Source organism: Rhizobium rhizogenes NBRC 13257 (assembly GCF_000696095.1).
Lineage (GTDB): Bacteria > Pseudomonadota > Alphaproteobacteria > Rhizobiales > Rhizobiaceae > Rhizobium > Rhizobium rhizogenes.
In genome coordinates this window covers 461,374-501,823 of record NZ_BAYX01000005.1, presented here as the reverse complement: position 1 = coordinate 501,823, position 40,450 = coordinate 461,374, and the positions used below count along the sequence as shown (strand labels likewise).

General features: G+C 60.4%; 33 protein-coding genes and 1 pseudogene (1 of these 34 cut by a window edge). 13 read left to right on the top strand and 21 right to left on the bottom strand.

Going from position 1 to position 40,450, the window contains the following annotated elements; genetic code table 11:
• The 3 genes from RRH01S_RS14235 to RRH01S_RS14225 form a co-directional block, all read left to right on the top strand.
• On the top strand, positions 1 to 236 hold a 236-nt coding region (locus RRH01S_RS14235), incomplete at its 5' end, for an ABC transporter permease subunit (RefSeq protein WP_042472145.1).
• Positions 233 to 1,108 carry an ABC transporter permease gene (locus tag RRH01S_RS14230; protein WP_015917701.1) on the top strand — a complete coding sequence of 292 codons (876 nt, stop codon included), beginning with the start codon at positions 233 to 235 and terminating at the stop codon, positions 1,106 to 1,108. The genes RRH01S_RS14235 and RRH01S_RS14230, both read left to right, overlap by 4 nt.
• Positions 1,105 to 2,805: a dipeptide ABC transporter ATP-binding protein gene (locus RRH01S_RS14225; protein ID WP_015917700.1), complete on the top strand. Its 1,701-nt coding sequence runs from the start codon at positions 1,105 to 1,107 to the stop codon at positions 2,803 to 2,805. Before RRH01S_RS14230 ends, RRH01S_RS14225 begins: the two co-directional genes overlap by 4 nt.
• 34 nt (positions 2,806 to 2,839) lie before the next feature.
• Here RRH01S_RS14225 and RRH01S_RS14220 read toward each other — a convergent pair whose 3' ends face one another.
• Positions 2,840 to 3,238 (bottom strand): winged helix-turn-helix transcriptional regulator, encoded by a 399-nt coding sequence (locus RRH01S_RS14220; protein WP_007692918.1) that lies wholly within the window; start codon positions 3,236 to 3,238, stop codon positions 2,840 to 2,842.
• A 97-nt stretch (positions 3,239 to 3,335) separates the two neighbouring features.
• On the opposite strand from RRH01S_RS14220, the gene RRH01S_RS14215 reads away from it, so the two are divergent.
• Positions 3,336 to 4,313, top strand: coding sequence for a quinone oxidoreductase family protein (locus RRH01S_RS14215; RefSeq protein ID WP_034516173.1), 978 nt, complete (start codon positions 3,336 to 3,338; stop codon positions 4,311 to 4,313).
• Between the two features lie 12 nt (positions 4,314 to 4,325).
• On the opposite strand, the gene RRH01S_RS14210 is transcribed toward RRH01S_RS14215, so the two are convergent.
• From RRH01S_RS14210 to RRH01S_RS14195, 4 genes are read right to left on the bottom strand one after another with little or no spacing between them, the layout of a single operon-like run.
• On the bottom strand, positions 4,326 to 6,113 hold the full coding sequence (locus RRH01S_RS14210; protein ID WP_015917698.1) for an ABC transporter ATP-binding protein: 1,788 nt from the start codon (positions 6,111 to 6,113) through the stop codon (positions 4,326 to 4,328).
• Between the two features lie 8 nt (positions 6,114 to 6,121).
• Positions 6,122 to 7,147, bottom strand: coding sequence for a glycosyltransferase family 2 protein (locus RRH01S_RS14205; protein ID WP_042472140.1), 1,026 nt, complete (start codon positions 7,145 to 7,147; stop codon positions 6,122 to 6,124).
• Position 7,148: 1 nt separating this feature from the next.
• Complete coding sequence (locus RRH01S_RS14200; protein WP_015917696.1) at positions 7,149 to 8,252, bottom strand: glycosyltransferase family 2 protein; 1,104 nt, start codon at positions 8,250 to 8,252, stop codon at positions 7,149 to 7,151.
• Entirely contained in the window at positions 8,252 to 9,388 is a 1,137-nt protein-coding gene (locus RRH01S_RS14195; protein ID WP_042472135.1) for an acyltransferase family protein, read from the bottom strand. Before RRH01S_RS14195 ends, RRH01S_RS14200 begins: the two co-directional genes overlap by 1 nt.
• A gap of 572 nt (positions 9,389 to 9,960) precedes the next feature.
• Here RRH01S_RS14195 and RRH01S_RS14190 point away from each other — a divergent pair.
• Positions 9,961 to 11,268 (top strand): MFS transporter, encoded by a 1,308-nt coding sequence (locus RRH01S_RS14190; protein ID WP_007692927.1) that lies wholly within the window; start codon positions 9,961 to 9,963, stop codon positions 11,266 to 11,268.
• A 75-nt stretch (positions 11,269 to 11,343) separates the two neighbouring features.
• On the opposite strand, the gene RRH01S_RS14185 is transcribed toward RRH01S_RS14190, so the two are convergent.
• From RRH01S_RS14185 to RRH01S_RS14135, 11 genes are all read right to left on the bottom strand, one after another.
• Complete coding sequence (locus tag RRH01S_RS14185; RefSeq protein ID WP_007692929.1) at positions 11,344 to 12,642, bottom strand: LLM class flavin-dependent oxidoreductase; 1,299 nt, start codon at positions 12,640 to 12,642, stop codon at positions 11,344 to 11,346.
• A gap of 30 nt (positions 12,643 to 12,672) precedes the next feature.
• A complete protein-coding gene (locus RRH01S_RS14180) occupies positions 12,673 to 14,013 on the bottom strand; it encodes an MmgE/PrpD family protein (protein WP_015917692.1) in 1,341 nt (446 codons plus the stop codon).
• A gap of 11 nt (positions 14,014 to 14,024) precedes the next feature.
• The gene (locus tag RRH01S_RS14175) at positions 14,025 to 14,813 is read right to left on the bottom strand and encodes an amino acid ABC transporter ATP-binding protein (RefSeq protein WP_007692933.1); all 789 of its coding nucleotides are present in this window, start codon (positions 14,811 to 14,813) and stop codon (positions 14,025 to 14,027) included.
• A 10-nt stretch (positions 14,814 to 14,823) separates the two neighbouring features.
• Positions 14,824 to 15,597, bottom strand: coding sequence for an amino acid ABC transporter permease (locus RRH01S_RS14170; protein WP_007692935.1), 774 nt, complete (start codon positions 15,595 to 15,597; stop codon positions 14,824 to 14,826).
• Positions 15,594 to 16,343 (bottom strand): amino acid ABC transporter permease, encoded by a 750-nt coding sequence (locus RRH01S_RS14165; RefSeq protein ID WP_015917690.1) that lies wholly within the window; start codon positions 16,341 to 16,343, stop codon positions 15,594 to 15,596. The genes RRH01S_RS14170 and RRH01S_RS14165 overlap by 4 nt, the downstream gene beginning before the upstream one ends.
• A 30-nt stretch (positions 16,344 to 16,373) precedes the next feature.
• Positions 16,374 to 17,216, bottom strand: a complete 843-nt coding sequence (locus tag RRH01S_RS14160; protein WP_007692945.1) for a transporter substrate-binding domain-containing protein — start codon at positions 17,214 to 17,216, stop codon at positions 16,374 to 16,376.
• Positions 17,217 to 17,559: 343 nt separating this feature from the next.
• The gene (locus RRH01S_RS14155; protein WP_015917688.1) at positions 17,560 to 18,453 is read right to left on the bottom strand and encodes a MurR/RpiR family transcriptional regulator; all 894 of its coding nucleotides are present in this window, start codon (positions 18,451 to 18,453) and stop codon (positions 17,560 to 17,562) included.
• 92 nt (positions 18,454 to 18,545) lie between these two features.
• Positions 18,546 to 19,505: an ABC transporter substrate-binding protein gene (locus RRH01S_RS14150; protein WP_015917687.1), complete on the bottom strand. Its 960-nt coding sequence runs from the start codon at positions 19,503 to 19,505 to the stop codon at positions 18,546 to 18,548.
• Positions 19,506 to 19,513: 8 nt separating this feature from the next.
• Positions 19,514 to 20,566 carry a FecCD family ABC transporter permease gene (locus RRH01S_RS14145; RefSeq protein ID WP_015917686.1) on the bottom strand — a complete coding sequence of 351 codons (1,053 nt, stop codon included), beginning with the start codon at positions 20,564 to 20,566 and terminating at the stop codon, positions 19,514 to 19,516.
• Entirely contained in the window at positions 20,563 to 21,597 is a 1,035-nt protein-coding gene (locus tag RRH01S_RS14140) for a FecCD family ABC transporter permease (RefSeq protein ID WP_015917685.1), read from the bottom strand. Before RRH01S_RS14140 ends, RRH01S_RS14145 begins: the two co-directional genes overlap by 4 nt.
• On the bottom strand, positions 21,594 to 22,439 hold the full coding sequence (locus RRH01S_RS14135) for an ABC transporter ATP-binding protein (protein ID WP_015917684.1): 846 nt from the start codon (positions 22,437 to 22,439) through the stop codon (positions 21,594 to 21,596). Before RRH01S_RS14135 ends, RRH01S_RS14140 begins: the two co-directional genes overlap by 4 nt.
• 380 nt (positions 22,440 to 22,819) lie before the next feature.
• Between RRH01S_RS14135 and RRH01S_RS14125 the strand changes: the two genes are divergently transcribed.
• Complete coding sequence (locus RRH01S_RS14125; RefSeq protein ID WP_015917683.1) at positions 22,820 to 25,024, top strand: TonB-dependent siderophore receptor; 2,205 nt, start codon at positions 22,820 to 22,822, stop codon at positions 25,022 to 25,024.
• Positions 25,025 to 25,083: 59 nt separating this feature from the next.
• Here RRH01S_RS14125 and RRH01S_RS14120 read toward each other — a convergent pair whose 3' ends face one another.
• The gene (locus tag RRH01S_RS14120) at positions 25,084 to 27,084 is read right to left on the bottom strand and encodes a putative bifunctional diguanylate cyclase/phosphodiesterase (protein ID WP_037220006.1); all 2,001 of its coding nucleotides are present in this window, start codon (positions 27,082 to 27,084) and stop codon (positions 25,084 to 25,086) included.
• Between the two features lie 322 nt (positions 27,085 to 27,406).
• Here RRH01S_RS14120 and RRH01S_RS14115 point away from each other — a divergent pair, with 322 nt between their 5' ends.
• Positions 27,407 to 28,450, top strand: a complete 1,044-nt coding sequence (locus RRH01S_RS14115; protein WP_007692959.1) for a class I SAM-dependent methyltransferase — start codon at positions 27,407 to 27,409, stop codon at positions 28,448 to 28,450.
• A gap of 72 nt (positions 28,451 to 28,522) precedes the next feature.
• Here RRH01S_RS14115 and RRH01S_RS14110 read toward each other — a convergent pair whose 3' ends face one another.
• Entirely contained in the window at positions 28,523 to 29,935 is a 1,413-nt protein-coding gene (locus RRH01S_RS14110; RefSeq protein WP_034516197.1) for an ATP-binding protein, read from the bottom strand.
• On the bottom strand, positions 29,932 to 30,654 hold the full coding sequence (locus RRH01S_RS14105) for a response regulator (RefSeq protein ID WP_015917680.1): 723 nt from the start codon (positions 30,652 to 30,654) through the stop codon (positions 29,932 to 29,934). Before RRH01S_RS14105 ends, RRH01S_RS14110 begins: the two co-directional genes overlap by 4 nt.
• A gap of 313 nt (positions 30,655 to 30,967) precedes the next feature.
• Here RRH01S_RS14105 and RRH01S_RS14100 point away from each other — a divergent pair, with 313 nt between their 5' ends.
• The 3 genes and pseudogenes from RRH01S_RS14100 to RRH01S_RS14090 all read left to right on the top strand — a co-directional run bounded on the left by RRH01S_RS14100 (position 30,968) and on the right by RRH01S_RS14090 (position 36,967).
• The gene (locus tag RRH01S_RS14100) at positions 30,968 to 32,260 is read left to right on the top strand and encodes an efflux RND transporter periplasmic adaptor subunit (protein ID WP_007692962.1); all 1,293 of its coding nucleotides are present in this window, start codon (positions 30,968 to 30,970) and stop codon (positions 32,258 to 32,260) included.
• A 9-nt stretch (positions 32,261 to 32,269) separates the two neighbouring features.
• Positions 32,270 to 35,402, top strand: a pseudogene (locus RRH01S_RS14095) (efflux RND transporter permease subunit).
• Between the two features lie 56 nt (positions 35,403 to 35,458).
• Positions 35,459 to 36,967, top strand: coding sequence for an efflux transporter outer membrane subunit (locus RRH01S_RS14090; protein ID WP_015917677.1), 1,509 nt, complete (start codon positions 35,459 to 35,461; stop codon positions 36,965 to 36,967).
• Between the two features lie 17 nt (positions 36,968 to 36,984).
• On the opposite strand, the gene RRH01S_RS14085 is transcribed toward RRH01S_RS14090, so the two are convergent.
• Positions 36,985 to 37,878: a LysR family transcriptional regulator gene (locus RRH01S_RS14085; RefSeq protein ID WP_007692965.1), complete on the bottom strand. Its 894-nt coding sequence runs from the start codon at positions 37,876 to 37,878 to the stop codon at positions 36,985 to 36,987.
• Between the two features lie 183 nt (positions 37,879 to 38,061).
• Between RRH01S_RS14085 and RRH01S_RS14080 the strand changes: the two genes are divergently transcribed.
• From RRH01S_RS14080 to RRH01S_RS14070, 3 genes are all read left to right on the top strand, one after another.
• A complete protein-coding gene (locus tag RRH01S_RS14080) occupies positions 38,062 to 38,526 on the top strand; it encodes a DMT family transporter (protein WP_007692966.1) in 465 nt (154 codons plus the stop codon).
• A 3-nt stretch (positions 38,527 to 38,529) separates the two neighbouring features.
• Positions 38,530 to 39,027: a DMT family transporter gene (locus tag RRH01S_RS14075; protein ID WP_015917675.1), complete on the top strand. Its 498-nt coding sequence runs from the start codon at positions 38,530 to 38,532 to the stop codon at positions 39,025 to 39,027.
• 146 nt (positions 39,028 to 39,173) lie between these two features.
• Positions 39,174 to 40,088, top strand: coding sequence for an alpha/beta hydrolase (locus RRH01S_RS14070; protein WP_015917674.1), 915 nt, complete (start codon positions 39,174 to 39,176; stop codon positions 40,086 to 40,088).
• Here RRH01S_RS14070 and RRH01S_RS14065 read toward each other — a convergent pair whose 3' ends face one another.
• On the bottom strand, positions 40,089 to 40,450 hold the end of the coding sequence (locus RRH01S_RS14065; protein ID WP_034516792.1) for a CocE/NonD family hydrolase. 1,642 nt of this gene lie beyond the right edge of the window; only the last 362 of its 2,004 coding nucleotides appear in the window; its start codon lies off the right edge, out of view; its stop codon occupies positions 40,089 to 40,091.

Genomic DNA, 40,450 nt, shown 5'->3' with positions numbered 1-40,450 from the left:
CCTCCACCCTGACCGGTACCCTTTTTGCCAGCACGCTCGGCGGCTCCATTCTCACCGAAACGGTCTTCGGCCGATCCGGCATCGGCCAGATCACGCTGCAGGCTATCAAGACCCGCGACATGCCGCTGGTGCTCGGACTGGTGATGCTGTCGGCCTGCGTTTTCGTCATCATCAACCTGCTGGTCGATGCCCTCTATCTGCTGATCGATCCTCGTCTACGGAGAGTGCCACAATGAGCAGTGCGGAACTATTCGATGCGGCGCTACGCCGGCGTCAAGATGGTGGCGCCGGCGCTAATCCTTGGCTGGCACCCGGCCTGCTCATCCCGCTCGCCATTGTGGTGGTTCTCACGGTCGCCATCTGGGAGCCGCAATGGTTCACAGCTTTCGACCCCGAAGCGGTGGACACGGATGCGATATTGATGCCGCCGGATTTGCGGCATTGGTTTGGGACCGACGAACTCGGGCGCGACCTCTTCTCCCGCGTTGTGCACGGAACATCGCTGTCGCTTGCAATCGGCATCGGTGCCACATTGATCGCCACCCTGGGCGGTATACTGCTCGGCACGGCAGCAGCACTTGCGCCGAAGGCGGTCAGCCGCATTCTGGTGCGCCTGATCGATATTCTGCTTGCCTTTCCCGAAATACTGCTGGCGCTGCTGGTGATCGCAGTGCTTGGACGCGGGCCTTTGAACACGCTGCTTGCCGTCGGTTTTTCCAGTGTCGCCTCCTATGCGCGGCTGGTCCGTTCGCAGGTGATGCAGGTGAAGCTTTCGGGCTATGTCGAGCACGCCGTCACGCTCGGGGAGCATGCCTGGACAATCATCACCCGCCATATCGTGCCGAATACCATCCGTCCGCTGTTGATCCTGGCAACGATTGGGGTCGGGAGTTCCGTCCTCTCCGCATCGGCGCTGAGCTTTCTCGGCCTCGGCGTCGTGCCGCCGGCACCGGAATGGGGCGCGCTGCTGGCAAACGGCCGCAATTTCCTCGACATCGCTCCCTGGACCAGCCTGTTGCCGGCGACGGTAGTGGCCATCTCCGTGATCTCGATCACCCTTCTCGGCCGCCGGCTGCAGAACCTCTTGTCCAAGGGGGACGCCCGTTGAACCTGGATAACACCATCCTGCGGAGCCATTTCGCGGCTGTTCCTTCAAGCCCCGTGCTATTGGAGGTAAAGGGGCTGAGCGTAACCTTTCCGACACCGCGCGGTCGGGTTCAGGCGGTAAGGGACGTTTCCTTTCAGATCGCAGCCGGAGAAATCCTCGCGCTCGTCGGGGAATCCGGGTCGGGAAAATCGGTGACGGCGCGTGCGCTCGTCGGGCTTGCCGGCTCCCGGGCCGACGTTCGGGCGGAAGCGATGACGCTTGTCGGCCATGATGGACAAGCGCTGGATCTTCTAGGTCTTTCCGAACGATCCTGGCGTCAGCTTCGTGGGCGAGAGATCGGCTTCGTTCTGCAGGATGCCTTGGTCTCGCTTGATCCCCTGCGCACGGTCGGTCGCGAGGTTGCCGAGCCGATCCTGGCGCACCGTTTGCTGCCTCGATCGCAAGTGGCTGAGCGTGTCGAGGAGTTACTCGGTCGCGCTGGCATCCCCGATCCGAAGGTTCGCGCCGCCCAGTATCCGCACGAGCTGTCCGGCGGGTTGCGGCAAAGAGCGCTGATCGCTTCGGCGCTGGCTGCCCAGCCGCGCCTGCTGATCGCCGACGAGCCGACCACGGCACTGGATGTGACGGTGCAGCGGCAGGTCCTCGCGGTTTTCAAGGAGCTGGCGCAGGCGGGTCATGCCGTTCTCATCATCACGCATGATCTCGCGGTTGCAGCCCAGCTCGCCGATCGCGTGGTCGTGATGCAGAATGGCCAATTGGTGGAGGCAGGTCCCGCGCGCGAGGTGCTGTCCGCGCCGCTGCATGATTATACGCGCCGCCTGCTGGCCGCCGTGCCAACGGCCGCGACCCGTGGCCGCTGGCTCAGCGCAAGCGAAGGCGCGCCTATCCGCCGGGAGGTCGCGGAGGCTGAAACGCCGCTCCTGGAGATCCGCAATGTCTCGGTGGGTTTCAAGCGACCCGACGGCAGCCGGTTTGAAGCGGTCAGGCAGGTTTCGCTCGACGTTGGCCGGGGTGAAACGCTCGGCATCGTCGGCGAGTCCGGTTCCGGCAAGACGACGCTCGGCAAGGTGGCGCTGGGGCTACGACACGCGGTTAATGGCGATGTGCTCTTCGAAGGCAAGCCGTGGAGCGCACTTCCGGAAGCCAAGCGGCGGCCCCTGCGCAGCTTGATCCAGACTATCAGTCAGGATCCTCTCGGCTCTTTCGATCCGCGCTTCACCGTGGAGCGGATCATCGACCAGCCATTACGGCTGCGCGGGAAGCTCGACCGAGTGGCGCGGCGGCGGAGAATAGCGGAACTGATCGAACTCGTAGGCCTGTCGCCGGAGCTTTTAGCGCGCCGGCCGAACACCTTGTCCGGCGGCCAGCGGCAGCGCGTGTCCATTGCCCAAGCGCTTGCAGCCGAACCGAAACTGCTGATCTGCGACGAGCCTGTTTCCGCGCTGGATGTCACGACCCAGGCCCAGGTGCTGGACTTGCTGGTTGATCTTCAGGGACGGCTGGGATTGTCGATGGTCTTCATTTCGCATGATCTCGGCGTGGTGCAGCATATGAGCCATCGCATCGCCGTCATGAAAGACGGCGTGGTTGTCGAAACCGGATCGGTGGAGCAGATTTTCGATCAGCCGCAACATCTCTATACGCGCGACCTGATTGCCTCAGTGCCCTCACTTTCGGCACCCGGGGAACGAATATAACCGGCATGCCGACCGCAGCATTCGCGACTGCCCGTCAGGCTGCGGTCCTCGCGTAAGTCCGTCCGGCTCTTGGATGGACGATGCAATCGGCCAGCTCATCCGCTTCGTTTTGTTCCTCCGCATGGCGCTGGCCCCATCGGCAAAGCGCCAGCAATACGGGTTCCAGACCCAGCCCGAGATCCGTCGCCGTATATTCCACGCGGGCAGGGACCTCCGCAAAGATTTGCCGCCGGACGAGCCCATGCTCCTCCATTTCCCGCAGTTGCTGGATCAGAACCTTCTGCGTGATGTCGGGCATCATTCGCTTCAGCTCGGACAGGCGTTTCGGGCCGTCGAAGACATAATAGAGAATGACCGGCTTCCAGCGGCCGGCGATGACTTTCAGCGCGCGTTCGACGGGTAGTTTCGGCAGTCTTTTCATCGGATCCGCCATGGTCACCTCCTGGTGGGTAGGGAACGAAAGGGTGTGTATTTTGGCGCGGAGTCCATAGGTAAAACCTGCCTCACAGCATTTCAACGTGAGGTCTGCCATGAGAGCCGTTCAGTTCAGTCGCTTCGGTCCGCCGGATGTCCTTGATGTCATCGAAATACCCGTTCCGGAACTGGCGCCGGGCGAGGTTTTGGTGCGCGTCCATGCGGCAGGGGTCAACTACTTCGAAGTGTTGATGCGGGCCGATCGCTACGCCGTCACGCCCGAGCTGCCGATGATCCCGGGCGTTGAAGTGGCGGGTGTCGTCGAGCGGGTCGGCGAGGGAGCCGATCCGGATTTGCTTGGTGTTCGCGTCGGCGTTCCGCTGTTCGCGCTGGGGCGCGGCGGCGGCTATGCGGAGTTCATTGCCGTCGATGCCACGTCTTTGGTCCACCTGCCGGATCACATCGGCTTTGACGATGCCGTGGCATTGATGGTGCAGGGATTGACGGCACTGCATATGACGCGGCGCAACCCGCCGACGGGCAAGAGCGTTCTCGTGACCGCAGCTGCCGGCGGCGTCGGTTCGTTGCTCATGCAATTGGCCAAGCGGGAAGGCGCGCGGCAGGTGATCGCTGCGGCAAGTACGAAGGAAAAACGAGATATTGCCTTGTCGCTCGGCGCCGATCTGGCGATTGACTACGGCGAAGCGAATTGGGCTGATGTCGTCAGAGCGCTGACCGACGATGTCGGCGTGGATATCCTCTACGACGCTGTCGGCGGCTCCGTGACGAAAGCGGCATTGGCGGCGCTGGCGCCGGCTGGGGAATTGGTCTTCGCCGCGCTCGGCCGTTTCGATCTCGACAAGGCCGATATGGATCAGTTGTTCTCACAGAACCAGTCTCTGAAAGGTTTCGCCCTGCTGCCCCTGCTTTCCCCGGACAATATCAGGTCCGATCTTACGGAACTCTTTGAGCTTGCCGCCAACCAACGAATCCGTGTTCTGCAAGGCGGGCAGTTTTCGCTGCGCGAGGCTTGGCGCGCGCATGAGGCGATCGAGCGCCGTGCCGTTAGCGGGAAGATCGTCTTGGTTCCCTGAGGACCATAGATTCTAATGCTTCTCGAGCATCCCATGCTCGTAAAGCTGATCCATGCTCAAGGAGGCGACGGCGGCAAACGGGGTTTGGTTGCGGACGCGGCCACCGCCGAGGATGACGATTTCGTCGCAGAATGAAATGGTGCTGCGATGATGGCTGATGACGATGGTCGTGCGGCGGCCGGCTCTCGACTTCAAGGTCTCGACGATGGCCGCTTCCGACAATCCGTCCACGGCGTTGGTGGCCTCGTCAAGGATCAGGATATCGGGATCACGGACAAGCGCCCTCGCCAGCGCTATTCGCTGCCGTTGGCCCGCCGATAGGCTTGCTCCTCTGTAGCCGACGACCGTTTGATATCCGTCGGGCAGCTTCTCGATAAATTCGTGCGCCTCGGCAAACCTGGCTGCGCTCTCCGCCTCGGCAAGCGAGGCATTTTGTCCATAGGTGATATTTTCCAGGATCGTGCCGTCCACAAGCTCCAGATCCTGGCTGGCAAGCGCAATTCTACCCCGCCACTGGGTCGGATCGATCCGGCTCAATGGCAATCCGTCGATGAGAATGTCGCCGTCGTCGGGCTCGACAAACCGGCAGAGAAGATTGACGATTGTGGTCTTTCCGGCGCCAGACCGGCCGATAATCGCCGTCGAGCAACCCTGGCGGATTTCGAAGCTGGCGGAGCGCAACACCAGGGGCCGGGAGCTGGAGCCTGGATATTTGAAGGTCACCCGGTCGAATTTGATATGCTGGCGGAGTTCATGTGCTGGTTCCTGTCCCGTCGGCGGCTTCGGCTTATCGGAGGAATCCAGTAGCCATCGGACCTCCTCCAGAGAGCCGCTCCAGCCCTGCACCTGGCTCCATCCCTGCTGCAAGGCGCGCACATGCGGCTGCAGCCTGTAGAGCAGGACCACGAAAGCAACGATGATCGGAAAGCTTATGCCCCAGAGCCATGCGCTCACGACCACCGCCAGGAAGAGCGCCGAATGCAGCACTTCGGTCAGCGGCGGTAAGATGCCCTGACGGGTCTGGAGGACGAATCCCGCCTTGCGCACGGCATTCGACGCCCCGTCGAATATGGTTTTCTCGCGCTCTTCCTGCCCGAATATGCGGATGAGTCGTCCGGCATGAACAAGATGAAGCATTCTGGTGGCAAGCTCGTTGTTGAAGGAGGTGACATCGCGGCTGGGCAGTTTGAGCCCGGCCGACAGAACCGCATGCGCGATCTGGACAAGGACGAGGCCAACGGCGACGCAGAGCGTCATCTGCCATGACAGAAGCAGCAGGAAGGCCAGAAGAATGATGGCGGCCGATGCGTTCACGATGGCCGCAAGCGCTGTCTGTATCGCATCCGACGCCCGCCATGATTCATTGGAAATGATGTTCAGCAGCCGCCCCGGACTTTCCTGCAGGAAGAACGGGTATCCGATCTTCAAAAGCTGGTCGGCGAGGGCGCTTCGGATCGCATGGCCGGCTTTGCCGTAGATGAAGTTGGTCAGCACGGTATTGGCGAAGGCCAGGACATTCTTCAGCGTGATCAATGCAAGCACGGCAGCCGTGATGACCAGCAACCTTTGCCGATCATCCAGGCTGGATCCCACCTGCTGGAATGCGGCGGAGAGGCCGCCCATTCCCGACGGATCCTTCTGGCCGCCTATAATGCCGAGCATGGGAATAATCAGGCCGATGCCTGCGCCCTCCAGCACCGCGCTGCTTAGCCCCAAAACGACCACGATCGGAAGCAGGCGTGTTTGCCGGCCCAATGCGTGGCGTAATAGCTGCAGGCCTGGCAGGAAGAATTTCAGCATGGCGGATATCACCTCAGCGAACGAGCTGCCTGTTTGATCTGGTTTACGTCCGGCTGCTCCCGCCGGCCGGTCACAGTGAGACGCACGAATTCGGCGGCGCCCAGCAAATTCATGAATATGATCGGCCAGTGCGATAGCGAGACTTCCGGGTCAAAACGAGATCCACCCAACAGCTCTTGCCAGGCCGACCGAAGGGTCCAGCAAAAGTGACGCAACAACCACGGTGCCTTGAACATGTGCTTCAGGCAAAGCCCTCCGTTTCCAAGGCTGTAGCTTCGATGAAGCCGCTCGATCGCTTCGCGTGTATCCCGCCCATGATAATGGAAAACAGTCATGTCGGGCACATATTCGATCGGGATGCCGAGTTGGAAGGCGCGGACCAGATAATCGGTATCCTCGGCGGATTGCAGGGCGGCGCCGGCGCCGAACCGCTCATCAAAGAGACCGACGCGCATGGCGACTTCGCGGTGCATGGTCATGTTGCAACCCAGTATGAAGCCGCCGGGATGGACGTCCGGGCTGAAAAACGCGCGCTCCGGCGATCGCTTGATCGTGAAGGGCAGATCACGGGCGCTGCCGAGTTCGACGCGGCCGCCCCGAACGATATATTGCTCGTCGGTCACATAGTGTCGCTCCAGGTCTTGTAGGTAGTGATCGTCGATCTCGCAGTCATCGTCGATGAAAATCAAGATCTGGCCGCGCGACCGCTCCATGCCCGTATTGCGGGCGGCCGCTAAACCACGGCGCGGTTCCATCACCGGTATGATCGTCATGCTCGAGGTCGCAGCGATATGGGCCAGACGCTCGGTGGTATCGTCGGTCGAGCCATTGTCGACCACCACAAGTTCGCTCGCCATCGTCGCATGTGAGCGACAGGCGACCTCGATCGACCGGATGCAGGCTTCGAGCGCTGCGGCGCGGTTGCGGGTGCAGACGATAAAGCTCGCCACGGGACCGTACCCTCCGGAAGAGGATGGAACCTTGGCGGCTTTCTGCGCGTGCTCTCGCACTATGTCGGGGCGTCCCCCCGCCATGCTATGCTAGACCCTGAAGCGGTGGCACCGCTTTGATAGGCACTGATTGCCTATACCGTGCCAGCGCGTCCAATTGCGTGCTTGCCTCGCCCCAGACGCGGCTGCACCATGGCGCATAGGCGCCGGCGCGAAGGCCGTACCGTTCCCGGCGCCGGATAAGGTGCCATTTTCCGGTGCGCGTCAGGAATGCGTGCGTCAGTTGTGGTTGCTTCTCGTCAGCGATGAGCTGGTAGAGGAAGTAGAAGAAGCACAAAGCACCGTCTTCATAGCTTGACGACGGTGCCTTGGTACGGGTCGCGATTTTCTCTTCCATGGAGACAAGACAGTCGGCGACGCGGCGAACCGTGTCGGGCGTTACCATCGCACCGATGTCGTGGAGAGCGTCCGGATCGTCGATCAAGGATTCCCGCAGAAGATTCTCGGCGGCGATCTTCAGATGGGTCCGGCGCATTTGCCGTTTATGCTTGTTCGTGACGCTCTCGTCGTGAATGCGGTATGCGACCAGGCTCTCCTCGATCATGGCGGCCGGAAACTCTCGCGTAATCCGTCGGAACAGATCGAAGTCTTCCGCATGCACATAGCTTGCGTCATACATCAGCATGCCTTGGGGGATGACATTGCGATTGTACATCACGGTCGAGTGCATGAAGACGGTGTAGAACATCGACAGTACATGCCAGTCCGCTGAAAGATGGATCGGGTTTTGCGTGCCGCGCACGACACGATTGCCGATGAGCCGGTCGATGCCCGTGCCACTGATCGCCAGCTCGGGCCGCTGCGTGAACAAGGAAACCTGTCGCGAGAGGCGTGTCGAATAGGAAATGTCGTCGGCATCCATCCTGGCGACAAAGTCGCCTTTCGCCAGGGTCATGCCTTCGTTCAAGGTTGCGATAAGGCCACGGTTCTCCCGCGAGACGATACGGATGCGATCATCCGCCTTTCGGTAGCGTTGCAGGATATCCAGCGATCGATCGGTGGAGCCATCGTCGATTGCGATGACATCGAGGCGTTCGTGATCCTGGCGCAGGATGCTTTCGATCGCCGCGGCAAGATAAAGTTCGCCGTTGTAGACGGGCAGTACGACGGAGACCAATGGAACAGTCATTATTCAGCTCGCATGCTTATTGGAGATCGGAGGTCTGGACCGCCCGCAATCGCGGTTGGCGTGGCAAGGGCATGGTCTTTCGCGACCACGTAAGGGAAGTAGCGCTTGAGATTGTTGAGTGGCTTTTCGAACATCACCCAGGAGATCGAGGCGAGCATTAACGTGGCCGCACTGCCGATGGCGAAGCGGGCAAGACCTTGTTCCGAGACATTCATCGGAATCCAGGGCTGAGCCTTGACGATCAAGGACAGGACGATCGGATGGAAAAGGTAAATGCCGTAACTGATGCGCCCAATGGCCATTATAGGCGGGAGTTCGAGCAGCCGGCCGAGGGGGGGCGTTAGCCCTGACGAACAGCAACCGACCAGCGTGACTAGCGGCATGAGCGGCAAAACCTCGCTGCCGATCCAAACTGTCCAGTCGAGCAGCGGTGTCATGGGTTCTGATCTCAGCCACAGTGCGATGACAGCCGCGGCTGTAAGCGGCATCCAGCTTAGCCGCATCCATTGCGGCCAGGCATCGGTCCTGCCACGATAAGCCGCGAGCAGCGCGCCTGCCGCCAGGGCGTCCATCGACGCCGAGGGAAGCAGATCGCGCATGAGCGAAGGCGTTCCCGTCAGGGGCCAACAGAGGCGGTAGGCGATCGAGCATGCAATGACGGCGACGCAGATCCGTTCGATCATCCGGCGTGGTGCCAACAGCATCACCAGCGGCCAGGCAATATAGAATTGCTCCTCGATGCTGAGGCTCCAGGTGTGACACAGAATCCAGGGCGTCCATTGATCGCGAATGGCATACCAGTAGTTTGACAGATAAAGCGCGTGCCATTTCAGGCTGCCGCGGGCGCCCTCGAGGTTGACGAACCAAACGAAGCCCAGCAGCGCGAAGTAGGGAGGGAATATACGCAGCGCGCGGCGAATATAGAATGATTTCAGCGCGGTGGCCGGCTCATATTGAACGGCGGAGCGCGCATCCAACAACAGTCGCGTGATCAGGAATCCACTGATCACAAAGAAGAGACGGACACCGAGATGCCCCCAAAAATTTCCGTCGGCCGCGACGAAATGTGCGTATAGCACCATTGTGACAGCAAGAGTTCTCAGCCCGTCCAATTGGCGGTCGCGTGTATTCGACATAGACACCCCCGGTTTTCAGCCTTTGTCGGACACTCTCCTTGACGGCGCCAACTCCCCAATATTGTTCTTGTCGTTTGCGTTTTACACTTCTTCCTAAGCCCCGTGTGGACCGGCAAAACGCCAAGCGCCTCCCGAGCGTTCATGAGCGAATCCGGCCAAACTGTGACAAATTTCACTAAATTAACCGACGGCAATCACATGTTTGAAACATACGAGCATCCTGCTGGCATTCGGAGTTATTTTTGCCCTGCGGCGCTCCAAATATCCGTCGTGTGCCTTCCATATCAGGCGCTACGGCAGAACGGAATGCCGCAACCATCATGTTAGTTTTGATCTTCTTAGGTCAATCCAATGCGGTAATTTCCAAACTAAGAGATATTTCGTCGGAAAATACATCCGACTGGTGGTCGTCGGTGGCGCGTTTTGCCGCCTGCAGCGACTTTTCCTCTATTGCCAGTGGATGGGGAGGCGGAACGCACGCGGGCCGTCTTGTTTTTTCAATCGCTTTTAGATTGAAAACCACCGGGCTGCGCTATCTACATGGTCCAGCTTTGCCCCAGGGAGGAAATGACGTGGTTGACGAAAAACAGCTTATCTCCAAGATCACTTGGAGACTTATGCCTTTTCTAGGTATTCTCTATCTTATCGCCTATATCGATCGCCAGAATGTCAGCTACGCGAAACTGGAAATGGTTGGCGCTCTGGGCATGAGTGAATATGCCTACGGCCTGGGCGCGTCGTTGTTTTTTATCGGCTATTTCCTGTTCGAAGTCCCGAGCAACCTGCTCCTCGACAGGTTCGGTGCGAGCAAGTGGTTTGCGCGCATTCTGGTGTCCTGGGGCATTGTCACGGTCGCATTGGCTTATACCCAGAACCCGACCATGTTCTATATTCTGCGCTTCCTGCTCGGCGCTTGCGAAGCGGGTTTCTTTCCGGGTGTCCTCTATCTCCTGACGCTTTGGTATCCCTCGGCCTATCGCGGCACCATGGTCGGGCTGTTCATGATCTTCAGTGCCTTGGCCAATGCGATCGGAGCGCCGATCGGTGGCCTTCTGCTGGACATGGACGGCCTCTATGGTCATGCCGGGTGGCAATGGGTCTTCATCGTCACCGGTATTCCAGCCATCATCGCCGGATTCGTAACCTTCTTCTATCTGTCCGATCTGCCGGAAAAGGCGGGCTTTCTCAGCACTGACGAAAAGAAGTGGCTCAAGGATCGGCTTGCCGCTGAAAATGCAGGCATGGAGCAGCATGCATCCGACGGCTTCAAGGCTCTGATCAATCCGCGCGTTCTGTTGATGGCGATTTGCTATGTCGGCTTTCCGCTGGCAGCCTACGGCCTCAGCTATTGGCTGCCGACCATCGTCAAGGGCTTCGGGGTCAGCAACACCACCAATGGGTTCCTGAACATCATTCCCTGGTTGCTCGTCGCGGTCGCTCTTTATGTTGTCCCGTCGATGGCGGACAAGGCCGCCTCCAAGACGCCCTATATAGTCGTTTCCGCATTGACGGGAGCTGTGTGCCTGGTGCTGTCGGCGGTCATTCCCAATCATACGCTGCAGTTCGCATTCCTCTGCGTCGCCGCAGCTGGCATCTTCGCCGGACAGCCGGTTTTCTGGAGTCTGCCGTCACGGTTCCTGCAAGGGGCTGGTGCCGCTGCAGGTCTGGCGGCGATCAACTCCATCGGCAATCTCGGAGGTTTCGTCGCGCAGAACGTCGTGCCGTGGATCAAGGACACCACCGGAAGCACCATCGCACCGATGTTCTTCCTCGCCGGCTGCCTGACGATAGCCGCCGTGCTGGTTCTGTTTGTCGGGCGCGTGGTGGCTCGCGCCTCAACATCGCGCGATCTGAAAGGCACAGGCGCCTCGCGCATCTGATCGGTCGCAAAAAGGCCCGCTCTCCAATCTGAAGAGCGGGCCTCAAACCTACCGGTTTCGAACCGACGGAGTGTCTCAGCCGAGGGACGGTCGGGGAATGCCGAGATGGTCGCGCAAGGTCGTGCCTTCATATTCGGTACGGAAAAGACCCTTTTCCTGCAGGATCGGCACCACTTCGCGGGTGAAATCCTCAAGCCCGCCCGGGAAGAAGGGCGGCATGACGTTGAAGCCGTCGGCGGCGCGGTTTTCGAACCATTGCTGCATGCGCTCGGCAATCTCGATTGGCGTGCCGAGGACAATGTGATGGCCGCGGCCGGCGGCAACCCGCAGGGCAAGCTCGCGGATCGTCAGCTTCTCGCGGCGTGCAAGCTCGGTCAGCAGTTCGGCGCGGCTGCGCAACTGGTCCGAAATCGGCAGATCCGGCAGCGGGCCGTCGAGATCATAGTCGGCGAGGCTGTGGCCGATCCGTTCTTCGAGAAGCGGCATGGCGCTCTTGATGTCCGTCCAGCGATTGAGGACATCGAGCTTCTCGCGCGCTTCCGCCGCCGTCCTGCCGATCACCGGCAGGAAGCCCGGCATGACCGCCACGCTATCAGGATCGCGTCCGAAGCCGGCAACCCGGCCCTTGAGGCTCTTGTAGAAGGCCTGGGCTTCGTCGAGGCTTTGCTGTGCGGTAAAGACGATGTCGGCGGTGCGGGCGGCGAGATCCTGGCCCGGACCGGAGGAGCCTGCCTGGATCAGGACCGGTTGCCCCTGCGGGGAGCGCGGAATGTTGAGCGGTCCCTTGACCGTATAGTACTTACCCTTGTGATCGAGCACATGCACCTTGGACGGATCGGCATAGACACCGTTTTCCTTGTCCTTACGGAAGGCATCGTCGTCCCAGCTGTCCCAGAGCCCGCGCACCACATCGACGAACTCCTCCGCCACGGCATAACGCTCGTCGTGTTCCGGGTGGCTCTTGGAAAAGTTGGCGGCGGTGCGCGCATAGGAGGTCGTAACGATGTTCCAGGCAGCGCGGCCGTGGCTCAGATGATCGATCGAGGCAAAGGCGCGGGCGAGATGATAGGGTTCGCCGTAGGTGGTCGATGCCGTGGCGGCAAGGCCGATCTTGTCGGTGACCATGGCAAGCGAGGCAAGCAGGGTCAGTGGCTCGAAGCGCGCGATCATCGATGGGTGTGCGTCGACGCCGCTTGTCAGACCGTCGGCCAGAAACAGCATGTCGAATTTGGCCGCTTCCGCCATTTGCGCCACGCGGCGCAGCAGGTCGAAGTTCTCGCTGCCGGCTTCGGCGTCCGGATGGCGCCAGCCGGAGACGTGATGACCGGCTCCCTGCAGGAAAAGGCCGAGATGGATCTTGCGGGTTTTGCTCATGGTTTCATGCCTTGGAATTGCGGAAAAGGTTCAGGTCAGCCGCTGGCCGAGCAAATCGAGGAGGCGATAGAGATCATCCTCGCTCCGCATCGTCCCTGCAAGCTCTGGAACGGCTGAAACGGCCGGATGCTTGCCGGTGGCGCCGCGGAATTTGTCGGTTGGGTCGGTGACGCCGGGCAGCCCCTTGAACTCGCGGGTCAGTCGCTCGCCATTGGTGAGGAGCACATCCGCGATCACGAAGCGTGTCTTCGGGTCACTGGACAGGCGAGGGGCTGCCTCGTCATGGCGGCGTCGTACGCGGCGGGCGACCGCCATCAGATCTTGGCGCACCGGCGTCTCGCCGAAATGGTCGATCCGGAGTGCTCCGTCGATCACGGCGGTCGCAAAGACATATTCGGCGCTGAAGCGCGCATCGATTCCGGTGGTCGGGTTCGTCACCACCAGCGCGGCATCCCCGCCCGGCGGGAAGGTGATGGTGACGGACTCGATCGCGTCCGCACGCAAACCTTCCTGATGCAGTTGAATGCCGATCACGCCGACGGGATGGCTTGCCGTGCAGCACGGAAAGGCCTTCAGCGTCAGTCCGGGCGAGACGATCTGCCAGGGCGATCCCCAGCTCTCCACTGTGGCCTGTGGACGCTCTTCGCCAAAGGCGAATGCGGAGAAGAAGCCGATGGGATTATCGAGGAAATCCCTGGCACCGCCGAAGCCTGCCTTGGCGAGCCTGGCGGACAAGAGACCGGAGCGAGCGGCCATGCCGGCGTGGTAGGGCTTTGCATCATAGCCGAACTGCAGGCGTAATCCGCTTGAATGAGTGGCGGCAAGCCCAAGCGCCACGGCGGTCTCTTCGACGGAGTAGTCGAGCACATGGGCGACGGCCGCCGCGGCACCGATCGTGCCGAGCGTCGCGGTCGCATGGAAGCCGTTCTCGTAGTGCTTGGTGCCGAGCGAAAGCCCGAGGCGAGCCATGGCTTCAAGCCCCACGATGTAGCCGGCAGTCAGTTGCTCGGCGGAAAGCCGGGTTTCCGAGGCAAGCGCCAGAAGTGCGGGAACGATCACCGTCGTCGGATGGCCGCGCACGCTTGAATGCACATCGTCGTAGTCGAGCACATGCCCGGCATGGGCATTGATGAGCGCGGCCGTCAGGGCATCGGTCCTGCGCTCTTGCCCGACAATCACGGCATTGCCGTCGCCGGGGGAGAGCTGATCGAGCAGGATCAGCGTCGTGCGATCGAGCGCGCCACCAAAAGCGCAGGCCAGCCAGTCGATAATCGCGGTGCGTGCCGCCTGAAAGGCGGCTTTGTCCTTCAGAGGCTCGGACGAGACGATGGCCTCGGCAAAGGCTGTGGTAAGCGGAAAGACCTTGTCCATAATCGATCCCTTCAGATGCCTTCGCCGTCTTCCAGAGCGCCACGCGCGCCAGCCAGTCCGTTGACGAAACGGCGGATGCGCGGATTTGCGGACTTCTGGAAGATGTGCTCAGGCGGTCCCTTGTCGACGATGAGGCCGTTTTCAGTGAAGACGACGACGTCGCTGATTTCCTCGGCAAACCGCATTTCGTGCGTGACGAGAATGCTGGTCATACCCTCCTTCACGAGGTCTCGTATAACGGCGAGCACTTCGCCGACGGTTTCCGGATCGAGCGCTGAGGTGACCTCGTCAAACAGGACGAGATCCGGCCTCATGGCCAGCGCGCGGGCGATCGCGACGCGCTGCTGCTGGCCCCCGGAAAGCTGGCCCGGATACATCTGTGCCTTCTCGGAAAGGCGCACGCGCGCCAGAAGATCCTTCCCGTGACGCTCGGCCTCTGACCGATCAACGCCGAGGATACGGATCGGGGCGAGGGTGATGTTGTCGATGACCGTCAGATGCGGAAACAGATTATACTGCTGGAAGACGATGCCGATCTTCTGGCGCAGCTTGATCCTGTCCGTTTCGCTGGTCATTTGATCGACGCGTGCGCCATTGACGGTAATGCGGCCGGATTGCGGCGTCACCAGCGCGTTGATGCAGCGCAGGATTGTCGACTTGCCGGATCCGGAAGGGCCGATGATCGAGACCGTCTCGCCTCGCGCCACTTGCAGGTCGATCCCCTTCAATACCTCGGTAGGCCCGAAGGACAGGTGGACGTCCGCCAGTTCGACGATCGGATTGGTCGCGGCTTGGCTCATGCCCAGCTCCTCATACTTTCAGGCGCCGCTCGAGGCGGCGCGTCAGGCTGGAAATAGGATAGCAAAGAACGAAGAAGGCCGTCATCACCACGATATAGGCAAGCACAGTGAAATCCAGCCGACGAACGGCAGTGCTTGCATCCGTGGCGGCGTGCAGAAGCTCATGCACGCCGACGAGCGAGGCAAGCGCCGTTCCCATGGTGATGGAGGCGAAGAGGTTCATCCAGGGCGGCAGCGAGCGGCGGGCGCATTGCGGCAGGATGATCCAGCGCAGCGCTTGCAGCCGGGAAAAACCAAGCCCCTTGGCCGCTTCCCATTGCGTCGTCGCGATCGATTGAATGGCCCCGCGCGTGATTTCGGCCACATAGGCGCTGGCCGGGATGGCAAGCCCGATCACCGCCTTCAGCCAGTCGGGGAAGGGCAGGTAATGGCCGGCGATCACGATTTCGAAGGGGAAGATGTAGGTCGTGGCGAAGATCAGGACCAGATGCGGCGCATTGCGGAAAACCTGCACATAGAAGACGACCGGATAGCGGACGATCTTCAAGGGCGCGAGTTCCAGAATGCCGAGGATTACGCCGAGCGTCGTCCCACCCGCCATGGCGAGTAGGCTGATCAGGATATTCATGAGGAAGCCGGTGCCGAGATAAGGCAGCCACTCGATAAGGGTCGACAGGAGCGACAGATCGGCAAGCAGCCAGAGGGCGGCAAGGATGATGAGCGCACCGAACAGCCATGGCAGCCGGCCGTGCGCCGACGCGGAGAGGATCTTGGTGTTGGTCATGATCCCACCCCGAATCCCGGCACGGCCAGGCGCTTCTCGACCCAATGGCCGATCCGGGCGACCGCCAGGTTGATGGCGCTGAAGAACAGCAGGATGACGATCATCAGCTCGACGACGTTGTCGCGCTGCGTCCAGACCATGATCGAGGCATAGGTGATCTCGCTCACCGCGATCGCATTGCCGACGGTCGTGAGCTTCACCAGATTGATCAGATTGTTGACGAGGGCCGGTAGGGAGGCGCGGATCGCCAGGGGTGCTTCCACGAACCTCAGGATCTGCAGGCGGCTGAAGCCGATGGCGCGGGCTGCCTCCACCGTCTGCTCCGGCACGGCCTCGATGCCGGCGCGAATGGCGTCGGCGTGCAGGGCGGCCACATGCAGGCCGACGACGGCCACAACCCAGAAGAAGGGCGAGAGTGGATTGTTCTGCGCACCGCCGAGGATGTTGGAGACGAGCGTGTTCAGCACGAGGAAGCTGAACATCAGCTGCACCAGCGTCGGTGTATTGCGGGTGATCTCGATGAACGCCCGGACGGGTGCGGATACCAACTTGCGGCTGGATGTCAGCATGGCCGCAAAGAGGAGGCCGAAAGCAAGACTGACCGGAATCAGGAGCACAATGAGATAAAGCGTGGTGATAAAACCACCACGCCAGATCTGTGCCTCATAACCGCTGGAGAGGAACTCGTAATGGAGCCCGATCTTGCCCGTCCAGTCTATGAATGCCTGAAGAAGGGTATTCCCCATGAGCAGCCTTGCTTCAAGCGACGGTAAACGTCACTTGCCTTCGCTCTCGAGCTTCTTGTGCTCTTCCTCGAGATAGGAGGTATTGAGCAGCCGGTTGGCCTTCGCATATTCAAGCAGCTTGCCGTTGGCATGCAGCTCGCGGATGATCTTGTCGAGCGCATTGCTCGTATCGGTCTCGCCCTTGCGCAGCCAGATCACGGAATCGGATGGGATGAGTTCGGTGGGGAAGAGGATGGTGTAGTCCTTCCATTCTTCCGGGCGGTCCTGGAGGAGAAGGCCGACGGTGGCGCCGACATGGACGGCGGCGACGCAATTGCCACCCTGCAGCGCCAGCAGCGATTCCGGCTGGCTGGGCAGGGCCTTCACTTCGGCGCCATATTGCTCGATGAGCGGCTGCGTGTAGTTCGAACCCTGCGATACGCAGACGGCCTTGCCCTTCAGATCGCTCCAGTCCTTCAGGCCGCTGTCCTTGCGGCCGACGGCTGCGCCGCCGCTGCGGTCGTAAGCCGTCGGGACATAGTCGAGAATCTTGGCACGCTCTTCGGTGTACTGCATGTTGGCGATGAGGATATCCACCTTGCCCTGCTGCAGGAACTGCACCCGGTTCGGCGGCGTGACCGTCACCGTTTCCAGCTTGACGCCGAGCTTGTCGGCCAGCGCCTTGGCGATGTCGATATTATAGCCCTTCTGCTCCTGGCCGGCCGGATCGATATAACCGAATGGCGCGCCGGACAGGATGACGCCGACCGTTAGCGAGCCGCGTCCCTTGATGCGGTCGAGTGTGGCATCCGCATGAGCGATCGTGCTGAAAAGCGCACCGATGGAAAGAGCGGCAGCAAAAAGTGTCGCCGAAGTTCGCTTGGCAAAGTTCATGGGTTTAAAACTCCTTGTCGGCGCGGAAACTAGAGAGGCAGGCGGAAACGGGCGAGGAATCGCATGCTATTTCTTTGAGCTTCTTAGAACGAATTACCCACATATTATATGGGTTTTAATACAATCGCTTTGTCGTTGGAACTCGTTGCAGGCTTAGCCGGGGCGTTTGTATTCCTGTTGCTGGGAGGGCGCTTTCATGCCGACGGCCGGGCGCTCCGCGCGGGAGAGGCTCGTCCTTCGACGCCCGTCAAGCTGCCGGGTAGCGCCAGGAATATCGTCTAGATGCAAAAGCCTCGGCTGATCTGGTATTTTCGTTAATTATCAGATTGATAAATCATGTTTCTCAACGTTTGCTTGGGCGGATGGAACTACGCAGATTGATAAGGCGATCGAGGGATTGCAGCGTCGTTTCCTGGGCTGCGGTCGCAAGTGCCAGCATCATCGATTCAAGGCAAACGAGGGTCGGGCCATGGAGCGCGACATGCTCGACCTTGGCGCGGGGAATGATGATCGACGCATCGGCATGCTTACGTAGCACCGTATCCTCCTGTCCGAGCAGCATGACGATCGGGATGCCGAGGCGCTGGGCCTCGGTGATGGTCGTCATGCCTTCGCGGTGCGCCCGGCCATAGGCCATCATGATCAACGCATCGCCTTCTTCCATGGTCAGAAGCTGTTCGGCGAGCGCAATCCCGGTGAGGTTCAACGCATAGGAGGGGTAGCCATTGCGGGAAAAGAGACGGGCGGCATAGGTCGCGAGCACGCCGGAGGCGCCGATGCCGAAAATGCCGATGCGCTTTGCTCGGAGAATGACCGCGATGGCATCCGCCATGCCTTGACGATTGGATGGTGCGGAGAGGGCTTCCATGGCATTGCGGTGATCGTTGATGACGAAATCGATAGCGGAATCGACGCTACTGTTCAGCTCCCGCGCTGTCGTTGCCATCTTCTCGGAGGGCGAATCCGTTTCGCCGATATGGGCCTCCAGCGTGTCCTTGAGGTCGAGCAACCCTTCGAAACCCAGCGCCTGTATCGCGCGGATGACCGTCGCGTCGGAGGTGCCGGTCTCGTTGGCAATTTCGAGCGCGGACTTGCCTAGGATGGCGTGGCGATGCTGGTCGATAAAATCGGCGACGCTGAGCAGGCTCGGCGACAGGGAGGCGCGGCGGTTCTTCAGCCGTTCGCCGAAGCGGTCGATCCGGCGCGTCTTCTTTTGATTTCTGGAGGCGGCGTCCATGGCCGGGTGATACCTTCATTACATAGTCATGTTAAGGAAGGCACATTGTCCTATTCTGACGGATTTTGAAAGTCTTGGGCGGGTCCCTGTTGCTATTGCTTCAAGCCGGGACGCCCGGCAACATGTGACTGCACCATCGAAACCATCAGATTGAGCGCCGCATAGGAATTGGAGATCGCCTCCTCGCGCGGCAACAGGATGTAGCGCCCCTCGCGGCAGGCGGCGAGGAACTGGCAATAGTCCGGGAGCACCTTGTTCATCGCAGCGATCTCCTCGGCCGGCGTGCCGCCGGTGTCAGACCGGTAGGTATCAAAGATGAAATCGGCGTCGAGCTCCTGCAGCCGCTCCGCGCTGACCTCGATCCGCCCGCCCTCGGGGATCTTTTCGATAATGTCGGGAAAGCGGAAACCGGCATCGCGCAGTACGCGGCCGAGCGCGCGGTAAGTATGATAGATGCTGATCTTGCCGTTCTGCGCTTGCAGTATCGAGACGGTGATCTTGGACGGATCCACCACCTGTTTCAGCTCCTCGATCTGCGCGCGGTAACGCCGGTCGAGAATGGCGAGCCGGTCCTGCGTGCCGGTGAGATCGGAGAGGCGCTCGTAGATATGCGGCGCGCTGCCGACGGTGTTGTCGATAACGACGGTCGGCGCGATCTTCTCCAATTGTTCGACCGGCGTCGCGCGGCCGGGTTCGGTGATGATGAGGTCGGGCTTTGCCGCGACCACGGCCTCGAGATCGACAGTGACGGCGCCGATATAGCGCATGCCGGAATTGTCGAAATCGATACCGGTCAGGATCGAGCCGGAGCGTAGATAGGCCTTGCCGTCTGTGCCCGTGCGACCGTGGCTCGCGACCGGGCGAACGCCGAGCTCGAGCAACGGGATGGTGATATCGAGATCATGCATGGAGACGATCCGCAGCGGATGCACCGGCACATCGACCTTGCGGCCCAAATCATCGGTGAAAACGCGCTTTTCGATATCCTCTGCAAGCAGCGGGCCTGCGGTGAAGGCAAGCACGAGAAGTGCGGCGGTAAAACGTCTAAACATGACAATCCTCAAAGAAGGTTGCGGCTCTTCCAGAGCAGAAGCAGAAGGACGGGAACGCCAACGATCGCAAGCACGATACCGGCGGGAAGCTGGAGCGGCGCGAAGGCGAGGCGGCCGATGCTGTCGGCGATCAGCACCAGGGCTGCACCGAACAGCGCGCTGCCGGCCAGAAGCACCGACTGGCCGCCGCCACGGATCGCCAGCCGCGCCATATGCGGGGCGATGAGGCCGACGAAACCGAGGCTGCCGACGCAGGACACACAGGCGGCGGTCAGAAGAACAGGCGCGACGAAGCGCAGGATCGAGAGCCGCCGCAGCGATACGCCGAGCCCAATGGCCATGGGATCGCCGAGCACGGCGGCGTCAGCCGCGGCTGCGGTCAGGAACAGAATTGCGGCGCCAAGAGTGGCGCAGACAAGCGCGATCGGCACAACGTCCCAGGAAACGGCATTGAGACTGCCGGCAAGCCAGACCATGGCCGTCTGGACATCGCGGATATCCGAGGTCGTCAGGATCACGGAAAGGGCTGCCGACATCAGCCAGGAAACCCCGATGCCGATCAGCACGAAGCGCATGCGTGTCAAGTCACGCGCGAGCGAGGCGACGAGAAGCGCGCTCAGAAACCCGCCGGCCATGCCGACGAGGGGCCTGAGATAGAGGCCCGCCGACGGCACGAACAGGATCAGCGTGATCACCGAGAGGCTAGCGCCTTCCTTGACGCCGAGCAGACCGGGATCGGCGAGACCGTTGCGGGTCAGCGCTTGCAGGGCGGCTCCCGAAAGCCCGAGCATCGCGCCGCAAAGCACCGCCATGATGATGCGCGGCAGCCGGAAATCGCGGATGATCTGATGACTTTCGCCGGTCGCCTGAGCCGGGTCGAAGAGCACCGTCAGGAGTTCGCGGAAGCCTGCCTCATGGCTGCCGAGTGGAGCGGTGACCAAGGCCATGGCAACAACGAAAAGGCAAAGCAGAACAAGCACGACACAACTGCGCATATGGACACGGCGCGACATCGGCCCCAGAACCACGAGATGATAGCCGTTCTGTCGCGCAACGCTCATCGGAAATACCTTGAGGCGGCGAATATGAAGACCGGCGCGCCGATGATGGCGGTCATGATACCGGTTGCCAGCTCGTGCGGGCTCATCAGCATCCGGGCAGCGATATCGGCGGCCAGCAGCAGGGCCGCTCCACTGAGCGCCGCAAGCGGCAGAGCGAACCGGAGATCGCCGCCGGAAAGCTGCCGGGCGGCGTTGGGAACCATAAGGCCTATGAAGCCGATCGGGCCGGCGACCGAGACGGAAGCACCGCAGAGAAGCGCCGTGGCGGCAAGCCCGATCAGTCGGGTGCTCTTGACCGGCACGCCAAGCCCGGCCGCCGCGGCATCGCCGAGTGCCAATGCATTCAGACGCGGTGCAATCAGGAAGGCAAGCAGCATTCCCATGAGGATGGGAGCAAGCGCCGCTCCGATCAGCTCATAGCCGATCCCGGCGAGATCGCCGGCAAGCCAGAGCCGCATCTCCTGCAATGTCTCTTCATCGAGGATGAGGATTGCCGAGGTGAGGGAGGAGGCGAGCGCTGACAGCGCGATGCCGCAGAAGGTGACCTTCAGCATGGTCATTCCGGCGCGGCCGGCGGAGGAGAGCGCGAGGACCGCGGCAAAGAGCAGACCGGCGCCGAGTGCCGCCACCAGTGGGCGGGCAAGTCCACCGGCCAGAAACGGCAGGCTGCTTGTCAACACGACGGCAAGACTTGCCCCGGCATTGAGGCCGAGAACATGCGGCTCTCCCAGCGGATTGCGCAGCAGCGATTGCAAGAGGAGACCGGCAATACCGAGGGCGGCGCCGACGAGAAGAGCGGCGGCAAGCCGGGCGAGCCGCAGCTTCACCAGGATCTGATGTTCGAAATTATGGCTGTCGAAGGCGAAGACGGCATTGAGCAGCGTTGCCGGTGCTACCGGCCGCGCACCGATGCCGGCATGGATCGAGGCCAGCACGAGAATGATCGCCGCCAGTGCCATGAGGGCAAGAAGGCTGCGCATCGGGCGCGCGCGCCGCGGCGTGGAACTGGCTGAAACCGGGATCGCGCTCATCTCTCCCTCTTGGCCCCTTTGGTCGAGGGAAGGAAAAGCGGTAAGCCGGTTTCCGGATGCGCGAGACGAACCACCTCGGTGTTGAAGACGTCGCGAATGAGCGCGGCACTGCATTCGCCGGGGTGCTCGGCAATGCCGGCAATCTCACCGTCCTTCAGGAAGATCAGGCGGTCGGCATATTGAAGTGCGAAATTGAGATCGTGCAAAACGGCGACGATGGTACGTCCGTGTTCGCGGGTGAGGTGCCGCAAGAGGTCGAGGACTTCCACCTGGTAATGCAAGTCGAGGAACGTGGTTGGTTCGTCGAGCAGGATGACGGGCGTCTCTTGCGCCAGTGCCATGGCGATCCAGCAGCGCTGGCGTTGGCCGCCGGAAAGGCTGTCGACTGGCCGGCCGGCGAAGTCCAGCGTGTCAGTCACTGTCAGCGCATGTTGAACGGCCTCTTCGTCAGCTTCCGTCCATTGCTTGAGGAAACCCTGATGCGGATAGCGCCCGCGCGAGACGAGATCGTAGACCGTCAGCCCTTCCGGCAGCAGCGGGCTTTGCGGCAGAAGACCGAGCCTGCGCGCCACCTCGCGCGTCGGCATGGCGTGCAATGCCTTGCCGTCGAGATTGATCGTCCCGCCCATCGGCTTCAGGAGCCGCGCCATGACCGACAGCAGCGTCGACTTGCCGGAGCCGTTCGGCCCGACGAGCATGGTCATGGTGGCTTCCGGAATGGACAGCGAAATGCCGTCGAGGATCAGCTGCTTGCCATAGCCCGCAGAGACGCCTTCGACGGTCAGCAGAGGCGTGGCCGCTCCGTCCGGTCGCTCCGAAATCTCTTTCTGTCCTTCTCGCATGCACTCTTTCGCGTCTGTTTCCGTATCAAGGGAAAGTATTCCTGAGTGTAGTAGTCAAATTTCCAGCGTTGTAAATTCCGTGGATTCTTCGCGGCAGTAGGCGGAGGACGGATTGGGAGGCCAGTCGGGGATGATGTCGGAAGATAAGAAAAATTCCGTATCTTACTGAAAAATATGTAATTTCCGAATGATCTACTTGAGTAAATGGATGTGTTTCATTCATTCGTGCCTAACGCCGCCGCGTCCGGTCGGAAAGAATTCATCGAATTAAAAGTTGACTACTACATTCAAGAAAAGAATAAGCCGCCAAACCCACGGTCACGGGGGTCTTCACATCAGGCGTTGGAATTGGACGATATCCGCAAGGATACGGGGGCAGAATGAAGCAGGGGCAGACGGCGGTTGCGGGCGCAAAGATCCATCATGTGCGAACGGCCTTTTTGATATTGAGCGCGTGCGCTGCCTATCCGGTCATGGCGCAGGATGCCGTGGTACAGCCGAAAAAGCCGGAAACCGTGGCAGCCCAGAAGAATGACAGGGTCGACGGTGACACGGTTCTGAAGCCGATTACCGTCAAGAGCGGTGGCCAGGATGGCGCGACCAAGGGGTATCAACCCGTGTCGACTGTCACCGCGACGCGCGCCGACACGCCGCTGATCGATATCCCGCAGGCCGTCAATGTCGTCAGCCAGGACGTGCTGAAAGACCAGAAGGCGCAGTCGCTGGACGATGCGCTGTCCAATATCAGCGGTATCAGCCAGTCGAACACCCTCGGCGGCACACAGGATTCCGTTATCCGCCGCGGCTTCGGCGACAATCGTGACGGTTCCATCCTGACGAATGGCTTGAAGACGGCGCTGCCGAGAAGCTTTAACGCCACCACCGATCGGGTCGAAGTGCTGAAAGGCCCGTCCTCGACGCTCTACGGTATTCTCGATCCGGGCGGCATGATCAATGTCATCACCAAGAAGCCGCAGCAGACCTTCAGCGGCGAGATCTACGGGACTGCTTCCAGCTTCGGCGGCGGCTCGACGGGTCTCGACTTCACCGGGCCGATCGAGGGCACGGATTTCGCCTACCGCCTGATCGGCGAATACAAGAATGTCGATTACTGGCGCAATTTCGGCAAGACGAAGGACTGGCTCATCTCGCCGTCGCTCTCCTGGTATGGCGAGGACACCGAGGTCACTGTCTCCTATACGCATGAGGATTACAGCGTTCCCTTCGATCGCGGCACGATCTTCGATCTCAACACCGGTCACGCCGTCAATGTCGATCCGAAGATCCGTTTCGACGAGCCCTACAATATCTCCAAGGGCAGCTCGGATATTGCGGCGATCAACGTCAAGCACGAGTTGAATGAAAACTGGAAGCTAAGCCTCGATTACGGCTACAGCTATAACGAATATTCCGACAATCAGGCCCGGGTCATGGCCTACAATGCGGCAACCGGCAACGTCACGCGCCGCGCCGACGCGACGCAGGGCTCGACGATCTATAATCACGCCGTCCGCGCCGATCTCAGCGGCGATGTCGAGATCGGTGGTCTGCGCAACGAATTGCTGTTCGGCACTTCCTATGATTACGCCGATACGCTGCGCACGGACCTGATCCGTTGCGGGCAATCGGTGAACTTCAACATCTACAATCCGGTCTATGGCAAAATGCCGGCTTGCACGACCGTCTCGAAGGCCGACAGCGACCAGACGGAACAGATCTCCACCGCCTCGGCCTATATCCAGGATTCGCTCCACCTCGACGACCAATGGATCCTCGTCGGCGGCCTTCGCTATCAGTATTACGATCTGATGGCCGGCAAGGGGCGGCCCTTCATCACCAATACGGACAGTCATGGCGGCAAGTGGGTGCCGCGCGGTGGCGTCGTCTACAAGCTGACGCCGGATATCTCCTTCTATGGCAATATCGCCAAGACCTTCCGCCCGCAGTCCTCGATTGCCAGCTATTATGGCAATCTGCCACCGGAGGAGGGCATCTCCTATGAGATCGGCAGCAAGTTCGAGATTGCCGAGGGGCTGACGGCCAATGTCGCGCTCTATACCAGCGACAAGAAGAATGTTGCCTATTCGGAAGTGATCGACGGCGAAACCTACGTCAAAACGGCAGGTTTGGTTCGTGCCCGCGGCGTCGAGGTCGACGTCGCCGGCGAGATTACCGACGAGCTCAGCATGATCGCCAGCTATGGCTTTACGGACGCCAAGGTCCTCGAGGATCCGACCTATGCCGGCAAACAGCTGGTCAACGTCCCGCGTCACACCGGTTCGCTGTTCTTTGCCTATGATTTTGGTGAGGTCGGTGGCAGTAACACGCTGAAGGTTGGCGCGGGCCTTCGCGGCGCCGGCAAGCGGGCGGGCATGAACACCAATGCCTATTTCCTGCCCGGTTATATCGTGGCGGATGCCTTCGCCGCCTATACGTTCCAGATGGAACGGCCGCTGACGCTGCAGCTCAATCTGAAAAACATCTTCAACAAGACCTATTATACCTCGTCGATCGGAACGAGCAATCTTGGCAACCAGATCGGCGAACCCTTCAGCGCGGTTCTCTCCGCAAGCGTCAAGTTCTGATTGTTAGCTGAAGGCATGGATGACGGGCATGCACCCGTTTGAGGAAGGCGGGGGCAATCTCATGCCGATGATGATGGTGCGGCCGATGACGGGCGAACCTCTTCTCCTGCGTCGTTGCGGAAGGTCTGAGCCAAAGCCGGGCGCCCGACGTGATAGCCTTGTGCGTAGTCGATGCGCAGCTCTCGCAGCAAGGCGAGTTGTTTTTCGGTTTCCACCCCTTCGACCAAAATCTTAGGCCCACGGTTGCGGATGAGGCCGATAATGTCCTGAAGCATGGCCTTGCCCCTCGCGGTCGCACTGCCATGGAGGAAGGAGCGGTCGATCTTCACTGTGTCGAAGTCGATCAGGCGCAGCCATGACAGCCCGGCGAAGCCAGTGCCGAAATCGTCGAGCCAGATCCTGATCCCCAGCGTTTTCAGATCGTTGATGCATCTCAATATGTCGGAGTGCATCTCCATTTCGAGGCCCTCGGTGATCTCGAAAGCCAGCCTGCTGCCGGAAACGCCCGTCTCGTAAAGGATCGCCGCCACGCTTGCCGCGAAACCCGGCATTTTGAGCTGGATGGGGGAGACATTGATGCTGGCGATCTGGACATGATTGTCCGCCAAAAGATCGCGGCATGCCGTGCGTATCACCCAGCGGCCGAGTTCGATGATCATGCCGGTGCGTTCGGCGATCGGAATGAAGAGGTTCGGAGGGATGACGCTGCCGTCAAGCGTCCTGAGGCGCATGAGTGCCTCGACGACATCCTGCCGTCCGGAGGCGACGTCCTCGATCGGCTGATAGACCAGCGACACAAGGTTTTGATTGATAGCTATCTTCAATAGCGCCGCGATGTTTTCACTTTCATCGCTGCTGTAGGGATCGTTCGGGTCGAACAGGCGCGTACAGTTGCGGCCGCTCGCCTTGGCGCCATACAAGGCGCGGTCGGCCTCATGGATGATCTTTTCGAGTTTCGCGCCGCTCTGCTCCCTGGTGAAGGCAGCGCCGACGCTTACAGTCACAACCGAGGTGCCGTCGCGCCGTTCTTCATGGAGAAGGCGCAGTTGCTCGACAGTGCTGCGGATCCGTTCGGCAAGATAGGCTACCCGCTCTTTCTCGCTAAACTGGGCGAGCACGATGAACTCTTCGCCACCGTAGCGGCCGATCGAGCCACCAAGGGGCGCCACGGCCTCCTTGATCGACGCTGCGATATGGATAAGGCAACGGTCGCCTTCCTGATGGCCGTAGAAATCGTTGTATTTCTTGAAAAAGTCGACATCGACAAGGATCGCGGTGAAGCCACGGCTATTGGCCTGCCATTCTTTCCAATAGTTTCTCAGCCTGTGGTCGACAGCCCGGCGATTTTCGAGTCCCGTCAGATAGTCGGTATTCGACATCCGCAGCAGAGCCTCGCCCCGTTCGGTGGCCTCCCTGTGCTGGAGCTGCGCTTCGAGCGCGTTCAGGAAGACGTTGTATCGCTCGTGGTTCAGCTTCCAGTTCACGTAGGATGTGAAGACGAAACAGGAGACATAGAACGTGCTGAAGGCCAGCGCATAGATATTCGTCGGCCAGAACGCCGTCAAAGACAGCAGGAAGGTCGCCAGCACGGCGCTCGACGCGATCACGGATAGCAGGAATCGGAAGCTGAAAAACAGATTGGCACCCATCATGAAGATGGCGCCGAATATCATGTAATAGGACAGGCTATCGGTATGGATGGTCCGGATCGCCGGGAATATCCACACGGCATATCCCAAGACCAGCGCCATGGCGCTGGTGCGGTCGAGATATGTGATACTCACCTTCAGGTGTCGCTGGCCTTCGAAGACGGCAAGCGCAATCACGCCTACCGTCAAACGGGCTATGATCGTATAGGTCGCCACATCCGGGATCAGCAACAGGTCCGTGGTCGAGAACAGTATATAGACCAGGACCGCAATCCATAGGCCTTGCCGCGCCGCTTCCGTGCGGGCCATCTCATCGTCTCGTCGATAGAGTTCGCGAAGCTCAGCCGGAGACGGCCTCTGCAGTCTCTTGTCGAGATCGATCTCTGCCGAATTGGCAAACATGCGCTTCATGCACTGTTCCATTCGCTCTACTACGCTTCGCAGTGCATCTTCTCTGCGGATTCCATTAACGTATCGTGCGGTCGCTGATCCATCCCTGGACTGAGAAGATGCGTTAGACCGGCCATTTTCTCACCTATTAGGCCGTCGCTTTTTATATCCCGTTAAAATCAAGTCGAAAATGCCCGGCGTTAAGCATGTTTAAGAAATCCTATGGTTAATCAAAAGTTTCACATTATGATAGAAATTAGTGGAACACCGACCTGTTGAAGAAGTTCTGGGTTCCATCAACGGTAACTTATAATTTACTCATATTTAACAGAGGATAACTCGCATGAACCAACGGAAGATAGATTTCGATGGCCATAGCCTGATTACCCCGACGGCAATCGCGAACGAGCTGGAGCTACCCAAGAGCGACCGTTTCGATGAGCAGCTGATCGTCGGCAAGGGGCAAATCGCCCTGTTGCTCGAACTCGCCCGCCAGCAATTCGAGAAAGACTATAACCCGACCGAGATTATCGATCGGGTTACGCTTTCGCTTCATGAAACCCGCCATTCGCTGCATCCGCGCGTTTGGCAGGAATTGGTGCCGATCATCCAGAACCACCCGGTTGCCGCGTATTTTCAGGAAGATCCGCTGACCAAGTGGTCCGTCGATAAACCGAGAGGCTATTCGGGCGACGCCGCGTTGCTTGACTTCATCTATCGACACGAAAGCATCATGGACAGCGTCGCCAGGGCCACCGAACGTGGCCGGGCGCTTTTCGAATACACCAGCACCGCTCCGTCCTCGCTCGCCAACTGGGATCGCAGGGACATCCTGGCGCGTCATGTGGATGAAGTCGCGGCGGCGAGGGGATCGGAAACGGAAGTCCTCAGCGTGGCTGCCGGACATCTGCGCGAAGCGGCCCATTCCGTGGCACTGCGTGAAAAGGCGCTCAAGCGCTGGGTTGCTCTCGATCAGGATCCGATCAGCATCGGCACGATTGCCCGTGATTTCCAGGGAACCGCGGTCGAAGCCATCAACGGTTCTGTTCGCGACCTGCTGACACGGCGGTCGAGCCCCGGTCAGTTCGATCTCGTCTATGCCTCGGGTCTTTATGACTATCTGGTCGACAAGGTCGCCATCAAGCTGACACAGCGCTGCCTGGAAATGCTGAAGCCGGGTGGCGTCTTCCTGTTCGCCAACTATTCGTATCCCATTCTGGTCGACGGCTACATCGAGACCTTCATGAACTGGGCACTGTTGCTCCGTTCGGAAGCCGACATGTGGAAGATCATCCATGCGACCACGGATGGGCAGGATTACGAGGCGAGCGTGTTCTTCGGCAAGAACCGCAATATCGTCTACGGCGTGCTCAGGAAGCGCAGCTAAACTGAGGAAGCGATATTAGCGTTTCCAATAGCCGACCGGGGGAAGCTCCGGTCGGCTTTTTGCTGGGCTCGTTCATTTCGAGGGCAGGCGCAGTTCGGCGCGGAGGCCGTGGTCTTCGCGGTTCAGCAGGAACAGGGTGCCGCCGTGGGCCTTGACGATGCTGCGGGCGATCGACAGCCCGAGCCCCAGGCCGCCCGTTTCTGTGCTTCGCGAGGGTTCGAGGCGAACGAAGGCCTCAAATGCGTCCTCGATCTCTTCATCCGGTATGCCGGGTCCATCGTCTTCGACCGATATGATCACTTCGCCGTCGGCATCGTTAAGGGTAACGGATGCGGTGCCACCGTAGCGAATGGCGTTCTCCACCAGGTTTCTCAAGGCTCTTTTCAGGGCGACGGGGCGGCAGGGGTAGGGAAGCGACGGCAAGGCGGCCAGATGGACATTGCCTTTGGTCAGCCGAAACTCCTCCGCAACCTGTCGGATGAGGTCGGCCAGATCGACCAGGGTGGTATCTTCCGTGCTGACCTCGGCCCGCGTGAAGGCAAGCGTGGCCTCGCAGATGGTCGTTAACTCGTCGATCGTGGCGACGATGTCCTCCCGGACCTCGTCATTATCGATGAACTCGGCCTTCAGCCGCAGCGTCGTCAACGGCGTTCGCAGGTCGTGGCTAATGCTGGCAAAGAGGCGCAACCGGTCGCGCATGAACTGGCTCAATCTCTGATACATCGTGTTGAACGCCTGGATCGTTGCGGCGACTTCAGACGGGCCACTGACTTTCAGGGGCGAGAATGTCTCTCCACGGCCAAACCGCTCGGATGCGCTTGCCAGCATGCGCAGGGATTTTGTCTGTGACCGGACCGCGATTGCCACGGCGACGATTGCCGCCAGCGACGATAGGAAGAGGGAGAGAAAGGCGACCGGACTCCAAAAGGTCGGGAGAGCTATGCCATTGTATACGACAAGCCAGCGCCCGTCCGGCAGGGGCACCTGCGTGATGACAGTAACGATCCGCGACGGATATGGAAAATCGTCACCCGCTTGGAGCTTCGGATCAGGCGGTTGCCCCGCATTCTCCGATCCCTTTGCGAGATCAAGACAGGGAGCCATGTCCTGTTCGATGGCGATGCGAGGGGCGTCGGAATGCAGGCCCTGGAGTTGCCGGAGGAGGCGATCGGCAAGGTTCTTTTCAGTCGCGTTCATCTCACGGCTGACCGCAGGGGCCGTTTCGATCCCGGCGCACAATTGCCTCGCCCGAAACGCCTCGATAATGCGATCCTGCTCGTTGACCGGGGATGCGGCCAGGAGCTTTGCCAGGGTGGCGGTCACATTCAAGGTCTGGCCATGGACGACCCGCTCGGCAATGCCGTCCTGCTGGCTGTTCAGGATGACGATCAAGGCGACCTGCGCGAGTGCGAGAGCCGCGACAAGCGAGATGATCAGCCGCGCTGCGAAGTTCTGCGGCCATATCCACCAGCGCAAATGCTTCACGACACCTCCTCGACAGTTCCGGCGAAGGTGTATCCGTCTCCCCATACGGTCTTGATGAGCGTCGGCTGCTGGGGATCGTCTTCGATGCGGCGGCGCAAGCGGCTGACGAGATTGTCGATGCTGCGGTCAAAAACCTGCGCGGATCGGCCGGCGGTAATATCGAGCAACTGGTTACGGGTGAGAACGACGCCCGGCCGTGAAACGAGGGCGAGCAGCAGACGGAACTCGGCGGTTCCCAGCGCCGCTTCGCTGCCGGATGCATCGACAAGTGATCGCTGCGAGACGTCGAGCGTCCAATTCGCGAAGCGGTAACGCTTGTGGTCCGGATCCGATGTCACGGACGCGGTGGCATTGGCGCGGCGAAGCAGCGCGCGGATGCGTGCCAGAAGTTCGCGCGGGTTGAAGGGCTTGGTGACGTAATCGTCCGCGCCGAGCTCCAGGCCGATGATCCTGTCCGTTTCGTCGGATACCGCAGTCAGAAGCACGATGGGCACCATGCTCGTCTGACGCAGCGACCTGCATAGAGATAGTCCGTCCTCCCCCGGCATCATGATATCAAGGACGACCAGGTCGATCGTGGCGGTCCGCAACTGCTGGCGCATCTCCGCCCCGCCGTTCGCCGTGCTGACGCGCAGTCCGTTCTTGGCAAGATACTTGGCCAGGAGGTCGCGGATCTCCTTGTGGTCGTCGACGACGAGGACATGGGGTGTTCGTTGCATTGCTGGTTCCTTTGTTTCCAAAGGCTTCCGCCCGAGGAACGCTTGATATGCGTCTTTGAAGTTTTCGGGACGTTTCCCGCAACATCAAAATTGTAACCAAATGTCACGGCCGCCGGACCGTGACAGAATTGATTACCGAATTGCCCGCTGTTGGCAAACTTTGATGACATCTCTCGGCGATGGTCCGCTCAACTTGATCCGGCTTTCCGGATGCTGGCGTTGGAGCTGTGTCTGCGGACATCGCGCTGACGGCCATGTCAAACCCGCCATCCGGCCCTTTGTATTGTTGAATTCGCGATTGGACAGACCTCTTATGAGTATCAAATTTCGCTTTAGCCACTTGCCGCATCTCCGGCCCGCCTGCGTTCCAGCCGTTCACAACAAAATCCCGATGTCGGCGCTGATGCTGCCTATGCTGTTGTCTATGGGCATCGCGTTGCAGTCGTGCTCCGAGCAATCAAGCACACAGAATCCAATGGGTGCGGTCAAGGTGGAAGTCAGCGCCATGACGCTGCATCCGCAATCGGTGGCTATCACGGCGGAAGTTCCCGGTCGCACGGCGGCCTCCCTGATCGCCGAGGTTCGGCCGCAGGTCGGCGGGATCATAAGGGCGCGCAATTTCAAGGAAGGCAGCGAAGTCGCCGCCGGCGACGTGCTCTATGAAATCGATCCGAGTTCCTACCAGGCCTCCTACGACAGCGCCGTTGCTAGCTTGCAGAAGGCGGAGGGTGCCGTGCCGAGCGCCCAGTCGAAAGTGGATCGCTACAAGGGCCTGACGGCGCAGGACGCAGTCAGCAGGCAGGATCTGGATGACGCGCTTTCCACCCTGGCGCAGGCAAAGGCCGATGTCGCTTCCGCCAAGGCCGCCCTGGAGACAGCGCGCATCAACCTCGACTACACCAAGATCCGCGCGCCGATTTCCGGACGCATCGATGCCTCCTCGGTCACCGTCGGCGCCCTCGTCACCGCCGAGCAGACGACGGCGCTCGCGACCATCAACCAGCTCGATCCGATCAATGTCGATGTGACTCAATCGAGCACGAACCTCCTGGCATTCCGTCGCGCGGTCGCCGAAGGCCGGTTGAAGACCAGCGGCGACAACGTCTCGGTCAATCTCAAGCTTGAGGACGGATCGCAATATTCCGAGCCCGGGACCTTCGCATTCCTCGAGGCATCCGTGTCCGAAACCGTGGGGACCGTTACCGCTCGCGCGGTCTTCCCCAATCCGGACCGCCTGCTACTGCCCGGCATGTATGTGCGGGCAACAATCGCGGAGGGTGTCGCCCCGAACAGCTATCTCGTGCCGCAGCGTGCGGTCACCCGCAACACCAAGGGTGAGCCCACCGCCTTCTTCATAGATGCCAATGGAAAGGTGCAGCAGCGCACTCTCAGTGTCCAGCGCAGCATCGGCAATAGCTGGCTGGTCAACCAGGGCCTTCAGGACGGTGACCGGGTCGTTGTCGAGGGGCTGCAAAGGGTGCGCGACGGCCAGGAGGTGAAGGTCGACGATGTCACGGTCAATGATGCGACGGGGGAACTCTCGCAGGCATCCTCCAGCGCGTCCGGCCAGCTCAAAGAAGCCGCCAACGCTGCAATTGTGAAGTGAGGTGGTTTGATGTCTCGTTTTTTCATCGACCGGCCGATCTTTGCCTGGGTCATTGCCATCGTCATCATGCTTGCGGGCGCGCTGTCGATCCTGACGCTGTCGATCTCGCAATATCCGCAGATTGCTCCGACGACGGTCCGTATCACCGCAACCTATTCCGGCGCCGATGCCGCGACCGTCGAAAACTCGGTGACCAAGGTCATCGAGCAGGGCATGACCGGCATCGATAATCTCGACTATATGACGTCGACGTCGACCTCGACGGGCCAGGCTTCGATCTCGCTGACCTTCACCAACAAGGCCGACGCCGACGTCGCGCAGATGCAGGTGCAGAACAAGCTGCAGCTCGTCACCGCGCAATTGCCGACGACCGTCCAGACCACCGGCATCACGGTGTCGAAATCGACATCGAACTTCCTGATGGTCATCGGCTTCGTCTCTACCGACGGCAAGCTCAGTTCCAATGACATCGCCGACTACATCAACAGCACTTTGAACGACACGCTGAAGCGTGTTTCCGGTGTTGGGGATACGCAGCTCTTCGGCTCGGGTTATGCCATGCGTATATGGGTCGATCCGGACAAGCTCGCCAAATACCAGCTGATGATAGGCGACGTTACCACCGCGATCGAGGCGCAGAACTCGCAGGTCTCGGCCGGTCAGCTTGGTGCCCTACCACAACGCAAGGGCCAGCAGCTCAATGCGACGGTGACGGCCAAGAGCCGCCTGCAGACGCCGGAGCAATTCAACAATATCATTCTGAAGAGCCTGTCCGATGGCTCGCTGGTGCGCCTCAACGATGTCGCGACCGTTGAGCTTGGTGCGGAGAGCTATACCAGCTCAAGCATCTATAACGGCCATCCCTCGGCCGGTCTCGCGATCATGCTTGCCTCCGGCGCCAACGCCATCGACACGGCCGAGGCCGTACAGTCGACGATCAACAATCTCAAGGAAACACTGCCGCCCAATGTCGAGGTGGTCTATCCCTACGACACGACACCTTTCGTCAAGCTGTCGATCGAGGACGTGGTCAAGACGCTGTTCGAAGCCATCGTGCTCGTCTTCATCGTCATGTTCGTCTTCCTGCAGAGCCTGCGGGCGACGCTCATCCCGACGCTTGCTGTTCCGGTCGTCCTGCTTGGAACCTTCGGCATTCTCTCAGCCTTCGGATACTCCATCAACACATTGACAATGTTCGGCATGGTGCTGGCGATCGGTCTGCTGGTGGATGACGCCATCGTTGTCGTCGAAAACGTCGAGCGCGTGATGGAAGAGGAGGGGCTTTCGCCACGCGAGGCAACGCTGAAATCCATGAGCGAGATTACCGGCGCGCTGATCGGCATCGCCACGGTTCTTTCCGCCGTGTTCATTCCGATGGCCTTTTTCTCCGGCTCCGTCGGCGTCATCTATCGACAGTTCTCGGTGACGATCGTCTCGGCGATGGTGCTCTCCGTCATTGTCGCCCTCATCCTGACGCCCGCACTCTGCGCAACGATCCTTAGGAAACCCGAGCATGGATCGAAGCAACGTGGTCTCTTCGGCTGGTTCAACCACAACTTTGAGCGAGGGACGCGCGGCTATCAGCGCAGCGTGGGCGGCATCATCAAGCGGACGCCGCTCTTCATCCTTATCTTCGTGCTGATCACGGCAGCCGTCGGCTATCTGTTCAACCGCCTGCCGAGTTCGTTCCTGCCGGATGAAGATCAGGGCATCCTGATCACCAGCGTCCAGCTTCCCGCCGGCGCTGCCGACGATCGCACCGAGAAGGTGTTGAGACAGGTTACCGACTACTATCTCAACAACGAGAAGGACTATGTCGACGGCGTGATGGGGGTTGCGGGCTTCGGCTTTGGCGGTCAGGGCCAGAATGTCGGTCTCGCCTTCATCAAGCTCAAGGATTTCGCGCTGCGCACCACGCCGCAATCGAAGGCGCAGGCGATTGCCGGCCGCGCCATGGGTGCCTTCTCGAAGATCAAGGACGGCAGCGTCTTCGCGCTTTCGCCGCCCGCGATCCCGGGCTTCGGCAACAACAGTGGTTTCGATTTCTTCATCAAGGATATCAATGGCGCCGGCCATGCCAGCTTGATCGCCGCCCGCAACCAGTTGCTGGGCGCCGCCGCCAAGAGCACCAAGCTCAGCGGCACCCGCCCGAACGGCCAGGAGGATACGCCGCAATATTCGGTCAATATCGACGCTGAAAAGGCGAGTGCGCTCAACATAACGCTCTCCGACATTGATACGACGCTGTCGACAGCCTGGGGCGGCACCTACGTCAACGACTTCATCGATCGCGGCCGCGTCAAGAAGGTCTATGTGCAGGGGAATGAGGGCTCCCGGATGCAGCCGGAAGATCTGGATCGCTGGTATATCCGCAACTCCGGTGGCGACATGGTGCCATTCTCGGCCTTCTCCAGCGGCGAATGGACCTATGGCTCGCCGCGTCTGGAACGCTATAACGGCTCGTCTGCCGTCGAAATTCAGGGGGCTGCCGCTCCCGGCGTCTCCTCCGGCGATGCCATGAACGAGATCGACCAAATCATGGCGACCCTGCCCCCGGCTTCAGCCATGAATGGACCAGCCTGTCGGCCCAGGAAAAGCTCTCCGGCAATCAGGCAAGCCAGCTCTATGCCATCTCGATCCTCGTCGTCTTCCTGGCGCTCGCCGCTCTCTACGAAAGCTGGTCGATCCCCTTGCCGTCATGCTGTCGGTGCCGATCGGCATCTTCGGTGCGCTGTTGGCCGCGACCATCTTCGGCCAGTCGAACGACGTCTACTTCAAGGTCGGCCTGCTGACGACCATAGGACTGGCGGCCAAGAACGCCATCCTGATCGTCGAGTTCGCCATCGAGCAGCAGAACAGCGGCAAGAACCTGATCGACGCGACGCTGGAGGCATCGAGGCAGCGTCTGCGGCCGATCCTGATGACCTCGCTCGCCTTCATCCTCGGCGTCATGCCGCTGGCGATCGCCAATGGTGCGGGCTCGGGCAGCCAGAACTCGATCGGCATCGGCGTCATGGGCGGCATGATCTCGGCGACCGTGCTCGGCGTCTTCTTCATCCCGCTGCTCTTCGTCTCCGTCCGCCGCATCTTCAAGGGCAAGGTGCAGGCGACGGTGGACGCGAAACTCGATCCGGGAAGCTGAGGGAGATCTCGGCTTTCCGTCTCCTTCAGTCATCATTTTCATAGAAAAGGGATTTCATGTCAGTCCTTCATTCGACGCAGCATGCGCGCCCAGCGCGCCGGACATCGAAGTTTATTCCACTGGCAGCGGTACTCTGCTGCACGACGATCCTCACGAGCTGCGTTGTCGGACCGGACTACGAAAAGCCGAACGTAGCCTTGCCAAGCCGTTGGAGCGGGCAGGCATCGTCGAAGACTGCGACCTCGCCCAATCTCACGGAATGGTGGAAGCAGTTTCGCGATCCGACCTTGAACGCGTTGATCGAGGAGGCCGTGCAGACGAACCTCGATGTCGCGACGGCCAAGGCGAAGATACGCGAAGCGCGTGCCACCTATCGGGAACAGAAGGGCACGCTTCTCCCGACCGTCGAAGGCACCGCCTCTGCCACGCGTAATCGGGTGGCTGCTTCTGACGGTGCAGCCGCCAGCGTTTATAATGAGTTCCAGCCGGGATTTGATGCGAGTTGGGAACTCGACTTGTTTGGCGGCAACAAGCGCTCCGCGGAAGCTGCGCGCTATGGCGTCGATGCCGCCGAGGAGGATCTGCGCGACACGCTGGTTACGCTGGTGGGCGACGTCACCACATATTACGTGCAGGCACGCGAATATCAGGCGCTGCGGGATCTGGCCAAGAGAACGGCGGTGTCTCAACGCAAGACGGCCGCTCTCACTCAGGAGGAATTCGCGGCGGGAACAGTGACCGGTGTGGACGCGGCCAATGCGAATGGCGAAGCGAGCAGCACGGAAGCCGATATTCCGACCTATCAAATATCCTATGCGCAGTCGGTGCATAAGCTCGCGGTGCTGCTCGGAAAACCGCCGGCGGCCCTGGATGAGCGCCTGAAGGCGACAGCTGCGATCCCGCAGCCTCCGCTCAAGGTCTCAACCGGCATCCCCGCCAACATACTGACATCGCGACCGGACGTTCGGCTCGCCGAGCGTCAACTCGCGCAATACACTGCGAAAATCGGCGTGGCCGAGGCGAACCGTTATCCGTCGATCTCTCTCACCGGCAGCATAACGTCGTCGGCAACCGATCTCGCCGATCTCGGCCGCAAGTCGACTATCGGCTGGGCCTTCGGGCCGACGCTGACCGTGCCGATCTTCCAGGGCGGCCAGCTGAAGGCAGCCGTCGATGTCGCCAAAGCCGAGCGTGACCAATATTATATCGCCTACCAGGCGGCTGTTCTGACTGCCATGCAGGATGTCGAGAATGCCATCGTCTCGCTGACGCAGGAGAAGATCAAGAACGCCAAACTCGTTTCCTCGGCTTCCTCCTATCGCACGGCCGCGGACCTTTCGCGCCAGTTGAACAAGGCCGGCGCCACGGACTTCCTCAATGTTCTGGATGCCGAACGCTCGCTCTACAGCGCGGAAAGCTCTCTCATCCAGAGCAAGGCCGCGATCGCGACGGATTACATTTCCCTCCACAAGGCTCTCGGCGGCGGATGGGACGGTGCAATCGACAGCTCAAAGCCTGCCGTGGTCGATACGGGCAGTCCAATTCGGCTAAGATCGTCCTCCTAGGGAGGGCGATTCTGTCGTCAGGATCTTTGCGTGATTGCCGATTGGGCGATGAAATCGACCAGGGTTCTGATGTTGTGGGACGGGCTGCTGCTGGCTGGCCATAAAAGGCGGAGAACGCCCGCTTCCCTCACGCAGTCCTGCAATAATGGCACGAGCCGACCGCCCTGGATTTGCGTGGAGACGGACATCGAAGGAACGCAGGCAATGCCGACGCCTTGCTCCGCCAATTCTATTCTGGCCTCGACCGTATTGACGACCGCCGTGATCGGGAGATCGAGTTCGATATCCGCGCCTTCCTCGGCAAGCGGCCATGTGTCGATCCTGCCGGTTTCCGGGTGCCGGCGGTGCAAGCAGAGATGTTGCAGCAGATCCTCGGGGCGCTGCGGAATGCCGTGGGCGGCGAGATAGGCGGGGGACGCCACGATCGTGTGCCGGAAGTGCCCGACCGTGCGGCTCATCAGCCGGGAATCGCGCATGTCCCCAGTGCGGATCACGAGATCGTAGCCTTCATCGATGACATCAACCAATCGGTCGGTCAGGTCGAGTTCCAGCCGTGCTTGCGGATAGATCTGCATGAAGCGGGCAAAGACTGGCATGAATGTCACGGCCCAGGTCGGCAGGCTGACACGTATCGTGCCGCGCACCACCATCCGTGCCTGCTGCATCTCCTGCGTGGCAAGCTCCATTTCTGCAAGAATGCGGCGGCATCGTTCGAGGAAGATCGCCCCTTCCGGCGTCAGGTTGACGCTATGGGTGCTTCGGTGAAAGAGACGCACGCCAAGGCGCTCTTCAAGCCGCGCGACGGATTTGCCGATAGCCGAGGCAGAAAGGCCAAGCTGCCGGCCGGCATCGACGAAGCTGCGCGTTTCGGCCACCCGAACGAAGACCTTCAGTCCGCTGAAATTTTCCATGGGTCAAAACTCCATTGCGGACAGAATAGTCCGCATGGACCGGAAAGTCAGCGCCTTTCACCAGCGCGCGCAAAGGCGATAATTGCCTTATGATTCAGTTTATTGTTATCCGAAGCTACTTGAGTGCTCATCAACCGGTGTCGCGCCGTTTGCGTCCGTTCCCCTGCTGGCGGAACTTGCGCCATGCGTAGGGCGAACGGATGGAATGTTACGTTGGCGCTGATAGCCGGCATCGTGCTGGCCGTCATGATCGACTGGAACAGCTTGCTGGCACGTCATAGCTCGCCGCTTTTCGCCTCGTGGACCGCGCATGGTATCGGTGTGCTGGCAAGCTTTGCTCTGGTGACGCTTGTGCCTGCCCGAACGACCACTATACAGGCGAGGCCGGTGGGCAGGTGGCCGCTCTGGGCCTATCTCGGAGGCATTCCGGGGGCCTTCACCGTGTTGCTGGCCGCCATCACGGTCAACAGCGCTCTCGGGCTAGCCGGAACGCTGGCGCTGATGCTGATCGGTCAGATGGTGTTTGGCATCGCGGCGGATGCCTTCGGGATACTGGGGCTGCGGCGTACCTTGCCGGATCGCCGCGATATCTGCGCTATCGCGCTGGTGTTGTGCGGAAGCATCGTCATCATTCTGGCGCGGAGCTGAGCGATGCTTTTGTTTGTCTCGCTTGCCCTGCTCAACGGCATTTTGATCGGCACGAGCCGTGCGATCAATGGACATCTCGGCAAGAAGGTTGGGCCGCTCAGGACATCGCTCTGGAACCATGCCATCGGCTTCATTTTCCTCTCGCTGCTGATTGGCCTATTCTACAGGAGCGATTTTGCGGTGGGGACGGGTGTGCCGGCGAATGCTTGGCTCGGAGGTGTATTGGGCGTCATCTTTGTCGCATTGAACAGCCATGTCATTCCGAGGTTGGGGGCGAGCAAGACCACCAGCCTTGTGGTGGCCGCGCAGATGCTGGCAAGCGTCGTCATCGACAGTTTCGACAGGCCAGTTTCCGGCGCGACGGTTGTCACCCTCACAGGCGCCGCCTTGATTATTGTGGGCGTCTGGCTGTCGGCATCTTCCACGAAGAAGAATGCGCAACGCGAAGCAGCGCTAGATGCGGTGCCGGATCGTGAGCACGCTCGTCGCGCCATCCCGTGATACCTGGACCGATACACGGGAATGTCTTGGGGCTACTCGCGTTTATGCTGGAAATCTACGGCGTGCTGCCTGATCCGAGATTGTGATCGCTGCTATGTTGACGTTACTGTGTGTTGCACAGTGAGCCCTTTTGTCGAGGACATTCCATGAGTTCCAGCCCGATGCCGACCGAAGCGGGTATTCTGCAATTCATGGAGATTTGCGATTCCTTCTATCCGCCGGATGCGGTGACGGCCTCCATAGAGCAGCAGCGAGCGTGGTATGATGCTCTTTGCCGCCAGTTCGATCGACCGCTGCCTGATGGCATGCATATCGAAGACAAGCTGGTGATGGGCAGGATCCCGGTCCGGCATTATCATCCGAGGACGGTCAGAACCTCGACATGCCTGCTCTATCTTCACGGCGGCGGCTTTGTGGTCGGTTCGCTCGAGAGCCATCACGCAATCTGCGCCGAGATTGCCGATCATGCGGGAGCTGAACTGATATCCGTGGACTATCGTCTTGCGCCGGAACACCGCTGGCCGGCACAGACGGATGATTGTTTTGCCGTCCTCAAGCACCTGATCGCCGAGGGGAAGACCATCGTGCTGATCGGCGATAGCGCCGGCGGTAATCTGGCGGCGGGGCTGGCTGTCCGGGCAAAGGGTGAAGGGCTTTCCGGCATTGCTGGGCAAGTCCTGATCTATCCGGCGCTTGGCGGCGATCTGGTCTCCGGTTCCTATGAAGAAATGGCCAACGCGCCGGGGCTGACGACTGCTGATGTCAATTATTATCGCAGCGTATTGCAGGCTCCGGCTGGCGACCCTGTCGCCGGGGCACTCGCCCAGTCTTCTTTCGCCGGCCTGCCGCCGACATTCATCACCGTCGCCTATTTCGACCCGCTGCGCGACGATGGCCGCAACTATGCGGCAAAGCTGGCGCAGGCAGGTGTCGAAGTTTGGTTCAGCGAGGAGCCGCAAATGTTGCATGCCTGGCTGCGCGCGCGCCACATGAGCGATGGCGCGCGCACCGGCTTCCGCGCCATATGCGACGCCGTCAGCCGGTTTGCCGGATCGAATTGATCACATCAGATCGCGGGGAATACGCTTCTCCTCGAAGACCTTCTTGAAGATCTGCGTCTCGCCTTCGAAGGCGGTGACGGAGGCGCTGATGATCCAGTCTGTCGCCGTGCAGGAAATCTTTGACGTGGATAGCGTGCGGACGAACCATCCTGGCCGCTGCATGTCGCATGTCCAGGTCGAGGTGCCGCTCATCGACAGCGGATCGTTCGGCGCGATGGACCAGACTTCGTCGCGCAACTGGCGGGTGGAGAGGCCGGTGCCCGGATGCTCGAAAAGGCCGGTATCCTCGCGGATTTCATAATGGGTCTTGTTGGCGGCGAGATCGCGCAGGACCTGGCGCTTGGTCGAACCCGGCGCGTGTT

Excerpts from the sequence above, each read along its gene's own strand:
- RRH01S_RS14230 (WP_015917701.1), top strand. The coding sequence starts at position 233 with ATGAGCAGTGCGGAACTATTCGATGCGGCGCTACGCCGGCGTCAAGAT.
- RRH01S_RS14220 (WP_007692918.1), bottom strand. The coding sequence starts at position 3,238 with ATGGCGGATCCGATGAAAAGACTGCCGAAACTACCCGTCGAACGCGCG.
- RRH01S_RS14215 (WP_034516173.1), top strand. The coding sequence starts at position 3,336 with ATGAGAGCCGTTCAGTTCAGTCGCTTCGGTCCGCCGGATGTCCTTGAT.
- RRH01S_RS14210 (WP_015917698.1), bottom strand. The coding sequence starts at position 6,113 with ATGCTGAAATTCTTCCTGCCAGGCCTGCAGCTATTACGCCACGCATTG.
- RRH01S_RS14205 (WP_042472140.1), bottom strand. The coding sequence starts at position 7,147 with ATGGCGGGGGGACGCCCCGACATAGTGCGAGAGCACGCGCAGAAAGCC.
- RRH01S_RS14200 (WP_015917696.1), bottom strand. The coding sequence starts at position 8,252 with ATGACTGTTCCATTGGTCTCCGTCGTACTGCCCGTCTACAACGGCGAA.
- RRH01S_RS14195 (WP_042472135.1), bottom strand. The coding sequence starts at position 9,388 with ATGTCGAATACACGCGACCGCCAATTGGACGGGCTGAGAACTCTTGCT.
- RRH01S_RS14185 (WP_007692929.1), bottom strand. The coding sequence starts at position 12,642 with ATGAGCAAAACCCGCAAGATCCATCTCGGCCTTTTCCTGCAGGGAGCC.
- RRH01S_RS14180 (WP_015917692.1), bottom strand. The coding sequence starts at position 14,013 with ATGGACAAGGTCTTTCCGCTTACCACAGCCTTTGCCGAGGCCATCGTC.
- RRH01S_RS14175 (WP_007692933.1), bottom strand. The coding sequence starts at position 14,813 with ATGAGCCAAGCCGCGACCAATCCGATCGTCGAACTGGCGGACGTCCAC.
- RRH01S_RS14170 (WP_007692935.1), bottom strand. The coding sequence starts at position 15,597 with ATGACCAACACCAAGATCCTCTCCGCGTCGGCGCACGGCCGGCTGCCA.
- RRH01S_RS14165 (WP_015917690.1), bottom strand. The coding sequence starts at position 16,343 with ATGGGGAATACCCTTCTTCAGGCATTCATAGACTGGACGGGCAAGATC.
- RRH01S_RS14160 (WP_007692945.1), bottom strand. The coding sequence starts at position 17,216 with ATGAACTTTGCCAAGCGAACTTCGGCGACACTTTTTGCTGCCGCTCTT.
- RRH01S_RS14155 (WP_015917688.1), bottom strand. The coding sequence starts at position 18,453 with ATGGACGCCGCCTCCAGAAATCAAAAGAAGACGCGCCGGATCGACCGC.
- RRH01S_RS14150 (WP_015917687.1), bottom strand. The coding sequence starts at position 19,505 with ATGTTTAGACGTTTTACCGCCGCACTTCTCGTGCTTGCCTTCACCGCA.
- RRH01S_RS14145 (WP_015917686.1), bottom strand. The coding sequence starts at position 20,566 with ATGAGCGTTGCGCGACAGAACGGCTATCATCTCGTGGTTCTGGGGCCG.
- RRH01S_RS14140 (WP_015917685.1), bottom strand. The coding sequence starts at position 21,597 with ATGAGCGCGATCCCGGTTTCAGCCAGTTCCACGCCGCGGCGCGCGCGC.
- RRH01S_RS14135 (WP_015917684.1), bottom strand. The coding sequence starts at position 22,439 with ATGCGAGAAGGACAGAAAGAGATTTCGGAGCGACCGGACGGAGCGGCC.
- RRH01S_RS14125 (WP_015917683.1), top strand. The coding sequence starts at position 22,820 with ATGAAGCAGGGGCAGACGGCGGTTGCGGGCGCAAAGATCCATCATGTG.
- RRH01S_RS14120 (WP_037220006.1), bottom strand. The coding sequence starts at position 27,084 with ATGAAGCGCATGTTTGCCAATTCGGCAGAGATCGATCTCGACAAGAGA.
- RRH01S_RS14115 (WP_007692959.1), top strand. The coding sequence starts at position 27,407 with ATGAACCAACGGAAGATAGATTTCGATGGCCATAGCCTGATTACCCCG.
- RRH01S_RS14105 (WP_015917680.1), bottom strand. The coding sequence starts at position 30,654 with ATGCAACGAACACCCCATGTCCTCGTCGTCGACGACCACAAGGAGATC.
- RRH01S_RS14100 (WP_007692962.1), top strand. The coding sequence starts at position 30,968 with ATGAGTATCAAATTTCGCTTTAGCCACTTGCCGCATCTCCGGCCCGCC.
- RRH01S_RS14090 (WP_015917677.1), top strand. The coding sequence starts at position 35,459 with ATGTCAGTCCTTCATTCGACGCAGCATGCGCGCCCAGCGCGCCGGACA.
- RRH01S_RS14085 (WP_007692965.1), bottom strand. The coding sequence starts at position 37,878 with ATGGAAAATTTCAGCGGACTGAAGGTCTTCGTTCGGGTGGCCGAAACG.
- RRH01S_RS14080 (WP_007692966.1), top strand. The coding sequence starts at position 38,062 with ATGCGTAGGGCGAACGGATGGAATGTTACGTTGGCGCTGATAGCCGGC.
- RRH01S_RS14075 (WP_015917675.1), top strand. The coding sequence starts at position 38,530 with ATGCTTTTGTTTGTCTCGCTTGCCCTGCTCAACGGCATTTTGATCGGC.
- RRH01S_RS14070 (WP_015917674.1), top strand. The coding sequence starts at position 39,174 with ATGAGTTCCAGCCCGATGCCGACCGAAGCGGGTATTCTGCAATTCATG.